Origin of the sequence: Cryobacterium lactosi (assembly GCF_004403945.1) — a bacterium.
GTDB lineage: Bacteria > Actinomycetota > Actinomycetes > Actinomycetales > Microbacteriaceae > Cryobacterium > Cryobacterium lactosi.
In genome coordinates this window covers 1-57383 of sequence record NZ_SOHM01000012.1, presented here as the reverse complement: position 1 = coordinate 57383, position 57383 = coordinate 1, and the positions used below count along the sequence as shown (strand labels likewise).

General features: G+C 68.2%; 54 protein-coding genes (1 of these 54 running past the window's edge). 43 read left to right on the top strand and 11 right to left on the bottom strand.

Annotated features, from left to right (window positions below):
* Window positions 1-1461 carry the 5' portion of an MFS transporter gene (locus E3T61_RS06755; protein ID WP_134640126.1) on the bottom strand. 51 nt of this gene lie to the left of the window's left edge, so only the first 1461 of its 1512 coding nucleotides appear in the window; its start codon is at window positions 1459-1461; its stop codon lies off the left edge, out of view.
* Between the two features lie 48 nt (window positions 1462-1509).
* Between E3T61_RS06755 and E3T61_RS06750 the strand changes: the two genes are divergently transcribed.
* The 3 genes from E3T61_RS06750 to E3T61_RS06740 all read left to right on the top strand — a co-directional run bounded on the left by E3T61_RS06750 (window position 1510) and on the right by E3T61_RS06740 (window position 4650).
* A complete protein-coding gene (locus E3T61_RS06750) occupies window positions 1510-2127 on the top strand; it encodes a TetR family transcriptional regulator (protein ID WP_134640125.1) in 618 nt (205 codons plus the stop codon).
* Window positions 2128-2209: 82 nt separating this feature from the next.
* Entirely contained in the window at window positions 2210-3781 is a 1572-nt protein-coding gene (ffh, locus tag E3T61_RS06745; RefSeq protein ID WP_134640124.1) for a signal recognition particle protein, read from the top strand.
* Between the two features lie 80 nt (window positions 3782-3861).
* Window positions 3862-4650, top strand: a complete 789-nt coding sequence (locus E3T61_RS06740; protein WP_134640123.1) for an LLM class F420-dependent oxidoreductase — start codon at window positions 3862-3864, stop codon at window positions 4648-4650.
* Window positions 4651-4708: 58 nt separating this feature from the next.
* Here E3T61_RS06740 and E3T61_RS06735 read toward each other — a convergent pair whose 3' ends face one another.
* Window positions 4709-5887: a glutamate--cysteine ligase gene (locus tag E3T61_RS06735; protein ID WP_241992431.1), complete on the bottom strand. Its 1179-nt coding sequence runs from the start codon at window positions 5885-5887 to the stop codon at window positions 4709-4711.
* 294 nt (window positions 5888-6181) lie between these two features.
* Here E3T61_RS06735 and rpsP point away from each other — a divergent pair, with 294 nt between their 5' ends.
* The 11 genes from rpsP (at window position 6182) to E3T61_RS06680 (ending at window position 13469) form a co-directional block, all read left to right on the top strand.
* Window positions 6182-6598 carry a 30S ribosomal protein S16 gene (gene rpsP, locus E3T61_RS06730; protein WP_130176408.1) on the top strand — a complete coding sequence of 139 codons (417 nt, stop codon included), beginning with the start codon at window positions 6182-6184 and terminating at the stop codon, window positions 6596-6598.
* 2 nt (window positions 6599-6600) lie between these two features.
* A complete protein-coding gene (locus E3T61_RS06725) occupies window positions 6601-6837 on the top strand; it encodes an RNA-binding protein (RefSeq protein ID WP_066596208.1) in 237 nt (78 codons plus the stop codon).
* Window positions 6838-6858: 21 nt separating this feature from the next.
* Window positions 6859-7527 carry a ribosome maturation factor RimM gene (gene rimM / locus E3T61_RS06720; protein WP_134640122.1) on the top strand — a complete coding sequence of 223 codons (669 nt, stop codon included), beginning with the start codon at window positions 6859-6861 and terminating at the stop codon, window positions 7525-7527.
* 93 nt (window positions 7528-7620) lie between these two features.
* On the top strand, window positions 7621-8475 hold the full coding sequence (locus tag E3T61_RS06715) for a formate/nitrite transporter family protein (RefSeq protein WP_134640121.1): 855 nt from the start codon (window positions 7621-7623) through the stop codon (window positions 8473-8475).
* A 10-nt stretch (window positions 8476-8485) separates the two neighbouring features.
* Window positions 8486-9271 carry a tRNA (guanosine(37)-N1)-methyltransferase TrmD gene (gene trmD / locus E3T61_RS06710; protein ID WP_134640120.1) on the top strand — a complete coding sequence of 262 codons (786 nt, stop codon included), beginning with the start codon at window positions 8486-8488 and terminating at the stop codon, window positions 9269-9271.
* A gap of 10 nt (window positions 9272-9281) precedes the next feature.
* Entirely contained in the window at window positions 9282-9836 is a 555-nt protein-coding gene (locus E3T61_RS06705) for an MFS transporter (RefSeq protein ID WP_134640119.1), read from the top strand.
* A 205-nt stretch (window positions 9837-10041) separates the two neighbouring features.
* The gene (gene rplS, locus E3T61_RS06700) at window positions 10042-10386 is read left to right on the top strand and encodes a 50S ribosomal protein L19 (protein WP_130176403.1); all 345 of its coding nucleotides are present in this window, start codon (window positions 10042-10044) and stop codon (window positions 10384-10386) included.
* A 110-nt stretch (window positions 10387-10496) separates the two neighbouring features.
* On the top strand, window positions 10497-11243 hold the full coding sequence (lepB, locus tag E3T61_RS06695; RefSeq protein WP_134640118.1) for a signal peptidase I: 747 nt from the start codon (window positions 10497-10499) through the stop codon (window positions 11241-11243).
* A 34-nt stretch (window positions 11244-11277) separates the two neighbouring features.
* On the top strand, window positions 11278-11922 hold the full coding sequence (locus E3T61_RS06690; protein ID WP_134640245.1) for a ribonuclease HII: 645 nt from the start codon (window positions 11278-11280) through the stop codon (window positions 11920-11922).
* 25 nt (window positions 11923-11947) lie between these two features.
* A complete protein-coding gene (locus E3T61_RS06685) occupies window positions 11948-12271 on the top strand; it encodes a DUF2469 family protein (protein ID WP_130176401.1) in 324 nt (107 codons plus the stop codon).
* Between the two features lie 37 nt (window positions 12272-12308).
* Window positions 12309-13469 carry a dipeptidase gene (locus E3T61_RS06680; RefSeq protein WP_134640117.1) on the top strand — a complete coding sequence of 387 codons (1161 nt, stop codon included), beginning with the start codon at window positions 12309-12311 and terminating at the stop codon, window positions 13467-13469.
* Between the two features lie 29 nt (window positions 13470-13498).
* On the opposite strand, the gene E3T61_RS06675 is transcribed toward E3T61_RS06680, so the two are convergent.
* Window positions 13499-13942 carry a nitroreductase/quinone reductase family protein gene (locus E3T61_RS06675; RefSeq protein ID WP_134640116.1) on the bottom strand — a complete coding sequence of 148 codons (444 nt, stop codon included), beginning with the start codon at window positions 13940-13942 and terminating at the stop codon, window positions 13499-13501.
* A gap of 117 nt (window positions 13943-14059) precedes the next feature.
* Between E3T61_RS06675 and E3T61_RS06670 the strand changes: the two genes are divergently transcribed.
* From E3T61_RS06670 to E3T61_RS06645, 6 genes are all read left to right on the top strand, one after another.
* On the top strand, window positions 14060-14584 hold the full coding sequence (locus E3T61_RS06670) for a DUF1269 domain-containing protein (RefSeq protein ID WP_134640115.1): 525 nt from the start codon (window positions 14060-14062) through the stop codon (window positions 14582-14584).
* 149 nt (window positions 14585-14733) lie between these two features.
* Window positions 14734-15090, top strand: a complete 357-nt coding sequence (locus E3T61_RS06665) for a YraN family protein (protein ID WP_134640114.1) — start codon at window positions 14734-14736, stop codon at window positions 15088-15090.
* Window positions 15090-16625: a YifB family Mg chelatase-like AAA ATPase gene (locus E3T61_RS06660; protein ID WP_134640113.1), complete on the top strand. Its 1536-nt coding sequence runs from the start codon at window positions 15090-15092 to the stop codon at window positions 16623-16625. Before E3T61_RS06665 ends, E3T61_RS06660 begins: the two co-directional genes overlap by 1 nt.
* Window positions 16622-17941: a DNA-processing protein DprA gene (dprA, locus tag E3T61_RS06655; RefSeq protein ID WP_134640112.1), complete on the top strand. Its 1320-nt coding sequence runs from the start codon at window positions 16622-16624 to the stop codon at window positions 17939-17941. The genes E3T61_RS06660 and dprA overlap by 4 nt, the downstream gene beginning before the upstream one ends.
* Window positions 17942-18124: 183 nt before the next feature.
* A complete protein-coding gene (locus E3T61_RS06650) occupies window positions 18125-19114 on the top strand; it encodes a phosphodiesterase (RefSeq protein ID WP_134640111.1) in 990 nt (329 codons plus the stop codon).
* Between the two features lie 108 nt (window positions 19115-19222).
* Window positions 19223-20188 carry a tyrosine recombinase XerC gene (locus E3T61_RS06645; protein ID WP_134640110.1) on the top strand — a complete coding sequence of 322 codons (966 nt, stop codon included), beginning with the start codon at window positions 19223-19225 and terminating at the stop codon, window positions 20186-20188.
* 77 nt (window positions 20189-20265) lie between these two features.
* Here the strand turns inward: E3T61_RS06645 and E3T61_RS06640 are convergent, their stop codons facing one another.
* On the bottom strand, window positions 20266-21021 hold the full coding sequence (locus E3T61_RS06640) for a M23 family metallopeptidase (RefSeq protein ID WP_134640109.1): 756 nt from the start codon (window positions 21019-21021) through the stop codon (window positions 20266-20268).
* A 368-nt stretch (window positions 21022-21389) separates the two neighbouring features.
* Between E3T61_RS06640 and rpsB the strand changes: the two genes are divergently transcribed.
* The 9 genes from rpsB (at window position 21390) to E3T61_RS06595 (ending at window position 28182) form a co-directional block, all read left to right on the top strand.
* Window positions 21390-22328, top strand: a complete 939-nt coding sequence (gene rpsB / locus E3T61_RS06635; RefSeq protein WP_134640108.1) for a 30S ribosomal protein S2 — start codon at window positions 21390-21392, stop codon at window positions 22326-22328.
* A gap of 11 nt (window positions 22329-22339) precedes the next feature.
* Window positions 22340-23167 (top strand): translation elongation factor Ts, encoded by an 828-nt coding sequence (gene tsf / locus E3T61_RS06630; protein ID WP_134640107.1) that lies wholly within the window; start codon window positions 22340-22342, stop codon window positions 23165-23167.
* 163 nt (window positions 23168-23330) lie between these two features.
* Window positions 23331-24047, top strand: coding sequence for a UMP kinase (gene pyrH, locus E3T61_RS06625; RefSeq protein ID WP_088456458.1), 717 nt, complete (start codon window positions 23331-23333; stop codon window positions 24045-24047).
* A gap of 31 nt (window positions 24048-24078) precedes the next feature.
* Entirely contained in the window at window positions 24079-24633 is a 555-nt protein-coding gene (gene frr, locus E3T61_RS06620; protein ID WP_130176391.1) for a ribosome recycling factor, read from the top strand.
* A 13-nt stretch (window positions 24634-24646) separates the two neighbouring features.
* On the top strand, window positions 24647-25627 hold the full coding sequence (locus E3T61_RS06615) for a phosphatidate cytidylyltransferase (protein WP_134640106.1): 981 nt from the start codon (window positions 24647-24649) through the stop codon (window positions 25625-25627).
* Between the two features lie 46 nt (window positions 25628-25673).
* Window positions 25674-26222, top strand: coding sequence for a DivIVA domain-containing protein (locus E3T61_RS06610; RefSeq protein ID WP_134640105.1), 549 nt, complete (start codon window positions 25674-25676; stop codon window positions 26220-26222).
* A gap of 207 nt (window positions 26223-26429) precedes the next feature.
* Entirely contained in the window at window positions 26430-27056 is a 627-nt protein-coding gene (locus E3T61_RS22140; protein ID WP_194114244.1) for an aggregation-promoting factor C-terminal-like domain-containing protein, read from the top strand.
* Window positions 27057-27110: 54 nt separating this feature from the next.
* Window positions 27111-27410, top strand: coding sequence for a hypothetical protein (locus tag E3T61_RS06600; protein WP_134640104.1), 300 nt, complete (start codon window positions 27111-27113; stop codon window positions 27408-27410).
* Window positions 27411-27453: 43 nt separating this feature from the next.
* Entirely contained in the window at window positions 27454-28182 is a 729-nt protein-coding gene (locus E3T61_RS06595) for an alpha/beta hydrolase (protein WP_134640103.1), read from the top strand.
* A 74-nt stretch (window positions 28183-28256) separates the two neighbouring features.
* Here E3T61_RS06595 and E3T61_RS06590 read toward each other — a convergent pair whose 3' ends face one another.
* Together E3T61_RS06590 and E3T61_RS06585 are read right to left on the bottom strand one after the other, a co-directional pair.
* The gene (locus tag E3T61_RS06590; protein WP_134640102.1) at window positions 28257-29306 is read right to left on the bottom strand and encodes an AI-2E family transporter; all 1050 of its coding nucleotides are present in this window, start codon (window positions 29304-29306) and stop codon (window positions 28257-28259) included.
* Window positions 29307-29342: 36 nt separating this feature from the next.
* Complete coding sequence (locus E3T61_RS06585; RefSeq protein ID WP_134640101.1) at window positions 29343-30956, bottom strand: coiled-coil domain-containing protein; 1614 nt, start codon at window positions 30954-30956, stop codon at window positions 29343-29345.
* A 273-nt stretch (window positions 30957-31229) separates the two neighbouring features.
* Here E3T61_RS06585 and E3T61_RS06580 point away from each other — a divergent pair, with 273 nt between their 5' ends.
* Both E3T61_RS06580 and E3T61_RS06575 read left to right on the top strand, forming a co-directional pair.
* Window positions 31230-33038, top strand: coding sequence for a DUF8094 domain-containing protein (locus E3T61_RS06580; RefSeq protein ID WP_134640100.1), 1809 nt, complete (start codon window positions 31230-31232; stop codon window positions 33036-33038).
* The gene (locus E3T61_RS06575; RefSeq protein WP_134640099.1) at window positions 33035-34000 is read left to right on the top strand and encodes a tetratricopeptide repeat protein; all 966 of its coding nucleotides are present in this window, start codon (window positions 33035-33037) and stop codon (window positions 33998-34000) included. Before E3T61_RS06580 ends, E3T61_RS06575 begins: the two co-directional genes overlap by 4 nt.
* A 94-nt stretch (window positions 34001-34094) precedes the next feature.
* Here the strand turns inward: E3T61_RS06575 and glgB are convergent, their stop codons facing one another.
* Together glgB and E3T61_RS06565 are read right to left on the bottom strand one after the other, a co-directional pair.
* The gene (glgB, locus tag E3T61_RS06570; protein ID WP_134640098.1) at window positions 34095-36311 is read right to left on the bottom strand and encodes a 1,4-alpha-glucan branching protein GlgB; all 2217 of its coding nucleotides are present in this window, start codon (window positions 36309-36311) and stop codon (window positions 34095-34097) included.
* A complete protein-coding gene (locus tag E3T61_RS06565) occupies window positions 36308-38386 on the bottom strand; it encodes a maltotransferase domain-containing protein (protein ID WP_420898470.1) in 2079 nt (692 codons plus the stop codon). The genes glgB and E3T61_RS06565 overlap by 4 nt, the downstream gene beginning before the upstream one ends.
* A gap of 94 nt (window positions 38387-38480) precedes the next feature.
* Between E3T61_RS06565 and glgP the strand changes: the two genes are divergently transcribed.
* Window positions 38481-41069 (top strand): alpha-glucan family phosphorylase, encoded by a 2589-nt coding sequence (glgP, locus tag E3T61_RS06560; RefSeq protein WP_134640097.1) that lies wholly within the window; start codon window positions 38481-38483, stop codon window positions 41067-41069.
* 31 nt (window positions 41070-41100) lie between these two features.
* Here the strand turns inward: glgP and E3T61_RS06555 are convergent, their stop codons facing one another.
* Genes E3T61_RS06555 through glgX form a run of 3 tightly spaced genes read right to left on the bottom strand, consistent with a single transcriptional unit; the run spans window position 41101 to window position 44524 of the window.
* Entirely contained in the window at window positions 41101-41970 is an 870-nt protein-coding gene (locus E3T61_RS06555; protein ID WP_134640096.1) for a hypothetical protein, read from the bottom strand.
* Window positions 41967-42470: a Cys-tRNA(Pro) deacylase gene (gene ybaK / locus E3T61_RS06550; protein ID WP_134640095.1), complete on the bottom strand. Its 504-nt coding sequence runs from the start codon at window positions 42468-42470 to the stop codon at window positions 41967-41969. Before ybaK ends, E3T61_RS06555 begins: the two co-directional genes overlap by 4 nt.
* On the bottom strand, window positions 42467-44524 hold the full coding sequence (gene glgX, locus E3T61_RS06545) for a glycogen debranching protein GlgX (RefSeq protein WP_134640094.1): 2058 nt from the start codon (window positions 44522-44524) through the stop codon (window positions 42467-42469). The genes ybaK and glgX overlap by 4 nt, the downstream gene beginning before the upstream one ends.
* Before the next feature lie 94 nt (window positions 44525-44618).
* Here glgX and E3T61_RS06540 point away from each other — a divergent pair, with 94 nt between their 5' ends.
* The 11 genes from E3T61_RS06540 to E3T61_RS06490 all read left to right on the top strand — a co-directional run bounded on the left by E3T61_RS06540 (window position 44619) and on the right by E3T61_RS06490 (window position 57235).
* Window positions 44619-45827, top strand: a complete 1209-nt coding sequence (locus tag E3T61_RS06540) for a cysteine desulfurase family protein (RefSeq protein WP_134640093.1) — start codon at window positions 44619-44621, stop codon at window positions 45825-45827.
* 3 nt (window positions 45828-45830) lie between these two features.
* Complete coding sequence (gene mnmA, locus E3T61_RS06535) at window positions 45831-47027, top strand: tRNA 2-thiouridine(34) synthase MnmA (RefSeq protein ID WP_198418647.1); 1197 nt, start codon at window positions 45831-45833, stop codon at window positions 47025-47027.
* Entirely contained in the window at window positions 47020-49323 is a 2304-nt protein-coding gene (gene ligA, locus E3T61_RS06530; RefSeq protein ID WP_134640092.1) for an NAD-dependent DNA ligase LigA, read from the top strand. Before mnmA ends, ligA begins: the two co-directional genes overlap by 8 nt.
* A gap of 90 nt (window positions 49324-49413) precedes the next feature.
* Window positions 49414-50418 carry an NAD-dependent epimerase/dehydratase family protein gene (locus E3T61_RS06525; protein ID WP_134640091.1) on the top strand — a complete coding sequence of 335 codons (1005 nt, stop codon included), beginning with the start codon at window positions 49414-49416 and terminating at the stop codon, window positions 50416-50418.
* A gap of 68 nt (window positions 50419-50486) precedes the next feature.
* On the top strand, window positions 50487-50717 hold the full coding sequence (locus E3T61_RS06520; protein WP_134640090.1) for a hypothetical protein: 231 nt from the start codon (window positions 50487-50489) through the stop codon (window positions 50715-50717).
* Window positions 50718-50951: 234 nt separating this feature from the next.
* Window positions 50952-52391, top strand: a complete 1440-nt coding sequence (locus tag E3T61_RS06515) for an alpha/beta hydrolase (RefSeq protein WP_134640089.1) — start codon at window positions 50952-50954, stop codon at window positions 52389-52391.
* A 36-nt stretch (window positions 52392-52427) separates the two neighbouring features.
* Window positions 52428-52724: an Asp-tRNA(Asn)/Glu-tRNA(Gln) amidotransferase subunit GatC gene (gatC, locus tag E3T61_RS06510; protein WP_130178782.1), complete on the top strand. Its 297-nt coding sequence runs from the start codon at window positions 52428-52430 to the stop codon at window positions 52722-52724.
* Window positions 52725-52729: 5 nt separating this feature from the next.
* On the top strand, window positions 52730-54277 hold the full coding sequence (gatA, locus tag E3T61_RS06505; protein ID WP_134640088.1) for an Asp-tRNA(Asn)/Glu-tRNA(Gln) amidotransferase subunit GatA: 1548 nt from the start codon (window positions 52730-52732) through the stop codon (window positions 54275-54277).
* Window positions 54277-55812, top strand: a complete 1536-nt coding sequence (gene gatB, locus E3T61_RS06500) for an Asp-tRNA(Asn)/Glu-tRNA(Gln) amidotransferase subunit GatB (RefSeq protein WP_134640087.1) — start codon at window positions 54277-54279, stop codon at window positions 55810-55812. Before gatA ends, gatB begins: the two co-directional genes overlap by 1 nt.
* Window positions 55812-56129 (top strand): hypothetical protein, encoded by a 318-nt coding sequence (locus E3T61_RS06495; protein WP_134640086.1) that lies wholly within the window; start codon window positions 55812-55814, stop codon window positions 56127-56129. The genes gatB and E3T61_RS06495 overlap by 1 nt, the downstream gene beginning before the upstream one ends.
* Before the next feature lie 5 nt (window positions 56130-56134).
* Complete coding sequence (locus E3T61_RS06490; RefSeq protein ID WP_134640085.1) at window positions 56135-57235, top strand: VIT1/CCC1 transporter family protein; 1101 nt, start codon at window positions 56135-56137, stop codon at window positions 57233-57235.
* Window positions 57236-57383: the final 148 nt, after the last annotated feature.

Sequence of the window (57383 nt, the reverse complement as noted above, 5' to 3'; positions counted from 1 at the left end):
GCGCACCATGAAGTAGGACACCGGTGCGGCCAGGAACACCCCGACGGCAGCCCAGAAGAACGCCGCCTGGTAGCCGTCGACGAACGCCTGCAGCTGAGCGACCGGGGTCCCGTCGCCGCCGGCCAGGGAGGCCGCGACGGCCGACGTGTACAGCACGGTGAACACCGCTGAGCCGATCGATCCGCCGATCTGCTGCACGGCGGTGACGGCGGCACTGGCCGCGCCGGCGTCATGGGCGTCGATGCCGGCCAGGGCCACGTTCTGCAGCGGCACGAAGATCATCGCCAGCCCCAATCCCATTAGGAGCAGGCCGGGCAGCACCTCGACGGCGTAGCTGCCGCCCACGGTGATGCGCGAGAGGTAGAGCAGGCCGGCCGCCACAACAACAGGACCAACGGTCATCGGCAGGCGCACGCCCACCCTGGGGAGGAACTTGGAGAGCACCGTGGCGCCCACCATGATCATCGCGGTCATCGGGAGCGAGGCCAGGCCGGACTCCAGCGGCGAGAAGCCGAGCACGATCTGCAGGTGGAAAGTGAGGAACAGCAGCCCACCCAGCAGTGCGGCACCGGTCAGGGTGCCGGTGATGAACGCGCCGCCGCGCACCTTGTCGGCCAGAATCCGCAGCGGCAGCAGCGGATGGTTGGACCGGCTCTCCACCAGAACGAAGAGGGCGAGCAACACGACGCCCAGCGGGATGAAGACGAGTACCTGCCAGGCGGACCAGCCGTTCTCGGCCTGCGCGAAACCGAAGACCAACGACCCGAGGCCCAGGGCCACCAGGATGGCGCCGGGCACGTCGTACCGGGTGTTTCCGTGCGCCTTGCTCTCCGTGATGATCGGGACGGCGGCGGCGATGGCCACGATCGCGATCGGCACGTTCACCAGGAGGCACCAGCGCCAGCTGGCGTATTCGGTGAGCACGCCGCCCAGCACCAGGCCCACGGCGGCACCACCACCGGCGATCGCACCGTAGACCGAGAAGGCCTTGATGCGGTCCTTGCCGCCGGGGAAGTTCACGGTGAGCAGCGCCAGCGAGGCCGGGGCCAGCAGGGCCGCGAACAGGCCCTGCAGGCCGCGGGCCGCCAGGAGCTCCCCGGTGCTCTGCGCCATGCCGCCCAGAGCGGAGGCGACGGCGAAACCGGCCATGCCCACGATGAAGGAACGCTTGCGGCCCCAGTAATCGGCGATGCGGCCGCCGAGCAGAAGCAACGCGCCGAAGACCAGCGCGTACAGGGTGACGACCCAGGTGCGGTCGCCGTCGCTCATGCCGAGGTCGCCCTGCGCGTGGGGGAGGGCGATGTTGACGATGGTGCCATCCAGCACCACGGTGAGTTGGGCCAGGGCGACGATGGCCAGCAGCCACCACCGGCGGGGGTGGTGGGCCGGAGCGTCGTAAGAGGAGTCGGGTGATAACGGGGTGGAAACCGGGGAAACGCCGGTCGCGCTCGATTGTGACATGCCGAGAACTCTACCAAACGAACTAGTTCGTTTTGCTACACTGGGGGCATGAACACCGACGAATCAACGTCCGGTCTGCCGTCGAAGGAGCCGGAACCGACCCGCCAGCGCATCCTCGAGGCCGCCCGGGTCGAATTCGCCGCCCACGGCCTCGCCGGCGCCCGCATCGACCGGATCGCCCGCAATGCCTCGGCCAGTAAGGAGCGGCTCTACGCCTATTACCGGCACAAGGCGGAGCTGTTCAGTGCGGTCCTGGAGCTGAACCTGATCGAGTTCGCGAGCGCGGTGCAGCAGAACGCGGGGGAGTCCCTGCCCGAATTCGCCGGCGCGCTCTACGACCACGCGGTCGCCCATCCGGAATACCTGCGGATGATCGACTGGGCCAATCTGGAGGGCCAGGAGGTCATCAACCCGCCCGTGAACCTCATCAACGAGTTCCACGCCGAACGGCTCCGCGGAGTCATCGCGCTGCAGGCGGCCGGCAGCGTCGACCCCTCCTGGGACCCTGACCACCTCAATGCCCTGGTCTTCGGGATCGTCTCCTGTTGGATCCACGAGCCGGCGTCGGCCCTGGCCGCCGGCCGGAAGCCGGACGCGGATGCGCTCGCCGCCCGGCGGGCCAGTGTGGTGCGGGCCGTGGAACGCCTGGTCGCCCCCGGGGCCTGACCAGTGCCGGATCGGGCGCCGAACTCCCCGGAATGCCGTGGGTGAGCCGACGCGGCCCGGATCCGGTTAAACTAGTACAACAATGGCTACTTTTGGAAACCTCTCAGATCGCCTCGCCGAGACGTTTAAAAATCTCCGCACCAAGGGCAAGCTCAGCGCCGCGGATGTCGACGGCACCGTCCGCGAGATCCGTCGCGCACTCCTCGACGCCGACGTGGCGCTCGAGGTGGTCAAGGATTTCACCGGCAAGGTTCGCGAACGTGCCCTCGGCGATGAGGTCAGTAAGGCGCTGAACCCGGCTCAGCAGGTCGTGCAGATCGTCAACGAGGAACTCATCCAGATCCTCGGCGGCCAGCAGCGCCGCCTCGAGTTCGCGAAGAAGCCGCCGACCATCATCATGCTCGCGGGCCTCCAGGGCGCCGGTAAGACCACCCTGGCCGGCAAGCTCGCCAAGTGGCTCGCGAAGGACGGCCACACGCCGATCCTCGTCGCCGCCGACCTGCAGCGGCCCAACGCCGTGACACAGCTCGAGGTCGTCGCGGCCCAGGCCGGCGTCGCGGTCTACGCCCCGGAGCCCGGCAACGGTGTCGGCAACCCGGTCAAGGTCGCCCGCGACGGCGTGAAGTTCGCCCAGCAGAAGCTGCACGACGTGGTCATCGTCGACACCGCCGGACGCCTCGGCGTCGACGCCGAGATGATGAAGCAGGCCGCGGACATCCGCAAGGCGATCGACCCCGACGAGGTGCTCTTCGTCATCGACGCCATGATCGGCCAGGACGCCGTGGCGACCGCCCGCGCCTTCCAGGACGGCGTCGACTTCACCGGTGTGGTGCTCTCCAAGCTCGACGGTGACGCGCGCGGTGGCGCCGCCCTGTCCGTGGCGTCGATCACGGGCCGCCCGATCATGTTCGCGTCCACCGGCGAGGGCCTGGACGACTTCGAGCCGTTCCACCCCGACCGGATGGCCAGCCGCATCCTCGACCTCGGTGACATCCTCACCCTGATCGAGCAGGCGCAGGGTGCCTTCGACGAGGAGGAGGCCCGCAAGATCGCGGAGAAGTTCTCCACCGATTCCTTCACCCTCGACGACTTCCTCGGCCAGATGCAGCAGCTGCGCAACATGGGCTCGATCAAGAAGATGATGGGCATGCTGCCCGGCGCCGGCGCCATGAAGCAGCAGCTGGAGAACTTCGACGAGCGTGAGATTGTGCGCACCGAGGCCATCATCCAGTCGATGACCAAGGCGGAGCGGGTCACCCCGAAGCTGCTCAACGGGTCACGTCGCCTGCGCATCGCCCGGGGCTCCGGGTCCAGCGTGACCGAGGTCAACCAGCTGGTGCAGCGGTTCGAACAGGCCGCGAAGATGATGAAGACCGTAGCCAAGGGCGGCATGCCGAACATCCCCGGCATGGGCCCGATCCCCGGCGGCATGGGCGGCAAGCGCCCCCAGGTGCAGCAGAAGAAGAAGGGCTCGAAGTCGGGCAACCCGGCCAAGCGCGCCGCAGAGAACGCCGCCATTGCCTCGGGTGAGAAGGTCGGTGGCGCGGTCGCTGGCGGCGGCTCGGGCTTCGGCCTGGGCGGCGGCGCCAAGACGGGCGCCGACGGGCCCTCCGCCGAGGAGATGGCGGCCCTGCAGAAGATGCTCGGCCGGTAGCGCCAGAGCCGGCCCGACTAGTACGGCCCGGCATTCGTGGCGCGCGCCGAGCCGGGCCTGGCCGGGATTAGGATTCTGCAATGACCACTCCTCAACCCCGCCCGGTGCGCCTCGGCGTCCAGATTGCACCACAGCACGCCGACTATACGTCGATCCGTAACACCGTCTCCGCCGTCGAAGCCCTCGGCGTGGACATCGCCTTCAACTGGGACCACTTCTACCCGCTCTCCGGCGACCCCGAGGGCCTGCATTTCGAGTCCTGGACTCTCCTGGCCGCCTGGGCCGAGCAGACCAGTGTGATCGAAATGGGCGCCCTGGTGAACTGCAACAGCTACCGCAACGCCGACCTGCAGGCCGATATGGCGCGCACCATCGACCACATCAGCGGTGGGCGGTTCATCTTCGGCACCGGCTCGGGCTGGTTCGAACGCGACTACGTCGAATACGGCTACGAGTTCGGCACTGTCGGCAGTCGGCTGGATGCCCTGGCCACCGATCTGCCCCGCATCGAGGCACGCTGGGCCAAGCTCAATCCCGCGCCCGTGCGGGACATCCCGGTACTGATCGGCGGTGGCGGCGAGAAGAAGACACTGCGCATCGTGGCGCAGCACGCCGACATCTGGCATTCGTTCTCCACCCCGGAGGTGCTCGCGCACAAGCTCGGTGTTCTGGGTACCTGGTGCGACACCGTGGGTCGCGACATCACCGAGATCGAGATCTCCACTGAACTGCGCGGCAGGACCACCGAGGAGGCCGACGAACTCTACGAACTCGGCACCACCCTCTTCACCATCGGCATCTCCGGCCCCGCCTACGACCTCGCTCCTGTCGAAGACTGGATCGCCTGGCGAGACGCCAAAAACGCCTAGCCCCCCCTCCGCGAACTGTGAGAAAAGCACCCAAAATCGCGAGATTAAGGTGCTTAGCTCACAGTTCGCGGGTTGGGAGGGCCAGGCCCTCGCGGAGTTCCCGGCTGAGGGCGGCGACGACGGCGGGGAGGTGGCCGTTGTGCGTGGCCGCGACGGCCAGCTGGCGCTGGTAGCTGGCGCCGTGGTCGAGGATCAGATTCAGCTGCATGAGCTCCGGTAGGCAGCCCAGCCGTTCGGCGGTGGGGGAGAGTACCTCGACCAGGCGACGCACTTCGTCGGTCACCATTCGTTCGGTGCCGGTGGAGTTCACGATGATCTCCGCCGCGAGGCCATACCGGGCCGCCCGCCACTTGTTCTCGCGCACGAACCACGGCTGCATGGTGGGAACCGGCCGTCCCTCGTCGATCTCCGTCGACATCCACTCGACCAGGCACTGGATGAGGGCGGCGATCGCTCCGAGCTCCTGGACCGTGGACACCCCGTCGCAGGCCCGGACCTCGATCGTGCCCCAGCGTGGCGACGGGCGGATGTCCCAGCGCACCTCGCTGGCATCCTCGATGATGCCCGTCACCGTCAGGTCGTTGACGTACGCCTCCCACGCTGCCCAGTCCTCGAGGCGCCAGGGCAACCCGGCGGTGGGCAGCTGCTGGAACATCTGCGCACGATTGGACGCATACCCCGTGTTCACGCCGGCCCAGAACGGGCTGGATGCGCTCAACGCCTGCAGGTGCGGCACGAAGCTCAGCAGCCCGTTCAAGATAGGAATGACCTTGTCGCGGTCTTCGATACCCACGTGCACGTGGATGCCCCAGATCATCATGTTGCGCCCCCACCACTGGGTGCGGTCGATGAGCTTGTGGTAGCGCTGTTTGTCGGTGACCTGCTGGTCGAACCATTGACCGAACGGATGCGATCCGCTGCAGATCGGGTCGACCCCCCGCGGGTCGGTGATGGCACGCACCTCGGCGACCTGGCCCGCCACGTCTGCGACCGCGCCGGCCACGGTGTGGTGCACCCCGGAGACGAGCTCCACGGTGTTCAGGAGGAGTTCACCGGTGATGTGCGGGTGCGGGGAGCCATCAGGTCCGCGCAGGGCGTCCAGGACCTCATCGGCAATCGACACCAGATCGCCGGTGGCCCGGTCTACCAGGGCAAGCTCCCACTCGATCCCGACCGTCGAACGCTCGGAGCGAGCGAATTCGATTCCCGCGGTTCCGGTTCCGGCCCTGCTTCCCACTGTTGTGCCCTTCGTGCGGTGTGCCCCGGTAGGGGCGATCTGGCCCAATCCTGACAGCTAATCCACCCGGATTCCGACTGCCGCGCTACACGGCGGCACGGATCGATTCGGGTTTTCTGCACAACTCAGAGTTCGATTATCACAAAGTGGTCGATGTCTGACACAATGATTAGTCGAGTTCCGTTGCGCCCGACCCTCTAATCCGGCGTAACACGAACCTTATTGAGCTTGTGCCGAGTGTGCCCCCACGCTCACGGCTGTCAGTTCGCCAAACATCTAAATCACAGGAGAATTGTGGCTGTCAAAATCCGTCTGAAGCGCATGGGCAAGATTCGTGCGCCGTACTACCGCATCGTTGTGGCCGACTCGCGCACCAAGCGCGATGGTCGTGTCATCGAAGAGATCGGTATCTACCACCCCACGCAGGAGCCTTCGGTCATCGAGGTCAAGTCCGAGCGTGCCCAGTACTGGCTCTCCGTCGGCGCCCAGCCGACCGAGCAGGTTGCGGCACTCCTCAAGCTGACCGGCGACTGGGGCATCTTCAAGGGTGACAAGAACGCCGTCTCCACCGTCAAGATCAAGGAGCCGAAGGCCCCCTTCGTCGCCGACGAGAAGAAGAAGCCGGTTCTGAAGCCCAAGGCCGACAAGCCCGCAGCCAAGGCCCCGACCGAAGACGTTGCCGCCGAGGCAACCGAAGAGGACAAGGCGTAATTTTGCTCGCTCCCGCGCTTGAGCACCTCGTCAAGGGAATCGTTGATCACCCGGACGACGTGCACGTTGTAGCCCAGAACTCACCCCGTGGCGAGGTGCTCGAGGTTCGTGTGAACCCCGAGGACCTCGGCCGGGTGATCGGCCGCGCCGGTCGCACCGCCAAGGCGCTGCGCACTCTCGTGGCCGCTCTGGCCGATGGCAAGCGCGTGCGGGTCGACGTTGTCGACACCGACTTCTGAAGCGGCGTGGACTAGCCCCTCATGAGTTTCGACAGCACGACCCCAGGCACCCAATTACGGGTGGGGCGCCTCACCAAGGCCCACGGCCTCAAGGGCGCCATCAAGCTGGAGCTGTTCACGGACGACCCGGGACGACGTTTCGTCCCGGGCGCCGTGTTCACCCTCCAGGTGCCGACCAGCTCACCCTGGCACGGCAAGACCATCGAACTCGTCGAGCTGCGCTGGTACAACCAGCACGCCGTCGGGTTCTTCAAGGGTGTCCCCGACCGCGAGGCTGCGGAGACCCTGGCCAAGGCCATCCTGTGGATCGACCAGGACTCCGCCGAACAGACGGATGAAGAAGACGCCTGGTACGACCACCAGCTGGTGGGACTCGCCGTCGTGCGCGACGGAGTGCAGATCGGCACGCTCACGCGCCTCGAACACCTGCCGGCCCAAGACCTCCTCATTGTGAAGACCGCCAACGGCGAGGTGATGATTCCCTTCGTCAAGGCGATCGTGCCCTCGGTGGACATCAAGGCCGGCGTCATCACGATTACCCCGCCGCCCGGGCTGCTCGAAGAGCTGCCGGACGAACCGGACACCGACGAACCCGATGCCGCTGAAGCCGACGCCGACGACCAGGCAACGGATCCCGAAACCCCCGAAGAACCGGCAGCGACGCCGACTCCAGACGGTCAGGACGCATAGCTGCGGCTGACCCAGTTCACGGGGAGAGGCGCGCCGCGCCACACCTACTTCACGTTCGTATAGATCGCGGCCGTTGAAGAGGAGTACCGTCGCATGTCCTACGTGAAACCGGACCAGCTGATTGATCAACTGGTCCACTCCGGAGTCGTCAAGACCAACCTCACCGCCCGCCAGATGTTCCTACGCGGCACGCTCTCTGGAGCGATCCTCGGTGCGGCGACGACCCTCGCGTTGACCGCGGCGGCCCAGACCGGTCTGCCGATCGTCGGCGCTCTGGTGTTCCCCGTCGGGTTCTGCGTGATCCTGATGCTCGGCCTCGAGCTGGTCACCGGCAGCTTCGCGCTCATCCCGCTGGCGATCCTCGAGGGCCGCACGACCATCGCCAAGGGCCTGAAGAACTTCGCCATCGTCATCCCCGCGCACATCTTCGGAGCGGGCCTCTACGCCGTGCTCTACGTGGGCGTCATCACGTACCTCGGCACGGACACGACCGACCCGATGATCCAGGCGATCATCCACATGGCCGAACACAAGGTCCTGCCCTACGCCGCCATCGGCGCCGGCGGCGTCCTGGTGGCCATCATCAAGGCCATGCTGTGCAACTGGATGGTCGCGCTCGGCACCATCATGTTCTACACGTCGACCTCCGCGTCGGGCAAGATCCTGGGCATGTGGCTGCCCGTGCTCACCTTCTTCGGCCTGGGCCTGGAGCACGCCGTGGTGAACATGTTCGTCATCCCGGCCGGCATGCTGCTCGGCGCAGACATCAGCTTCGGCGACTGGTGGGGGTGGAACACCGGCCCCGTCCTGATCGGCAACTTCCTGGGCGCCGTGCTTTTCACCGCCTTGCCGCTGTACTTCTCCCACCGCAACAAGGTCAACCGCGCCGCCGCCCTGCACGACGCCGACGCCGAGACCACGCCGGAGCTCGCCGCCAGCCACTCGTAGACTTGCCCCTATGCGCATCGACATCATCAGTATTTTTCCGGAGTTCTTCGGTGTGCTGGACATCTCCCTTCTTGGCCGCGCCCGGCAGTCCGGCCTGATCGACCTCGCCGTGCACAACCTGCGCGACTTCACCCACGACCGGCACAACACGGTCGACGACACGCCATACGGTGGCGGCGCCGGCATGGTGATGAAGCCGGAGCCCTGGGGGGAAGCACTGGACAGCATCCTGCCGGCCGCGCCTGAAACGGATGCGGCCGCACCGGATGCCTCCGGCGGCCCGGTGCTGATCTTCCCGTCGCCTGCGGGCGAGCAGTTCACCCAGGCGATGGCCCGCGATCTTGCCCAGGAGCCGCACCTGGTGTTCGGCTGCGGACGCTACGAGGGCATCGACCAGCGCGTCGTCGACCACTTCGCCGGTCGCGGCCAGGTGCGCCTGGTCAGCCTCGGCGACTACGTGCTCAACGGCGGCGAGGTGGCCGTCATGGCCATGATCGAAGCCATCGGCCGGCTCATCCCCGGCGTGGTGGGCAACCCGGAGAGCCTCGTCGAGGAGTCCCACGAGGACGGCCTGCTCGAATACCCCAGTTACACCAAGCCCGCCAGCTGGCGCGGCCTCGAGGTGCCGCCGGTGCTGCTCAGCGGCAACCACGGCGCCATCGCGACCTGGCGTCGGCAGCAGCAGATCGAACGCACCCGGAAGGTGCGCCCCGACCTGGGCGACGCCGCCGACGCCGCCGACGCAGCGCTTCTGCCTCCAGCGAACTCCAAGGCTCGGCGACGCACCCGCGAGTAACCTTGGGATTGTGATTCTCCGCAGGGTCTTCTACTACTGGCAGTTCGTAGCCGTCGGCGTGCTTCCGCTCTGGCTCATGGTCGCCGCGTCTATCTTCGGCAGCACCGCCTGGCAGGTTCTCGGTGCCACGTTCGGCGCTGTCGCCATCGGGTTCGGTCTGCTCGTGGTGAGCCTGCTCATCATCGCCCGCAGAGAGGTACGCGCCGCCAAAGCGGTGTCCTGGGCCGATGTGGGAGTGCTGACCCTCTGGCACGTTCTCATCGTGCTCATGGGGGTGTACTCGGTCACGGCTCCCTGGCTGTCGGTGCTCGTGGTTCTCGTCGGCCTCGGCGCCTTCTGGTTCGTACTGTGGGAGCTCTTCGATGCCGCCCGCAAACGGGTGCGCGAGGCCCTGGTCTACATCGACGAAACCGCCAGGTTCGGCACCGTGCCGACCGGCCAAAACCCCTTCCAGCCGATGACCGACAGCTCCACAGGGGGCCGGGACGCAGCCGACAAGGACGCGGCGCATCCGCCCGCTGACCCCTCCGTCATCATCATCCAGGAGAAACCGACCGACCGGTAGCGCCGGCGAAGGCACCGGGGTTTGGTGCGCGGCCTGGTTTAGTGGCAGAATAAGCGTTTGTGCCGCGGCATGTCTCTGCCACAGGGGAGCTGCATTTCTATCGGCACGCACACACTCAATTGGTCGCCACCACCTCACCCTCGGTGAGGGGGCGGGGCGCCACTAAAACGTCCTCGACCTGTGGCGGGTACAGAGAGCGAATAACATGCATATTCTCGACCAGGTGGACGCAGCATCGCTGCGTTCAGACATCCCGGAGTTCCGCGCCGGCGACACCGTCAAGGTCCACGTCAACATCGTTGAAGGCGCGCGTTCGCGTGTCCAGGTCTACCAGGGCGTCGTCATCGGCCGCTCCGGCGAAGGCGTTCGCGAGACCTTCTGCGTCCGTAAGGTCAGCTTCCAGGTCGGCGTCGAGCGTACCTTCCCGGTGCACTCCCCGGTGATCGACCACATCGAGGTCGTCACCCGCGGTGACGTGCGTCGCGCGAAGCTGTACTACCTGCGGGGGCTCCGCGGCAAGAAGGCCAAGATCAAGGAAAAGCGCGACTAAGCAGCGCCAGTCGCGGCGCGCTCGGGCAACTCCCTGAGCGTATTCGCAGCCCGCTGGATTTACCCCTGAGCTCCTCCCCGCTAAACTGGGCGAGGAGCTCAGGCGGTTAAATGACAGACAACACTCTGCCCTCGCGATCGCATCGCCTGGAACCAGATTCGTCGCGGAAGAAACGCGGCGTCGCGATATTCATTCGCGACCTTCTCATCATCTTCGTGGTGGCACTGCTCATCTCGTTCCTGATCAAGACGTTCCTCGTGCGCTCGTTCTACATCCCCTCAGGGTCGATGGAGAGCACGCTGCTGGTCAACGACCGCATCATCGTCAACCAGCTGGAGCCCGGCCTGGTGCCCGTCTCCCGCGGTGACGTCGTCGTCTTCCGCGATCCGGGCGGATGGCTGCCGCCGCAGGCGCCCATCGAACAGAACCCGATCGTCGCAGCCCTCGACTGGACCATGTCCGTGGTGGGCCTGTCCGCGCCGGACAGCAATGACCATCTGATCAAACGGATCATCGGCCTCCCCGGAGACCGCGTGGTCTGCTGCAACACTCTGGGTCAAATGAGCGTCAACGACATTCCGCTCAGCGAACCGTACGCACTGCTGCCCGAGGGGCAGACCAACGTGTCCAAGGACGCGTTCGACGTTGTCGTTCCCGAGAATTCCCTGTGGGTGATGGGAGACAATCGCTACGACTCCCTCGACTCCCGCTACCACCCGAACACCCCAGGCAAGGGCTTCGTGCCGATGGACAACGTGGTGGGCCGCGCCCTCGTGATCAGCTGGCCGCTGGACCGGTGGAGCTGGTTGGGCGACTACCCCGAGGTGTTCCGCGGGGTCGAGGACGCCGAGAAGTGACCCTCGTCGGCCTGACCGGACCTCGCCCATGATGATGGCCGTCGTCGAGCCCACCCTCGAGGTGGAGCTGGCGATGCTTGCCGCCGGCGCCAGCTGCGTGATCGGCTGCGACGAGGTCGGCCGCGGTGCCCTCGCCGGTCCCGTCGCCGTTGGCGTGGCCGTGGTGACCGCAGACGTCGGCGCGTTCCCGGTAGGGTTGCGCGACTCGAAGCTCCTGAGCGAACCACGCCGCGAACTGCTCGCGCCCCTCGCCGCTGCCTGGGTGAAGCACAGCGCGGTCGGACTGGCATCGGCGCAGGAGGTCGACGCTGTCGGCATCATCGCTGCGCTCGGCCTGGCCGGCAAACGCGCCCTGGCCCAGCTGCACGCCGACGGCGTCGACATCGTCGGCGGGGTGGTGCTGCTGGACGGCAACGACGACTGGTTGAACAAGGCCCTGGGCACCCCGCTGTCGGTCGTGACCCGCATCAAGGCCGACCAGGACTGCGCATCGGTCTCGGCCGCATCCGTGATCGCCAAAGTGCACCGCGACAAGCTGATGATCGCCGCGGACATCGCCACCCCCGGCTACGGCTGGACGGGCAACAAGGGCTACGGCAGCGCCGCGCACATGAGCGCGATCGGCGAACTGGGCGCGAGCCAGCACCACCGGTTGAGCTGGCTCAAAACTCCGGCCTAGCTTGTGCGCGTAAGATTGTCTCACCATGGAAGAAGAAGAGTTCGAGGACTACGACCGCGAGGTCGAGTTGGCCCTATACCGCGAGTATCGAGACGTTGTGGGGCAGTTCCAGTACGTTGTTGAAACCGAGCGCCGCTTCTACCTCGCGAACGAGGTTGAACTCGTTCGTCGTGACACCGAACACGACTTCTACTTCGAATTGACGATGAAGGATGTCTGGGTCTGGGACGTCTACCGCTCCGACCGTTTTGTGAAGTCGGTGCGGGTGCTGACGTTCAAGGACGTCAACGTGGAGGAGCTGGCCTCGAAGGAGTTCGAGCTGCCTAAGGAACTCGCACTCGACGAGTAACCCGTTCCAGGGGTGCGCCGGCTGCTAGCGTGTGCGGATGAGCGCACGCCACACCCCGTCCCGCGCCGCTGTCGCCGCTGTCGCCGGCACGGCGGCCCGTCACCGCGCCGCACCTGACCCGGTCGATGCCGCCCAGGCCACCGTTGCGGCGGCCCTCGACCTCGCCCCCTTGATCGACGGCCACAACGACTGGGCCTGGGAGTGCCGGGAGAACCGGGGCTATTCCGTCGAGGGCCTGGACGGACATCTCGACACCGATACCGATATCGCCCGGCTCCGTGCCGGCCGTGTGGGCGGCCAGTTCTGGTCGGTGTACGTCGAGGACACCCTGGTCGGTGCCGACGCCGTGCAGGGCACCCTTGAGCAGGTGGACTGGGTCTACCGGCTCGCCGCCCGGTACCCGGAGACCTTCGTGATCGCCACGAGCGCCGCCGGGGTGGAAGGTGCCCGCGCGAGTGGTCGCATCGCCTCGCTGCTGGGCGCCGAGGGCGCGCACTCGCTGAATGATTCACCCGCCGTGTTGCGGATGCTGGCCAGGCTCGGGGTGCGCTATCTCACGCTCACCCACGTGCACAACACCAGCTGGGCCGACTCCGGCACCGACGAACCCGTGCACAACGGCCTGAGCCCGCGCGGTGTGGAATACATCCGGGAGCTCAACCGGTTGGGCATGCTCGTGGACCTCTCGCATGTATCCGCGGCGACGGCGCACGCGGCGCTTGACGTCACTAGTGCCCCGGTGATCTTCAGCCACAGTTCCTGCCACGCCGTGACGGCCCACCCGCGCAACGTGCCTGACGACGTGCTCGCACGCCTGGCAGACAACGGTGGTGTGTTGATGGTGACATTCGTGCCGCAGTTCGTCTCGGCCGCGTATGCCGAGTGGTTCGGCGGCGACAAGAGCGCCCCAGCGCCCCGGGTGACCCTGGCGCAGGTGGCCGACCATGTGGAGCACGCGCGTGACGCGGCCGGCATCCGGCATATCGGACTTGGCGGTGATTTCGACGGCACCGACGAGTTCCCCGAACAGCTCGACGGTGTCGACGGCTATCCGGCTCTGCTGCTTGAGCTGGCCAGGCGCGGTTGGAGTGCCGCCGAGCTGGCCGCCCTGGCCGGCGCCAATGTGCTGCGCGTGCTGCGGGCGACGGATGCCGCATTCGGCGGCGACGACTCGGCGCTGACCCGACTGGTCCGCTGACCCGGCTGAGCTGCTGAGCCGGCGCCCGATCAGGGTGTGCGGGGCTCGCAGATGACCACCGGGATATCCCTGGTGGTCTTCTTCTGGTAGCCGGCATACCCCGAATAGGCACGCACGATCGCCGGCCACATGGCCGCCTTCTCCTCTTCGCTCGCCGTGCGGGCGTGCATCAGACGGGTATGCCCGTTCTCGGTGAGTTCCACGTCGGGCTGGGCGAGAAGGTTGAGATACCAGAAGGGGTTGCGGTCGTCGCCGCCCTTGGAGGCGATCAGCACCACCCGGTCCGGCTCGTGGATGGGGGCGGTGAGCAGCGTGGAACGCCGCTCGCCGGTCTTCCTACCGACGGTGTGCAGCTCTACAACGGGCATCGGCCCGATCTTCCAACCGAGCCGGCCGCGGGAGAGCACCTGCAGCGAACGGTGCGCGGCATTCATGGCTCGCATCGACAGGTCTCTCAGGCGGTCGGATGTCATGGGATCAGCCTACGACCGCGCCCGCGGCCGCCGCCGGTTGACACCCGGACGGGGGCTGGATACCGTCCCCTGCGACAGTGCTGAATCCCGTACCCCAGATGAACTAAGGAGTTTTTCATGTCCGACGAATCCGTCTTCCTCTACCTCGGTGTGTACCCCAACGCGGCAACCGCCGAGTCCGACCTCGAGGTTGTGCGTGAGCTCCACTCCAGCAAGGTGATCGGAACGTACGACGCCGCCGTCGCCACCAAGGAGGCCGACGGCTCGGTGCAGGTGCACCGCAAGACCAGCAAGCACGCCGGGTGGACCGGTGTCGCCGCCGGCGCCGTCGTCGGGTTGTTGTTCCCGCCGGCCATCATCGGTAGCGCGATCGTCGGCGGTGCGGCCGGCAGCGTTGTGGGTCACTTCTGGCGCAGCCTGGACCGCGGTGACATCAAAGAGCTCGGCGAGATGCTCGATTCCGGAGAGGCCGCGCTCATCGTTGTGGGCAAAGACCGTCTTGACGAGGAATTCCGCAAGGCCGGCCTCGTCGCCCAGAAGCACATTCAAAAGGAGCTCAAGGTCGACGCCAAGGAACTCGACAAGGAGCTCGCGCAGGCGTCCAAGGAAATGCAGACCGCGGAGCGCACCGACACGGTCTGAGCGTGACGATCTAAGCGAGACGGTCTCGTCTCCGGCGGCCGTCGAGAGCCCGCTCCTCCACAGGGAGCGGGCTCTCGCATGTGTGCACAGGCTCTGGGGCCGTTCGTCTGGCCGAAGCGGGTCCCCGCACGCTGGACGCGGAGGTGCTCGTGGCACGCAAAGACGAATTGGGCAGGCTGGGCGAAGACTGCGCCGCGGCGTTCCTGGTGGGGGCCGGTTACACCGTGGTGGAGCGCAACTGGCGCTGCCCGCAGGGTGAGATCGACCTGGTCGTGGCCAAGGACGGCGACATCGTCTTCGTCGAGGTGAAGACCCGGTCCGGAACCGGTTACGGGCATCCCTTCGAAGCCATCACAGGGGCCAAGCTGGCCCGGCTGCGTCGGTTGGCAGGCGCCTGGTGCGCGGAATTCGAGCCCAGGGCGCGGAGCATCCGAATCGACGCCGTCGCCGTGATCGCCCGTCCCGGCCTGCCGCCGGTGGTGGAACACCTCGAGGGCGTGTTCTGATGAGCCTGGCCCGCACCCACTCCGTCGCGCTCATCGGCCTCGCCGGGTCACTTGTCGAGGTGGAGGCCGACATCTCCAGCCAGTTGCCGGGGATGAGGCTGATAGGGCTGCCGGATGCGGCCCTGGCCGAGGCCGCCGAACGGGTGCGCGCCGCGGCCAAGAACTCCGGTTGTGCGCTGAACGGCCACAGGCTCACCGTGAACCTCTCACCCGCCGCCCTGCGCAAGCACGGTTCCGGCTTCGACCTGGCCATCGCACTGGCCTGCCTGGCCGCGGACAACGTCGTACCCGCCGCGTCGGTGGGCGCTGTCGTGCACATCGGCGAGCTTGCCCTGGACGGGCGGCTGCGGCCGACACCCGGCATGCTGCCGGCGGTGATCGCGGCGGCGCAGCTGGGCCACCGCACCGTGATGGTGCCGGCCGGCAACGCCGAGGAAGCAGCCCTGGTGCCGGGGATCCGGGTGGTGGGCGTGGCGTCGCTTCGCGACGCCCTGATCTGGCACGGCGCCCGGTTGGAGCCCCAGGAGGTGGAGGTGCTGTGCGCACCGGTCGAGGACGACCCGGCCGGCGAGAACCTCGACCTCATCGACGTGGTCGGCAACGACGAGGCTATCCTCGCCCTCCAGGTGGCCGCGGCCGGCGGCCACCACCTGTTCATGCTCGGACCTCCCGGGGCGGGCAAGACCATGCTCGCCGCCCGCCTGCCCGGCCTGCTGCCCGATCTGGGCCCGGCCGAATCCCTCGAGGTGAGCTCGCTGCGGTCTCTGAGCGGCCGCCCGGTGGGACGCTCGCTGATCACCCGGCCCCCGCTCGAGGCGCCGCACCACACCATCACCGCCGCCGCGATGGTCGGTGGCGGCAGCGGGCAGATCCGGCCCGGTGCCGCGGCACGCGCGTCCCACGGGGTCCTTTTCCTCGACGAGGCGCCGGAGTTCGCGGCCGCCGTGCTGGACGCCCTGCGGCAGCCTCTCGAATCCGGCCGGATCAGCATCCACCGGGCGAACGCGGTCGCCCATTTCCCGGCCAGATTCCAGCTTGTGCTGGCTGCCAACCCCTGCCCGTGCGGTCAATACGGCACCGGTGACCAGGAATGCACCTGCCCGCCGAACTCCCGGCGCCGCTACCTCGCCCGGATCTCCGGCCCGCTGCTGGACCGCATCGACATCCAGCTCACCGTGACCCGGGTGACCGCAGCGCAGTTGCGCATCGCCGCCGACGGCGGCCGGCTGTCCAGCGACGTGGCCAGGCACCGGGTTGCTGCTGCCAGGGCAACCGCCGCGACGCGTCTGGCCGGCACACCGTGGACGCTGAATTCGCAGGTGTCCGGACCCTGGTTGCGCAGCCCCGAGAGACGCCTGGATGCCCCGGTGACGGCGATGCTCGACCGGGCCCTTGAGCGCGGTGGGATCACCATGCGCGGGTACGACCGGATACTGCGGGTGGCATGGTCCGTGGCGGATTTAGCGGGAGTCGCCCGGCCCGGTTCAGACGAAGTAGGGCAGGCACTGTACCTGCGGAAGGGAATGGCATCATGACACTGTTCGGACTCGACGAGGCGGTGGTGACCTCGCTCATCGCGGGAGTACGTCCGGCAGTCGCAGCATCCGGTGAGGTGCAGCCCTCGGATGCGCGGCCCGCTGATGCCCAGCTCGCCGATACGCAGCTCGACCCACGGGAGGCTTTTGCCCGGGCGGCGTGGACCACCATCGCCGAACCCGGGGACGGGGTGGCCGGTGCGGTGGTGGACCTGCTCGGTGCGGCGGCGGCGCTCCGCTCGGTGGTCGAGTCGTGGCCGCCGGACCGGCTGGCCGGCACTCTCACCGACTCCGGTGACGCGTACGAGGCGGGTGACCCGGCCGGGCTCCGCCCGGAGCTGGAGCAGGCCCTAGCCCGGTGGCGACCGCGGTTGTCCTCGACCGAGGTGATCCGGTCGCTCCAACAGGCCCGGCGCACCGGAACGGCCCTGCTCCTGCCGAGCGACCCGCTCTGGCCGGCTCCGGTCAACGACCTGGATAGGCATGCCCCGCTGGCACTGTGGTGGCGGGGCCGATCCGAGGCGCTAGCGGCGCTGGGCCACTCCATCGCCCTGGTCGGTGCACGCGCCGCGACCGGGTACGGCGAACACGTGGCGATGGAGGCCGCGGCCGGGCTCGTCGACCGAGGGCTGGCCATTGTGTCCGGCGCGGCCTACGGCATCGACGGAATGGCGCACCGGTCGGCGTTGGCCAGCAACGGCACGACAGTCGCGTTCCTGGCCGGGGGAGTCGACCGGTTCTACCCCAGTGGGCACGACGCCCTGCTCACCCGCATCGTCGAGGCCGGCGCGGTGCTCTCTGAATTGCCCTGCGGTGCGCCGCCCACCAAGTGGAGATTCCTGCAACGCAACAGGCTGATCGCCGCCGCCAGCGGTGCCACCGTCGTGCTGGAAGCGGGCTGGCGCTCCGGATCGCTCAACACTGCCGGGCACGCGGCGGCGCTGGGCCGCCCGCTGGGCGCCGTGCCCGGACCGGTCACGTCGCCCACCTCGGCCGGCTGCCACCGGCTGCTCAGGGACTACGACGCCATCTGCGTCACCACGGCGGCCGAGATGGCCGAACTCATCGGCGTGGGCGTCGACCTGGAACTCGACCTGACCGGCGCGGTCGGCGGGGACGGTGGGGCGGGGCCACGCGAGCGCACGAGTGACCAGGTGCGGGTGTTCGACGCGCTCAGCGTGCGGGCGCCGCGGGTGCCCGCCGACATCGCCAGGCGGTCCGGTCTCTCGACCGCGGCGGTGCTTGGAGTCCTGGGGGCGCTTGACCTCGAAGGGGCGGTGCGGGAGCGTGCCACCGGCTGGGTGCGGGTGACGTGAGCCACCGGCCCAACTGCGTCCCGTGCGGACAATTGTTACCGGCACGCCGGCCGCAATTGTCCAGAGCGGCACCAGTTTGGGCATCCGGTCATGCCGGGTACGGTCGGTGGATGCGTTTAGGGTGATTCGTGACGGCGCGGCTGGTCAGGCGCGTCACGAGCATCTGCGAATGTGAGGTCAAGCATGACGGGAACAACACCGACCGAGGGGCTGAACACGGCTCTGTCGGGCCCCGCCCAGCAGAGTCCAACCGTACAGATGGGGCAATACCCGTCGGCCTCCCATCTGATTGCCCACCTCAGCGACACGCACTTCCTGGGGGCGGCCGCAGACGGCTCCGGGCGGCTGCTCTACGGCGCCGTGGACACGGACAGCACTGTGCATCGTGCGATGGATCAGCTGGAGGCTTCGGGGCTGGCCATCGACGCCCTCGTTTTCACCGGTGACATCGCCGATCGCGGTGAGCCGGATGCCTACCGCCGGGTGCGCGACATCGTCGAGGCGTCCGCCGAGCGGATGGGCGCCAGGTTGATCTGGGTGATGGGCAACCACGATGAACGTGCGGCGTTTCGCACCGAGCTGCTCCGCGTTGACGGCCACGATGCGCCCGTCGACGGGGTGATCGACGTGAACGGCCTGCGGGTGATCTCCCTGGACACCAGCGTGCCCGGCTACCACCACGGCGAGGTCTCGGCCGAGCAGCTCGCCTGGCTCCGCGAGGTGCTGAGCCAGCCATCCGAGCACGGGTCGCTGCTGGCCTTGCACCACCCGCCGGTACCCACCGCCCTGCCGCTGATGACGATCCTCGAACTCCGCGAACAGCAGGCGCTCGGCGAAGTCCTCCTCGGCAGCGATGTACGAGCGATTCTGGGCGGTCACCTGCACTATGCCACCACCGGGTTGTTCGCCGGGATCCCGGTGTCAGTCGCCGCGGCCACCTGCTACACGATCGACGCGGCCGCTCCGCCGCGTCAGCTCACCGGGCTCGGCGGCGGCCAGTCGATCAATCTCGTGCACGTCTACGCCGACCAGGTGGTGCACTCGAACGTTCCTCTGGGCAGCTTCGACGTGGTCACCAGATTCGACCCTGCCTACCTCGACCGGATGGAGGCGCTCAGCCCCGCGGATCGGCTGGCGGCTTTCTCTCGACACACCGCACCCGCAGCCCGATAGTCACACCCGGAGAATGGTCCGACGAGTGGGCCGCGGGGGAGAGGCACGAATGGCTGGTTTCGCCGAGTCGCTGCGGATATCCCACCCGGGGCGCGAGATGCTGGAGGCATGCACCTCGACCCGGCGATAGATGGCTTCGCCCGCTATCTCGCCGCCGAACGCGGCTTCTCCGCGAACACGGTACGGGCATACTGTGCCGACCTGTCCGGCTTGGCCACCTTCGCCGAGGGACAGGGGGTCGCCACCGTTGACGGGGTGACCCTGGAGCTCCTGCGCGACTGGCTGTGGGAGGGCACCCAGGCGGGCCTGGCACGGGCCACCATCGCCAGGCGCTCCGCGTCGGCCCGCGGGTTCACAGCCTGGCTCACCCGGGACGGCGTACTGCCCAGCGACCCCGCCGTGCGGTTGCGCTCGCCCAAACCCGGTCGCACCCTGCCGCGGGTGATCAACCGCACCCAGATGCAGGAATTGCTGGACAGGCTCGAGGCCGCCGCGACTACCGGCGATCCTGGCGCCGTGCGCGACCTGGCCATCATCGAATTGCTGTACGCGTCGGCCCTGCGGGTCTCGGAACTGGTGGGGCTCGACGTGCGGGACGTCGACCTGTCGCGTCTGACGGTGCGAGTCACCGGCAAGGGCGACAAACAACGCGTGGTGCCGTTCGGGGTGCCTGCGCAGAGCGCCATCGTGCGCTACCTGCAAGCGGCTCGTCCGGCGTTGGCCAGCGCGGGCCCGGCCGGCACGGACGGAGCGGGAGCGGACGGCTCACCCGCACGCCGGGCAGGCGGGGCGGACCCGGCCGCGTTGTTCCTGGGCAGCCAACGGCAACGCCTCGGGGTGAGGGCGGTCTACCGGCTGGTCGCTGCGTTGCTCGAGTCGATGCCGGGAAGCGGCCCTGCCGGTCCGCATGCCCTGCGCCACACCGCGGCAACGCATCTGCTCGACGGCGGTGCCGATCTGCGCGCGGTGCAGGAGATGCTCGGTCACGCCAGCCTCGGCACCACCCAGATCTACACCCACGTCTCGGCGGAGCGCCTGCAGCAGAGCTACAGTCTCGCCCACCCCCGCGCCTGAGCACATCCCCCGCGAACTGTGAGTTAAGCACCGAAATTTCGAGATTTTGAGTGCTTAACTCACGGTTCGCGGGACGCTCACCGGGGCACGGGGCCGGCCGGCGGGAGGGGAAGCAGGACCGCGCGCGCCAGAGCGCCCAGGAACAGCACCGGCGAGATGTACTGGCCGTGGCGACGCACCCCGAAGTGCACACACCGATCCGTGCAGTGTGCACCCGTCGCCACGATGCCGATCACCTGTCCGGCTTGCACCCGATCGCCTTCGCTCACCGTGGCGGTGACCGGCTCGAAGCTCGACAGCAGATCGTTGCCGTGCTGGATGGAGACAACCGGCCTGTCCACGACTGTGCCCACGAACGTCACCACACCGTCGGCGGGGGAGCGAACCGTGTCCCCCTCGCCAGCCACGAGGTCGATGCCGCGGTGGCCGGCCGCATACCGGCCGGCCGGCGCCTCGAAGGACCGCAACACGTCGCACGGTGGTCCGACCGGCCAGGTCCACGCTGCTGCCTGCGCCGGTGCTGCTGCCCAGGCCTGCGCCGCCGCCGCGGGCGTTGCTGTTCTCGCCGCTGCCGCCCCCGCTGGCTTTGTGGCCGCTGGGGCCGTGGCCGCCGTGGCCGCCGTGGTCGAAGCCGCTCGTGCCGCGGGCGGAGCCGGGACGGGGCCGACGGGCGCAGTGGGGCTGACCGCGAGCAGCGACGCCAGTATGGCGCAGGCGGGAAGCGCGACCAGGCGCGGCGGTGCTGGAGCAGAGCGGCGCCGGAATCGGCCGACGGCAGAGCGTGTTGAGGCGAGGGTGCCGGCGAAGCGTCGGGGGCGTCCTGTCACAGTCATGGGATCACCATCCGGCGACGAGCCGGTTGGGAGAGCGCCGGCCGCCAGACTGTGTACAACCAAGACCCGCGGGGACTGTGGAGGACTAACTGGAGGAGTGCCGGCCGGGCAGCAGGCGAGGGAGTGCAGCGCGCTCACGGTGGCCTGCCGGTGGTCAGCGGCAGGGGCCGGCCAGGTGCTAGAGTTCTCAGAGCAGCGCTTTGTGCGCTGACTACGCGTGCCCATTCGGCCAACACACCCATTCGGTCCCGCTTCTTACGAAGTCGGGCGGTTGTGCGCCGGGCACCAGGAGTAGTGATCATCCGATCACGACACAAACCGATAGGCGTTTTCTGCTGTGCAGATTCGTCAGATAAGGAGTACGGCTCATGGCCGTCGTAACCATTCGCCAGCTGCTCGACAGCGGCGTGCACTTCGGGCACCAGACCCGCCGTTGGAACCCGAAGATGAAGCGATTCATCTTCACCGAGCGTTCCGGCATCTACATCATCGACCTGCAGCAGTCGCTCGGGTTCGTTGACAAGGCCTATGACTTCGTCAAGGAGACCGTCGCCCACGGCGGCACCATCCTCTTCGTCGGCACCAAGAAGCAGGCGCAGGAATCGATTTCGGAGCAGGCGACGCGTGTCGGCCAGCCCTACGTCAACCAGCGCTGGCTCGGTGGCCTTCTCACCAACTTCCAGACCGTTTCCAAGCGTCTGGCTCGTATGAAGGAGCTCGAAGAGCTCGACTTCGAGGACACCGCCAAGAGCGGTTTCACGAAGAAGGAAATGCTCATCAAGAAGCGCGAGCTCGTCAAGCTGCACAAGAGCCTCGGCGGAATCCGCAACCTGACCAAGACGCCTTCCGCGCTCTGGGTTGTCGACACCAACAAGGAGCACCTCGCCATCGACGAGGCGCGCAAGCTCGGCATCCCCGTCATCGCGATCCTCGACACCAACTGCGACCCCGACGACGTGCAGTACCCGATCCCGGGCAACGACGACGCCATCCGCTCCGTTGGCCTGCTCACCCGCATCATCGCGGACGCCGCAGCCGAGGGCCTCATCCAGCGTCACCAGAAGCCGGAAGAGGGCGCCGAAGTCGAGCCCCTCGCCGCGTGGGAAGCCGAGCTGCTCGCAGCTCCGGCCGAGACCACCCCGGAGCAGTCCTCCGCTGAGACCGAGAAGGTTGCCGACGCCACCGTCGACGCCGAGCCGGTTGCAGAAGAGGCGCCCGTAGTTGAGACCGAAGCAGCAGAGCCCGCCGCGGCCGAAGCCGCAACCGAAGAGGTTGCAGCCGACGCTCCCGTAGCCGACACCAAGTAAGGACAACAGGTATGGCAAACTTCAACCTCGAATCCGTCAAGATCCTGCGCGAGCGCCTCGGCACCGGCATGGTCGACACCAAGAACGCACTCGTCGAAGCCGATGGCGACATCGAGCGCGCGGTCGAGATCCTGCGTCTCAAGGGTGCAAAGGGCAACGCCAAGCGCGCTGACCGCTCCACCTCTGAGGGCCTCGTCGCCGCCAAGGTGATCGGCAACACCGCGTACCTGCTGGAGCTCGCCTGCGAGACCGACTTCGTCGCCAAGGGCGAGAAGTTCGGCGCTCTCTCCGAGAAGGTTCTGGATGCGGTTTCCGCAGCCGGCGCCACCTCCGTCGAGGAGGCGCTTGCCGCTCCCGCCGACGGACAGACCGTGGGTGAGCTCATCAACGGCGAAGCCGCGATCATCGGCGAGAAGTTCGAACTTCGCCGTGTTGCCGCCGTCACCGGTGACAACTTCGAGATCTACCTGCACAAGACCAGCAAGGACCTGCCCCCGCAGGTCGGCGTTGTCCTGGGCTACACCGGTGAGGATGCCGCGACCGCTCGCAGCATCGCTCAGCACATCTCGTTCGCGAACCCGGAGTACCTGGCTCGCGAAGACGTTCCCGCGGAAGCCGTCGAGGCCGAGCGTCGCATCGTCACCGAGATCAGCGAGAACGAAGGCAAGCCGGCCGCCGCGCTGCCCAAGATCGTTGAAGGTCGCATTCAGGCCTACTTCAAGCAGGTTGCCCTGCTCGAGCAGGACTACGCCAAGGACAACAAGTTGTCCGTCAACAAGGTGCTCGCTGACGCGGGCCTGACCGTCACCGGCTTCGCCCGGTTCAAGGTCGGCGCGTAAGCCCGAAGTAACAGCATGAGACAGAAGGAGATCGGATCGCCTCGGCAATCCGGTCTCCTTCTTCTCTGCCCGCTCGCTGCCACGCTGCAGAGCGGGTAGGGCCCGCCGGTGCTCAACCGGTAGTTTTAGAACCACGATCCATAACGGAAGGACGCTCACGGGCATGTCAGATACGGGTACCAAGCGCAGAGTCCTCCTCAAACTGTCGGGCGAAGCATTCGGGGCGGGCAGCCTCGGTGTCAATCCCGATGTGATCAGCAGCCTGGCCCGGGAAATCGCCGAAGCTGCCAAGAGCGTCGAAATCGCCATCGTCGTGGGCGGCGGCAACTTCTTCCGCGGCGCCGAGTTGTCCCAGCGCGGCATGGACCGCGGCCGGGCCGACTACATGGGCATGTTGGGCACCGTGATGAACGCCCTGGCGCTGCAGGACTTCCTGGAGCAGGCCGGAGCCGAGACCCGCGTGCAGTCCGCCATCGCCATGACCCAGGTCGCCGAGCCGTACATCCCGCGCCGCGCCGAGCGCCACCTCGAGAAGGGCCGGGTTGTCATCTTCGGCGCCGGCGCCGGACTGCCCTACTTCTCCACCGACACCGTGGCCGCCCAGCGCGCCCTCGAGATCGGCGCCGAGGTTGTCCTGGTCGCCAAGAACGGCGTCGACGGCGTCTATTCTGACGACCCGCGCACCAACCCCGACGCACACAAGATCCACAGCATCACCTACCAGGATGCGCTCCAGCGCGGTCTCAAGGTCGTCGACTCGACGGCTTTCAGCCTGTGCATGGACAACAGCATGCCCATGCGGGTGTTCGGGATGGCTCCGCACGGCAACGTGACCGCCGCCATCCTCGGCGCCGAACTGGGAACCCTCGTCTCCAACTAGGATTATTGAAGCCACCGAAGAAGGAGTCACCGTGATTACGGATGTCCTGACCGACACCACCCAGCGCATGGACAAGGCCGTCGAGGCCGCGAAGGAAGACTTCGCCACCGTGCGAACCGGCCGTGCGAACCCCCAGATGTTCCAGAAGATTCTGGTCGACTACTACGGCACGCCGACGCCGCTCGGCCAGCTCGCCTCGCTGCAGAACCAGGAGGCCCGCACGCTCCTGATCACCCCGTACGACAAGAGCGCCCTGCGCGACATCGAGAACGCCATCCGGGACACCCCGAACCTCGGCGCGAACCTCGGCAACGACGGCATCGTCATCCGGGCATCCCTGCCCGAGTTGACGAACGACCGCCGCAAGGAATACGTCAAGATCGTCAAGACCAAGGGCGAGGACTCCAAGGTTTCGGTGCGCAACCTGCGCCGCAAGGCCAAGGACGAACTCGACGCGCTCAAGAGCGAGGTCGGCGACGACGACGTGGCCCGCGCCGAGAAGGAACTCGAGCAGATCACGAAGACTCACATCGACGCGATCGACGAGGCCCTCAAGCGCAAGGAAGCCGAACTCCTCGCCATCTAGGGGAGACCAGCCGATGACGGACGATCCAGGGCCCACCAAGCCACCCCAACGGGGTCGCGGCACCGGCCGCGCAGAGTTCCGGGCGCAGGTGCAGTCCACCAAGGCTGACATCGAACGCCAGGTACAGGCCACCAGGGCGCAGCTGGATGCGACGAACGAACGTATCGAAGCGCGCACAGGTCGGAACCTGATTCTGGCGACCCTGATCGGCCTGGGTCTCGGCGGTCTGATGTTGGTGAGCCTGATCTTCATCAAGTCGCTGTTCATGATCCTGGCGGTTGTGGTCGTCGCCTTCACCGCCCTCGAATTGGCGGAGGCATTGCGCCGGGCCGGGCGCAACGTTCCCCGGATTCCGGTGATCGTCTCCGCCGTAGCTGTGGTGCCTGCGGCGTTCTACCTGGGCGCAGGCGGGCAATGGCTTGCGATGATGGTCGGCATAGTCTTCATCACGCTCTGGCGCCTGGCCATGCTGATCATGCCCGCGCATCGGGTTCCAGCCCGGATCCTCCTCGGAGATATCGGGGCCGGCTTCCTCATCCAGGTCTACGTCGTCTTCCTCGCCAGTTTCGCGGTCCTCCTGGTAGCCCAACCCGACGGTGAGTGGTGGACCCTGTCCTTCTTGCTCCTGGTGATCTCGGCGGACACCGCCGCGTACGCCTCGGGTCTGTCGTTCGGCAAACACCCGATGGTGCCCACGATCAGCCCCAAGAAGACCTGGGAAGGCTTCGCCGGTGCTGCCCTGGCCACCACGGTGGTCGGCATTCTGCTGGCCGTGTTCATGCTGGACCAGCCCTGGTGGTTCGGGGCGGTCTTCGGCCTTGTGATCCTCGTCGCCGCCACGTTCGGTGACCTCGCCGAGTCGTTGATCAAGCGCGATCTCGGCATCAAGGACATGAGCTCCTGGCTGCCCGGCCACGGCGGATTCCTCGACAGGCTCGACTCGATCCTGCCGTCCGCCGCCGCCGCGTATGCGCTCTACCTGATCTTTGCCTGACCGCGTGGCTTTCGACACGCGGGCGCACGTGGGGCAGAATGAGGCGGTGAGCACTACGTTTCCCCGAACCAGCAAGAAGATGCTCGGCTACAACCTCAAGCAGGTCGAGGAGTTCCTCGAGTCGACACGCCAGGCGTACGACGATGCCGGCGGGACGGACCAGCTCACCGCTCGGGACATCCGGCACACCGCTTTCGCTATGCAGAAGGGCGGCTATTCGCCCTCCCACGTCGATGCGGCCCTCGAGCGCCTCGAGGATGCCTTCGCCCTGCGGGAACGCGAACGCGCTACCACCGAAGCCGGAACGGAGGCCTGGCTCGACGAGGCCCGCCAAACCGCACAGGTGCTCATCAACCGGCTCGGCCGCCCCGCCGGACACCGGTTCAGCCGCACGAGCATCTTCAGCACTGGCTACAACAGGGCAGAGGTGGACCGGCTCGCCACCAAACTGGTCAACTACTTCCAGGATGGCAAGCCAGTCACTGTCGACGACGTGCGCACGGCCGTGTTCCGGCCGCAGCGGGCCGGCTATCGCGAGGCTCAGGTAGACCTGGTCCTCGACAGCGTCGTCGATGTGATGCTCGCCGTTCGGTGACCGACTGCGTGTCGTTACCTGGCTGTTACACGCGAGATGAGTTAGGGTCGAAGAATCGTGGGTAGACATCTGAGTATTTCCGCGCCTGATTCAGGCGCATCGCCGGTGAGTAAACCGGCCACGCAACAACTTCGGGCACCGTTCGCACCCTTCGCACCGTTCGCACCTGTCGCCGTAACGGCGCCGTCCCGGCCGAGCCAGCGCAGCATGCACCGCCCGGCGTCGCGCAGTCACGTCGCGCTGTCGATGTTCGCCTTCACCGCCGCCGCCGCGTTTGTCCTCGTCACCGTGGTCGACCCGTACTCCGGGGCAACGGCGTCCCCCTACTTCCAAGTGCCCGGCGCCGCGTCCGACCGGTACGAGGGCGCGGCCGCCCAGTCCCTGCTCGTGGCCAGCACCGTCGCCAACGCCGTGAGCATCGACGGTTACACCATCAACGAACCCGAGCCGGAACCGGCGCCCGCCCCCGTGGCCGCAGCGTCGTCGTCGTCGTCCGGATCCGCCAGCGCCGCACCGGCCGCCGTCCCCGATCCGGGTTCCGCCCAGGCCTACGCCTACGGCGCTGTTGCGTCCCGCGGCTGGGGCGAAGACCAGTACAGCTGCCTGGTGTCGCTGTGGAACAAGGAGTCCGGCTGGCGGGTCAACGCGGCCAACTCCAGCAGCGGCGCCTACGGCATCCCGCAGGCCCTCCCCGGGTCGAAGATGGCCACGGCAGGATCCGACTGGGAGACAAACGCCGCCACCCAGGTCGAATGGGGCCTGGGCTACATCAGCGGCCGCTACGGCACCCCCTGCGGCGCCTGGGGCCACTCCGTCGACGTCGGCTGGTACTAGGTCACCCACCGGCGGGCCCCACTGGTCCGCACGGGCCAGGGTTAGACTTGCACCATGCCGCGCAGCAATCGCCCCAAGGGCCGCAGAACCGGCACCGGCGAAGACGAGAGCGACGACCTGTCTCGCATGCTCGCAGGATGGCGCCGCACCGAGATGAAACGCGACGGCGTCTGGCACGTTCAACCCATCAGCGCCGCGCAGGCGGCCAAGACCTACCTGTGCCCGGGCTGCCAGCTGGACATCAATCCCGGCGTGGCGCACATCGTCACCTGGCGTGGTGATGGAGTGACCGGCGACGCCGCGGACCTCGCTGCCAGGCGGCACTGGCACTTGCACTGCTGGAAAATCAAGTAACCGCAGCGAATCGCACGCGCACACCCCGACGAGGAGTACCACCATGGCCGGACCAGTCGAGATCCGCGGCGGCATCGACCTGCCCGCAACCCGGGAGCACATCGAGCTGCATACCGAGGACGGCCTCACTCTGGTGGGCGAACTTGCCACGCCGGTGGATCGGCCCGCCGTCGCCACCCTGGTCACACTGCATCCGCTGCCCACCCATGGCGGGTTCATGGACTCGCATATCCTGCGCAAGGCCGCCGGACGCCTGCCGGCACTTGCCGACCTGGCCGTGCTGCGGTTCAACACCCGCGGCACGACCTCGCCGCGGGGCACCAGCGAGGGTAGCTTCGGCCACGGCGATGCCGAACGCGCCGACGTCGCCGCCGCCATGGCCTTCGTAGCGCAGCGCGGACTGCCGGCGCCATGGCTGGTCGGTTGGTCGTTCGGTACCGAACTCGCGATCAAATACGGCCGCGACTACCCGATCCGCGGCGCCATCCTGTTGTCGCCGCCGTTACACAGGGCCACGGATGCCGAACTGGCGGCCTGGGCCGGCGACGAACGCGCACTCGTGGTGCTGGTGCCCGAGCACGACGACTACCTGCGGCCCGACGAGGCCCGCACCCGCTTCGCCAGCGTGCCGGGAGCCCGGCTGATCGCCGTCGACGGCGCGAAGCACCTGTGGGTGGGGGAAAGCCAGACCCGCCGGGTGCTCAACGAGATCGTCGCCGTCGTGAACCCCGCGGCAGCACCGTTGCCCGAGGAATGGCTCGGCGAGCTCTAACCGGCGCCCACGCCCTCGCCGAGGCCGTACTCGCCCCGGCTGCCCGTCGGAGCAGTCAGGGCTCCCTGCCGGGCCTACAGCTCGTTCTGGCGGGGTATCACGACCTGCTTGATGATCATGATCACCGACGCGGCCACGGGGATCGCGATGAGCGCTCCGAGGATGTTGAGCAGCGACCCGCCCGCCAGAGCGGCGACCACGACGACAGCACCGGGAACCGCGACGGCCCGGTTCATGATGTTCGGGCTCAGCACGTACGCCTCGATCTGCATGTACACCAGGTAGTAGATGCCGGCGACGAGCACGGTGAGCCAGGAGCTGCCGATGCCGGGAATCATGCAGGTGGCCACGATGAGGACGGACCCGGTGATGGTTCCGACCAGCGGGATGAGCGAGAACAGGAACGCGATCAGCGCCAGCAGGGCGGGGAACGGGGCGCCGATGATCGACAGGAAGATGAAGCTCAAGACACCGTTGCAGGCCGCGAGGGCACCCTGGCCCACGATGAAGCGGCCCACGGCAGTGGTGATCTGTTCGCTCAGGTCGGCGAAACGTTCCCGCTTGGAGGCAGGAATCAGCTGGTAGGTCGCACGCTTCATAGTGTTCAGTGACGCCGTGAAATACAGGGTCAGGATCAGGATGATGAGGCCGCCAAAGAGCCCGGACACCAGGGCGAATCCGGAGGCGACGATCGTGCCGGTGATCTCGGTGAGATTGCCGCCGAGATATTCGGTCACCGACTTCACAATGGCCTGCACATCCAGGGCAGGGAATTGTTTCTGAACGTCGACGAGGAAGGTCGCCGAGTTCACCGACCTGACCAGGGCAGGGATGCGATCTGACAGATTGGCGATCTGATCGGCAACGATGGGAACGATCGCGAAGACCACGCCGGTCAACCCGCCCAGCACGGCGACCAGCACCGTGAGGATGGCCGCCCACCGGGGGAACTTCTTCTTCTCCAGCCAGGACACCGCGGGGTCGAGGCCGAGGGAGAGGAACAGGGCGGCACCGATATAGGTGATGATGGTCGACAGCGAGATGATCGAATTGATGATCAGCAGGCCCAGACCAACGCCGAGGGTACCCACCAGGCCCAGACGGAAGGCGTTTTGAATTTTCACTGTGTCTCCACTTGCTCGTCCGGGCCGCTGAACTGACTAATCCTGGTCGGCGTTCACTTTCTCCGCCTGGGTCAGGACGCTGCGCAGGCTTTCGAAGTAACCTGCGACCGAGTCGCGCTCAATCCTAATCTGCGCCAAGCGGTCTTCAGCGTCCGTGACGAGTTCGCGCGTGCGTGTCTCGGCGGCGGCGATGAGAGCGGCCGCGCGATCCTCAGCATCACGAACGATGCGCTCGGCGTCATCGTCGGCCTTTGACTTCGCGGACTTGGCCTCGGCGCGGGCGCCGGCGTCCAGTTCTTCGTTCAGAGCCCGCAGCGACACTGTGCGAGCGTTGGTGTCGGCGAGCTGAGCGGAGGAGTCGTCGAGGAACTTCTGCGTCTGGGCGACGGCCGCCTGATGCCGGGCCAGGTGGTCCTGTTCGGCCTCGTCCCTGCGGGCCTTGAGCTCCACCTCGAGGTCGGCGCGAATCTGGTCGATCTCGCGGCGCAGCTTGGCCGCCTCGTGCTCGCCGCGCTTGCGGGTGGCGGTGAGGTGATTGTCCAGGTCGATCCTGGCCTGCTCGCTGTCGGCGTCGAAGTCTGCCTTGGTCTGCTCGAGCTCTCTGGCGAGGTCGGCCCTGGCCTGCTCGACCTCCGCGGCGAGGTCGGCGTGCGCCTTGTCGATGTCGCGGTTCACTGCGGCGCGGTCACGGTCCAGCTCCCGGTCGAGATCCGTATGGGCTTGCTCGCCCTCGATGGCGAGGTCGGCGCGGGCCTGTTCGATCTCCCTGGCCAGGTCGGTGCGGCCCTGTTCGATTTCCACAGACAGGTCGGAGCGGGCCTGTTCGGTCTCGTGAGCCAGGTCGATACGGGCCTGTTCGGTCTCCCTGGCCAGGTCGATGCGATCCTGTTCGGTCTCAGCGGCGAGGTCGATACGGGCCTGTTCGGTCTCCCGGGCGAGGTCGGCTCGCTGCTGGTCCAGCTCGTGGGCGACTTCGGCGCGGGTCAACTCGGTTTCCCGGGTCAGTCCCGCGGCGATCTCGCGTGCCTCTGTGGCTTCGCGCTGGGCGACGACACGCACCTCGGCTGCCTCACGTTCGGCCTCAGACCGGATGGCGGCAACCTCACGCTTGACCGTGGCGCGAAGCTCCGCGGCCTCGGTGGCAACGGCGCCGCGGATCGCGGCGGCCTCGTGCATGGCATCCTGGGTGAGTTGCTCGTGGGTCTCCCTCGCGCGGGTGAGCAGGTCGTCTGCCTCGGCCTCGGCGTCGCTGAGCAGCCGGCTGGCCTTGACGGTGGCGTCGGACACGCTCCGTTCGGCGTGCTCGGAGGCCTGGCGTTTGAGCGCGTCGATCTCGGCGGCCGCGGAGGCGCGCAGTTTCTCGGCGTCGATGTCGGCCTGGGCGATGACCCGGGTGGACTGTTCCTCTGCGACGCGGAGAGTGTTCTCAAGCTTCGTGCCCAGGCCGGAGAAGGTAGGGCTGCCGACCTCTTCGATCTCGGCGTTGAGGTCGTCGATGCGGGCACCGAGGCGTTTGACTTCCTTGGCCGACTCCGTGCTCTGCGCATTGGCTTGGATCAGGTCGCGGCGTAGCCCCTGGATCGCCTTGTCGACCTCGTCCTTGTCGTACCCCCGGAATACCTGGGTGAAGTCAGCTTCGTCGGTCGCCACGTTGTCTCCTCATAGATGGGGCCTGACCCCGCGTGCGGTACATGACGGAGCAGCCCGTGCAATTTTAGTGCCCGCAGCGCGTGCGCCCCATCCCGCCTTCAGGGGAGAGCAACCGCCTGGGCGGCGCCGAATCCGCCTCGGATGCCGCTATTAGGCACCTCTCAGGAGCGTCCACTATCGTAAGACGTCCGTGTCTGTTGCTTCCCGGCCCCGACAAGCGGTGGCAGGCGTTGTGATCTGCAGCCATCGGCAGGCAACACAGGAGGGTTTTACGTGCGTTTCGTCTTTGCCATTCTGGCATTCGTTCTCGCCGCGCTGATGATCGCATTCGGCATCGCGCAGCGAACAGTCTTTCTCGAACCTGCTTCCACGAGCATGAGCACGACCGTCGAGGACGGTTCCGCCTACGCCGTGATCGACGGCAGTGCGCTTGGCGCGTTCCCGGGCAGCCAGACCATCACGGTATCCGGCTCCGACAGTGTCTTCGTCGCGTACGCGCGCACCGCTGACATCCAGGCCTGGATCGGCGGCGACGAGTACTCAGCGGTGAGCCTCGACGCCGACACCAAGAGCCTCGCCGTGACCACGACGACCGGCACCGAGGTCGCGCCCGCCGAGGAAGCCGAGGCAGCACCGCTGCCGACCGACCCCGCCGGTTCCGACCTGTGGCTGGAAGAGGTCACCGGTGAGAAGACCCTGACGACTACGATCAGCGCACCGGAGGGCATCTCGGTGCTCGTGGCGTCCGATGGCACTGCCCCCGCCCCGACCGACATCACCGTGGCCTGGCCGACGGACAACGCGACGCCCTGGGCCGGACCGTTGATCGTCGGGGGAGCGCTCATGGCCCTGATCGGCTTCGTGATCTACCTGCTGGGCCTGCTGCACTTCCGTCGCTCGCGCCGTCCGCGGCGCAACGTGCCGCGCGGTCCGCGGATGCCCCGTCTGCCCCGGGTGCCCCGCCCCAAGACCATCAAGGCCAGCGAGATCACCGGCCCGCGCCGCTCGATCGGCCGGTCCATGATCGCCGTACCCCTGGTACTGGTCACCGGTCTGGCGCTCAGCGGATGCTCGCCGGAGTTCTGGCCGACCGCCGCGCCGGAAAGCACGGGCACCGCGACGGCTACGCCGGCTCCCAGCCCTGAGGACACCGAGGCGCCCGCCGTCGACGAGGCCCCGCAGCCCGCGGTGACCGTGCCGCAGCTCGAGCGCATCGTCGGCGACATCGTCGACCTCACCGCGGAGGCCGACGCCAACCTGGACGCCGACAGCATCGCCACCAGGTTCACCGGCCCGGCCCTCGAGCAGCGGCTGGCCAACTACAAAATCCGCACCGCCGACGCGTCGTTCGCGGCCACCACCGCGCTGCCGGACTCCCCATTGACCCTGACGCTGCCGCAGCAGACCGACACCTGGCCACGCGTGGTCATGACGGTGCTGCAGTCCACCGACGAGGCGTCCGTGCCGACCATGGCCCTCGTGCTCAAGCAGAAGTCACCGCGGGAGAACTACCTCGTGGAGTACGCGGTGCAGCTGGAGGCCTCGGCGAAGGTGCCCGGGGTCGCCCCCGCCACCATCGGCGCCCCGCTCATCGCACCGGACAACAAGTTCATGTCGATGGCGCCGAATGAGGTCGGACCGGCGTACGCCGACATCCTGCTGAACGGCGAGGCCAGCCCCTCGTTCCCGCTCTTCGAAGCGGAGGGCGACACCGCGCGCACCCAGCTGGGCGTGGACTACAAGGCGAAGCAGCTCGCCGAGCTCGAAGACACCGGCACGATGGAGTTCACCAACGCCGCCGGCAGCGGCGAGGTCATCGCCCTTGCGACCAACGACTCCGGCAGTATCGTGGCCGTGAGCGTCAACGAGATCACGACGGTCACCGCCGTGAACGGCAAGGCGACGATCACCCCCAAGGAAGGCCCGAGCAAGGCGCTCTCCGGTATCGAGAAGACGTCAAAGGGCATCCAGAGCACCTACGGCGAGCAGCTCCTGTTCCATGTGCCAGCCGCCAATTCAACCGACAAAATCGTCCTCCTTGGCTTCGCCCAGGGACTGATCAATTCCGTGGAGCTTCCATGACTGTTGTCCCCCCAGCCGGCGCCAACCTGCGCGGCGCCGTCGACCTGTCCTCGCTCGTGAACCGCCCGCCAGCGCCGGCGCCCGGCGTGAGCACAGGCAGCGCGCCGGGCGGCGCCGTCGCCGGCGTGGTCCCGGTGCCGAATCTGGTGCTCGAGGGCACCGACACCAACTTCGCCGAGCTGCTTGAGCTGTCCAAGATCGTGCCGGTCATCGTCGACCTCTGGGCCACCTGGAGCGAGCCGGCCACCCAGCTCACCCCGGTGATCGAGAACCTGATCCGGGAATTCAACGGCCGCTTCGTGCTCGCCACGGTGGATATCGACACGAACCCCCAGCTCGCGCAGGCGTTCCAGGCCACCTCGGTGCCCACGCTCGCCGCCGTCATCAACGGGCAGCCCGTGCAGCTCTTCGACGGGGTGCTGCCCGCAGCCCAGATCCGCGAGGTCCTCGAACGGGTCCTCGAACTCGCCGCCCAGCACGGGGTGACCGGGGTCGCCGAAGCCGCAGAGACGCCGGACGGCCCGCCGGCGGAGCCCGTCGAGCCCGAACTGCCGCCGCACCACCGTGAGGCGTACGAAGCCATCGAGCGCGGCGACTACACAACCGCCATCGACATCTACAAGCTGGCCCTGGCCCGTGACCCCCGCGACGCCATGGCCACAGCCGGCCTGGCCCAGGTGAGCCTGCTCGGACGCCTGCAGGGTAAGACCATCGCCGAGGTGCGTTCAGCGGCTGCCGACGACCCGGCTGACCTCGACGCGCAGCTCCTGGTCGCCGACCTCGACCTGTCCGGCGGGCACATCGAGGACGCCTTCGACAGGCTGCTCGGCCTGTTCCCCGGCCAGGACGCCGCGGGTAAGAATGCGATCCGCCAGCGGATGCTCGAGCTGTTCGAGGTTGTCGGCACCGACGACCCCCGTGTGCCGCCGGCCCGCAAACGCCTCACCGCGCTGCTCTACTAGATACGAGCCCAGGCGCGGCACGCGAAAGCGCCCGTGTGGTCCCCTCAGCGCACTGAGGTGACCACGCGGGCGCTTTCTTGGTCCCCGAGTGCGCTTAGCGGCGCAGGCGCAGCCAGAGGGCGCCGAGCGGCGGCAGGGTGAGGGTGGCGGATGCCGGGCGGCCGGCCCACGGCTCGGCGAACGCGTTCACCACACCGAGGTTGCCCACGCCCGAGCCGCCGAAGTTCTCGGCATCCGTGTTGAGGATCTCCTCCCACACGCCGGCCTGGGGCAGGCCCACCCGGTAGCCGGTGTGGGGTCGGCCGGAGAAGTTGAACAGGCAGGCCACCGGAGTACCGTCGTTGTCCCAGCGCACGAACGTGACCACGTTCTCCGCCGCGGCGCCGCCGTCGAGCAGTTCGAACCCGCCGGGATCGTTGTCACGGGCCCAGAGGCTGGGCGTGTCCCTGTACACGCGGTTGAGCTGGCCGACCAGGTTGAACAGGCCGCGATGGCCGGGCTGGTCGAGCATCCACCAGTCCAGGCCGCGCTCCTCGCTCCACTCCGAACGCTGGCCGAACTCCGAGCCCATGAACAGGAGCTGCTTGCCCGGGTGCGCCCACATGAAGGCCAGGTAGACCCGCACGTTGGCCAGCTGCTGCCACGGGTCGCCCGGCATCTTGGCGATCAGCGAACCCTTGCCGTGCACGACCTCGTCGTGGCTGATCGGCAGCAGGAAGTTCTCGCTGAACGCGTACACGAACGAGAAGGTGATCTCGTTGTGGTGGTAGCTGCGGTGCATCGGGTCTTCGCTCATGTACTCGAGCGAGTCGTGCATCCAGCCCATGTTCCATTTGAGCCCGAAGCCGAGTCCGCCGCCGGAGGTGGCCCCGGTGACGCCGGGCCAGTTGGTGGACTCCTCGGCGATCATGATCGTGCCGGGGTTGCGCTTGTACGCCGTCGCGGTGATCTCCTGCAACAGGCTGATCGCCTCGAGGTTCTCCCGGCCGCCGAACTTGTTCGGCTCCCACTCGCCGTCCTTCCGCGAGTAATCCAGGTACAGCATCGAGGCGACCGCGTCCACACGCAGCGCGTCGATGTGGAACTCTTCGAGCCAGTACAGCGCGTTGGCGACGAGGAAGTTACGCACCTGCATCTGACCGAAGTCGAAGACGTAGGTGCCCCAGTCCATTTGCTCGCCGCGGCGGGGGTCCGGGTGCTCGTACAGGGCCTGGCCGTCGAAGCGGGCCAGGGCGAACTCGTCCTTGGGGAAGTGGCCGGGGACCCAGTCCATGATCACGCCGATACCGGCCTGGTGCAGCCGGTCGATCAGGTAGCGCAGGTCGTCCGGGTGGCCGAACCGGCTCGTCGGGGCGTAGTAGCCGGTGACCTGGTAACCCCAGGAGCCGCCGAACGGATGCTCGGACAGCGGCATGAACTCCACGTGGGTGTACGCGAGCTCCTCGAGGTAGCCGATCAGTTCGTCGGCCAGTGCCCGGTAGCCCAGGCCGGGCCGCCAGGAGCCCACGTGCATCTCGTAGACGCTCATCGCCCGGTCGTGCGGGTCGGTGGCGCTGCGGGTGGCCAGCCATTCCGCGTCATTCCAGGTGTAGGCGGTCTCGCCGACCACCGAGGCGGTCAACGGGGGGACCTCGGTGTAGCGGGCCATCGGGTCGGCCTTCTGCACCCACTCACCGGCCTGCGTCAGGATCTCGAACTTGTAGTTGGACCCGGCCGCGAGGCCGGGCACGAACAGCTCCCAGACGCCGGTGCTGCCCATGTTGCGCATCGAGTGCAGAACGCCTGACCAGCTGTTGAAGTCACCGATGACCCGCACGGCGCGAGCGTGCGGAGCCCAGACCGAGAACGACGTGCCGCTGACAGGTTTGATGACCCCGGTGAAGGTGCGCACGTGGGCGCCGAGAACATCCCAGAGCCGTTCGTGCCGTCCCTCGCCGATCAGGTGCAGGTCGAGCTCGCCGAGAGTGGGCAGGTACCGGTACGGGTCGTCGCTGAGCCAGGCCGGTCCGCCCTCGTAGTGCGCTTCGATCTCATAGTCCTGCGGGCCGATGGTGCTCACGCCCTGCCAGATGCCATACCCCAGGTGGGCCAGTTCGACGCGGGCGCCGGTGGACAACACCGCGACGACCTCGATCGCCAGCGGCCGCAGGGCACGGATGACGGTGAGCGGGTCGGCGATATCGGGCAGGTTGAGCAGGTGCTGACCGAGGACCTCGTGCGGGTTGTAGTACGAGCCGACGGAAACCGTCTCGAGGATGTGCGCGGAGAAGGTGGGCAGTACGTCGGCGGGTCGGCCGGTGGCGTGTTTCATTCGGCCAGTCCGTTCTGGGTCGGTACCTGTGGGATCCGCACGTGCAGGATATGCACGGGTTCGGTGAAGGCGTCGAGGCGCACGAAGTTGTCCGCGGACCAGGTCCACACGGCACCGGTGACGAGGTCCTCCACCTCGAAATGGGAGCCGAGCGGAAGGCCGAACCTGCTCACATCCAGGTGCACCACGGTTTCACGCACGGAATGCGGGTCGACGTTGGCGACGATGATCAGCGCGTCGGTCCGACCGTCATCGGTGAATTCGCCGGACAGGTACTTGCTGTAGACCAGGATCGAATCGTCGTCGCTGGAGTGGATGTCGAGGTTGCGCAGCTGCCGCAGGGCCGGGTGCTCTGTACGGATGCGCCCCAGACGAGCCAGGAACGGAGCCAGCGACTTGCCGAGAGCTTCGGCCTTGGCGAAGTCGCGGGGCCGCAGCTCGTACTTCTCGTTGTCGATGTTCTCTTCGGCACCGGGGCGCGCGACGCTCTCGTAGAGTTCGAATCCGGCGTAGACGCCCCAGGTGGGTGCCGCCGTCGCGGCGAGAGCCGCCCGGATCTTGAACGCGGCTGGCCCGCCGAACTGCAGGTACTCCGAAAGGATGTCGGGGGTGTTGACGAACAGATTGGGCCGCAGGAAATCGGCGGTCTCGTGGGCGAGGCCCTCGAAGAACTCCTCCAGCTCCTCCTTGGTGTTGCGCCAGGTGAAGTAGGTGTACGACTGCTGGAAACCGACCTTGGCCAGCCCCTGCAACAGCGCGGGGCGGGTGAACGCCTCGGCCAGGAAGACCACGTCAGGCGACTCCTTGTTGATGGTGCCGATCAGCCATTCCCAGAAGTCCAACGGCTTGGTGTGCGGGTTGTCGACCCGGAAGATGTTCACGCCCACGCCGATCCAGTAGCGCACCAGGCGCAGTACCTCTGCACGGATGCCGGCCGGATCGTTGTCGAAGTTGATCGGGTAGATGTCCTGATACTTCTTCGGCGGGTTCTCGGCGTAGGCGATGGTGCCGTCGGGCAGGGTGGTGAACCACTCGGGGTGCTCGGTGACCCAGGGGTGATCGGGGGAGGCCTGCAGGGCCAGGTCGATGGCGACCTCGATGCCTTCCGTGCGGGCGGCATCCAGGAAGTAGCGGAAATCGTCGATGGTGCCCAGCTCGGGGTGGATGGCGTCGTGGCCGCCATCGGCCGAACCGATCGCCCACGGCGACCCCGGGTCGTTCTCGCCGGCGTCGAGGGTGTTGTTCGGGCCCTTGCGGAAGGACCGGCCGATCGGGTGGATCGGCGGCAGGTAGAGCACGTCGAAGCCCATCGCGGCGACGCCGGGCAGGCGTGCGGCGGCGGTGCGGAAGGTGCCGCTGTCCCAACTGCCGTCCGCCCGGCGTACGGCGCCCTCCGAGCGGGGAAAGAATTCGTACCAGGAGCCGACGCCGGCGCGGGTGCGTTCGACCCGTACCGTGCGCTCGGCCGAGAACGAGTCCAGGCTGGCCAGCGGGCGGATGGCGGCCGCCTGGGCCAGGGCAGGGTCGTGGACGACGGCGAGGCGGTCGGCCAGGGGGAGTTTGGTGTTGGCCAGGGTCTTCGCGGCGGCGGCGAACAGGCGACGCTCAGTGGCGGGGCGTTTGAGGTCCTTGCCGGCTGCGGCCAGCAGGGTCGAACCGATGAGGAACATCAGCTCGACGTCGATTCCGGCCGGGATCTTGATCGCGGCGTTGTGCACCCAGGTGCCGAAGTCATCCGCGTATGCGCGCACCCGGTAGGTGTATGACCCCTGCAGGTCCAGGCGCGCCTGCGTCTCGTACCTGTCGGTGCCCGGAGCGCCCAGGTGCATCGGATGCTGGGTCTGCGAGCCGTCCGGCGCCGTGAGATGGAGCATCACGCCGATGGCGTCGTGCCCCTCCCTGAACGCCGTCGCGGCAAACGGCACGACTTCGCCGGCGAAAGCCTTCGCCGGCCAGAGGTTGTCGTTCAGCTGCGGGGAAAGGTCGAGAACGGGGATGCGACCGACTCTGGTCGGAGTGTCCGCGATGCTCGGCGTTGAAAGGGCGGTACCGGTTCGTTTTGCTGTCTTAGCCACACAAAGACCGTAGCAAGAACGGGGGCCGAATCGGTGGGGGCACACGCACACGTTTGTTACCCGTAAGACACGTGCCGGCCGTAAGGTGAGATTCGTGAAGGCGATCCGTAAATTTACCGTCCGTGCCGTGCTGCCCGAGGCGTTGGCCGCGCTTGATGAGCTGGCCGGAAACCTGCGTTGGTCGTGGCATGAGCCCACCCGGCAGTTGTTCGAACACATCGCCCCCGAACTGTGGCGACAGATCGGCACCGACCCGGTCGCGCTGCTCGGCGCGGTCGACCCTGCCCGGCTGCAGGAACTCGCCCAGGATCACGACTACGTCTCCGGTGTGAACCTGGTGCGCGACGATCTGCGGGCCTATCTCGACGAGCCGCGCTGGTACCAGGGCCTGGAGGGGGACAAGCCCGCGTCGATCGCCTACTTCTCGCCTGAATTCGGCATCGCGGCCGCGCTGCCGCAGTACTCCGGCGGACTGGGCATCCTGGCCGGCGACCACCTCAAGAGCGCGTCTGACCTGGGTGTTCCATTGGTGGGCGTGGGCCTGTTCTATAAGGCGGGCTATTTCAGCCAGGCGATCTCCACCGACGGCTGGCAGTTGGAGAGCTACCCGCTGCTCGACCCCGACGGGCTGCCGCTGTCGGTGCTGCGCCGGGCCGACGGCTCGCCCGTGCAGGTATCCCTGGCGCTGCCGGAGGACCGCACCCTGCACGCCCGTGTCTGGGAGGCCAGGGTCGGCCGCATCCGCCTGCTGATGCTGGACACCGACATCCCGGAGAACACCGACGAGCTGCGCCAGGTGACCGACCGGCTCTACGGCGGCGGCGGCGAACACCGGCTGCTGCAGGAACTGCTGCTCGGCATCGGCGGGGCCAGGGCTGTTCGGCTGTGGAGCACCCTGAACGGTCGGCCGGAGCCCGAGGTATTCCACACCAACGAGGGACACGCCGGATTCCTCGGGCTGGAGCGCATCTCCAGCCTGATCGGTGAGGGACTGAGCTTCGCCGAGGCGCTGCAGGTGGCCAGGGCCGGCACCGTCTTCACCACGCACACCCCGGTCGCGGCGGGCATCGACAGGTTCGAGACCTCCCTCGTGCGCCGCTACTTCGAAACCGACCTGCTGCCCGGTGTTGCCGTGGACGACCTGCTGGGTCTCGGCGCGGAGAGCTACGAGGGCGGGTCGCCCGACGTGTTCAACATGGCCATCATGGGCCTCCGGCTCGGCCAGCACGCCAACGGCGTCTCCAAGTTGCACGGCGAGGTGAGCCGGCGAATGTTCAGCGGTCTGTGGCCGGGCTTCGATGCCAGTGAGGTGCCGATCACGTCGATCACCAACGGGGTGCACGCCCCCACTTGGACCGACCCGGCGCTCAAGGCCCTTGCCGCGAACCGGCTCGGCACCACCGACACCTCCACGGCCGACTGGGCCTCACCCGTGGTGAGCGACCAGGACCTCTGGGAGGTGCGCGGTGACATGCGCCGCCAGTTCGTTGAGGACGCCCGCCGCCGGATTGGGGCGGCCTGGCTGGTGCAGAACCCCGGCGGTATCGTGCCGTCCTGGATCAACCAGGTCTTCGACCCGAACGTGCTCACCATCGGGTTCGCCCGCCGGGTGCCCACCTACAAGCGCCTCACCCTGATGCTGCACGACCCGGAGCGTCTGCGCGCCCTGCTGCTGCACCCGGAGCACCCGGTGCAGATCGTCATCGCCGGCAAGTCCCATCCCGCCGACGAGGAGGGCAAGCGGCTGATCCAGCGGATCGTGCAATTCGCCGCGGAACCCGAACTGCGCACCCGCATCGCCTTTCTGCCCGATTACAACATCGGCATGGCCCAGCTGATGTACCCGGGCACGGACGTGTGGCTGAACAACCCGTTGCGCCCCTTGGAGGCCTGCGGTACCTCCGGCATGAAGGCTGCGCTGAACGGCGCCCTCAACCTGTCGATCCTGGACGGCTGGTGGCCGGAGTACTTCGACGGTCAGAACGGGTGGGCGATCCCGTCCGCCGACGCGAGCACCAACCCGTCCGAACGCGACCGGATCGAGGCCGAGGCGCTGTACGAGCTCATCGAGCACCAGGTGGCGCCGCCCTTCTACGACCGGAACGCCGACGGCGTGCCCGAACGATGGGTCGCCAACATCCGACAGACCCTGGTCGGGCTCTCACCCGAGCTGAACGCCGGACGGATGGTGCGCGAGTACGTGCAGAAGCTGTACCGGCCCGCCGGCGCCGCGGAGGCCAGGTTGTCGGCCAACAACTACCGGGCGGCCCGCGAACTGGCCCTCTGGAAGGCCAGGATCGTCGATGCCTGGCCCGGTGTGGCCGTTGCGCATGTCGAATCCGGCGGCGTGGCCCCGGTGCCGCAGGTGGGTGACGAGCTGCGCCTGCGAGCGCACGTGCATTTGAACGGTCTGGCGCCGGAGGATGTGACGGTGCAGGTGGTCTATGGCAAGAGTTCGGGCGGCGACGACCTCAGCGATGTCAGCACCCAGGCCCTCGTCCCGATCAACGATGCCCTCAGCCAGGACGCCCCCGAAACCCTGACGCCCGGCGCTCCGACCCTGTTCACCGGCACCGTCGAGTTGGACCGGGCCGGCGGGTTCGGTTACACGGTGCGGGTTGTGCCACGCAACGACCTGCTGATCAGCCCGGCCGAGATGGGGCTGGTCGCCGTCGCGAGCTGACCGGATCCGCCCGCGCCGGCTCGCACGTGCGCTACTTGGCGACGCAGATGGATTGGTATTCGATGAGGAGGCTGTCGGAGGTGATGGCGGTGTGCGCGTACACAGCCAGCCGCTCGATCGGACCGCCCGACACCCTCACCTGCGGGGGCAGACCGTCCACAGCGGTGTCCCCACGTAGACGGTGAGGCTCGTAGCCGGCAGCCCGCCAGTAGGCCTCCACATTGTCGAGGGCCAGAACGGATTGCGCGGGGGTGTAATACCGGTAGTCGTGGCTGACGATGGCCACGCCGGGGCCGCGATTGCTCAGCTCGCACGGCTCGGAGATGAGCCCGGGAGGATCCTGGCCAGCCGGTACGGCCGCGGGTACGGCGTCCGCCGACGCTGCCAGCTCCGCGATCAGGGTTTCGGCCTGGGCTCGAAGCTCGGCAGGGGTGAATTCGGCCTCGGTAACGGTGGGCGGACGGCTTCGGATGGCCGCATCCTCGATGATCTCCGCCGCTGAGCCGACCAGGGTGGGAACGACGGCCAACAGCCCGAGGGTCAGGCAGATGACCCCCCAGACGGTGGCCGCTCTGGCGGCCCCGCGGGTGCCTTCCCGGTGTCGGTGCCGACTGCCCAGGACCAGCAGGATGATCGGGAAGACGCTCACGATCAGGAGGTAGAAGCCGGAGGTCAGGACCAGGGTGACGAGGCTGATTTGTTGCAGATCCTCATAGAGGTAGGCCACGAAGGTTCCGAACGCACCGGCGACCAGCGCGACCAGGCTCAGCACGGTCATCGTGAGCAGAATGCGTCGGGCGCGGTGGGACGCCTCGTCCGGCACGAACTCAGCATCGATAGCGGCGAAGGTCGCGGCCATCGTGTCCTCTGTCGGGTCGGTGCCTCGAGGTGGGGTGGTCATCGGGTCCTCGCTATGGCGGCGATCGTAGCGCCGGTGACGGCAATGAGATCGGCGGGGGAGATCTCGATGTCGAAGCCACGGCGGCCGCCGGAGACGAAGACCGTGTCGTAGAGCTCGGCCGTCTCGTCGAGCACGGTCCTCAGTGTGGTCTTCTGGCCGATCGGGCTGATGCCGCCGAGCACGTAGCCGGTCTTCCGTTCGGCGATCGTGGGGTCGGCCATGGCCGCCTTCTTGGCGCCGACGGCCGCGGCGAGGGCCTTGAGATCCAGTGTGCCTGAGACCGGTACGACGGCCACGACCAGGGTGCCGTCGGCATCGGCCAGGAGCGTTTTGAACACCTGATCGGGGTCGAGGGCGAGCTTGTCTGCGGCCTCGAGTCCGTAGCCGCCCGCCGCACCGCTCTGACCGGCGTCGTGCGCGTACTGGTGGGCGATGAACCGGATGCCCGCGCGCACCAACGCCAGAGTGGCGGGGGTACCGCCGGCATCCGGCTTGGTCATGCCCGGGCTTCTTCGGCCCGCAGCAGCAGCATCGAGGTTGCGTGCATGGTGAGTCGGGCGCCGGGGGCGTAGGAGTTCTGCACCTCGCGGATGTCGTCGTGGCTGGAGTCCCACAGCACCGTGTAGCCGGAGACCCCGGAGTGCAGCGGCAGGGTCACATCGGTGGGAGTCTCCAGGCCGTGCACGATCAGCAGGATGCGGTTGAACGCTTCGTGCTCGGGTGTGCTCGCCGCCAGGTATTGCAGTGTGCGTTCCTGGGGAGAGTTCCAGTCGGCCTCAGACATCGACGCCCCGGCGGCGTTGTACCAGTCCATCTGACTGGCACTCGGAGTGATCTGCCCGGGGCGGCCGAACCGGACCGGGCGCAGCGCGGGATTCTCCCGGCGGAGCGCCAGCAGCTGCCGGCTCACCCGGTGCAGGTCCTGCTGCCAGTCGTCGAAATTCCAGTCCAGCCAGGTGAGCTCGCTGTCGTGGCAGTAGGCGTTGTTGTTGCCGCGCTGGCTCCGACCGAACTCGTCGCCGGCGGTGAGCATCGGGACCCCCGCGGAGAGCAGCAGGGTGCCGAGCAGGTTGCGCATCGCCCGGCGCCGGGTGCGCAGAATCGTGACGTCTCGGGTGGGACCCTCGACGCCGTGGTTGAAGGAGTTGTTCCCGTCGGTGCCGTCCCGGTTGGCCTCGCCGTTGCCGACGTTGTGTTTGACGTTGTACGCGGTGAGGTCGGCCATGGTGAAACCGTCGTGCGCGGTGATGAAGTTGAGCGAGGCGAGCGGGCCGCGCTCGAGCGAGAAGGTGTTGGCCGACCCGGCGAGGCGGGACGCGAACCGGCCGATTCCGCTGTCGGAGGTGGAGTTGTTGCGGACGGCCGCCACATCGGTCAGCCAGAAGGAACGCATCCGGTCGCGGTAGCGGTCGTTCCACTCCGACCAGCCGGACGGGAAGTTGCCGGTCTGCCAGCCGCCCATGCCCACATCCCATGGTTCGGCGATGAGCTTCACGCCGGCCAGGTCTGGATCGTCACGGATGGCGGTGAGCAGGGGGTGGTCCGGCGTGTAGTTGACATCTCCGTCCCGGCCGAGCGTGGCGGCCAGGTCGAACCTGAACCCGTCGATCTGCACCTCGTTGGCCCAATAACGCAGGGAGTCCAGGACAAGGCGCATGGGCACATCGTGACCGAAGTTGACGGTGTTGCCGCACCCGGTCACATCGATGTAGTGGCCTTTGGCGTTCTGCCGGTAGTAGGTGGCGTTGTCGATGCCGCGCAGGCTTGTGACCGGTCCGGCCGGGCCCTCTTCCGCGGTGTGGTTGTAGACCACATCGAGGATGACCTCCAGGCCGGCCTCGTGCAGCAGCTTGACCATGCCCTTGAACTCGCGGAGGACCGCCTCAGGTCCCTCCGACTGGGCGGCCTGAGTGGCGTAGTCGGCGTGCGGGGTGAAGAAGTTGAGGGTGTTGTACCCCCAGTAGTTCGACAGGCCCTGTTTGATCAGGCGCTGTTCGGAGACGAACGACTGCACGGGCAGCAGTTCCACCGCCGTCACGCCGAGGTTTTTGAGGTAGGCGATGGTGCTCTCGTGTGCCAGCCCGGCGTAGGTGCCGCGAAGCTCCACGGGCATGGCCGCGCTGAGCTTGGTCAATCCGCGCACGTGCGCCTCGTAGACCACGCTGTGATCCATCGGCGTGTTGGGCTTGACCGTTCCCGCCCAGTCGAAACCGCCGTCGACCATCGTGGACTGCCACTGGTCGGGGCCCACCCGGGCCAAGCCGCGCGCATACGGGTCGATCAGGGTTTTCTCCGGGTGGAAGGAGTGTGTCGGTCCGGCCGGGCCGGATACCCGGATGCCGTACCGGCGCCCGGCGGTGAGGGTGCGGGAACGGCCGACCCAGACGTTGTGGGAGTCACGAACCATGGCTACCGTGCGCACGATCCAGTTGGGATCGGTGTGGTCAAAAATGCACAGTTCGATGGCGTCGGCGTGTTCGGACCAGACGCGGAGTTCCCCGCCATTGCTCGTAGCGCGGACGCCCAGATTGCGGAGGGAGTCAGCTGGAGTCATGAGATCTAGAGTAATGAGTGCAGAGTATGCATAAGGACCAGCATCGGAACCCTCCGCCCTGGAGCGCTTTCGAATCAGCCGAGGAGGCGAGAAGATGTCGGCGCACTTTGACCACGCGTACCTCGACCACGCAGCGACGGCGCCCATGCTGCCGGCTGCCATCACCGCATACGCGGAGGCCATGGCGGTCGTGGGCAACCCCGCATCCATTCACAGCCAGGGGCAGAACGCCAAACGGATGCTCGAAGAGGCCCGCGAACGCGTCGCCGCGAGTGTGGGTTCTGACCCCATCGAGGTCGTCTTCACCGGCGGCGGCACCGAAGCGGTGAACCTGGGCATCAAGGGGCTGTACTGGGCCAGGGCCCCGCGCACCCGCATCCTGGTGCCCGGCGGAGAGCACCACGCCACCGTCGACACGGTGGAATGGCTCGCGCAGCAGGAAGGCGCAACGGTGCAGTGGATTCCGCTGGACGCGCTGGGCCGCATCGACCTGGACGCCCTGGCCGCCGCCATCGCCGCCAACCCCGACGACGTGGCCCTGATCACCCTGCTGGCGGCCAACAACGAAGTGGGCACGCTTCAACCGATCCGTCGGGTGGCGGCGCTCGCCGCGGCAGCGGGAATCCCCGTGCATGTGGACGCCATCTCGGCCTACGGCCACCTGCCAATCGACTTCGCCGCCCTGCACGCCAGCGGGGTGTCGGCGCTGAGCGTCTCGGCGCACAAGATCGGCGGGCCGGTGGGCATCGGCGCCCTGGTGCTCTCTCGCACGGCCCAGGTGGTTCCGTTGATCCACGGCGGCGGCCAGCAGCGCCAGGTGCGCAGCGGCACCCAGGATGTGGCGGCCGCGGTCTCCTTCGCCGTGGCAGCCACCGCTATGACGGCCGACCTGGAGAGCGAGAGTCGACGCCTCGAAGTGCTCCGCGACGCCGTGATCGCCGGAGTGCACGCCGCCGTGCCCTCCGCCGTGTACAACGGCGACCCCGACCCGGCCGGCCGACTGCCCGGTAACGCCCACTTCACCTTTCCCGGCTGCGAGGGCGACTCGCTGCTGTTCCTGCTTGACGTGGCCGGCGTCTCGGTGTCGACCGGATCGGCCTGCCAAGCCGGTATCCCCGAGCCCTCGCACGTGCTGCGCGCCATGGGCAGAAGCGAAGCCGAGGCCCGCAGTGCGCTGCGGATCACGCTCGGCCGCACTTCCACCCAGGCCGACATCGACGCCCTGCTTGCGGCCCTGCCGGCCGCTTGGGCGCAGGCCATCGGCGCGGGAATGGCCGACTCGGCGCCACGTGCGTACACTTAACCGGTGAAGATTCTTGCAGCTATGAGTGGTGGGGTGGATTCCGCCGTGGCCGCAGCCCGCGCGGTCGAGGCAGGGCACGAGGTGGTCGGGGTGCACCTGGCGCTCAGCCGGATGCCCGGCACGCTCCGCACCGGCAGCCGCGGCTGCTGCACCGTCGAAGACTCGATGGACGCCCAACGCGCGGCGAACATCATCGGCATTCCGTACTACGTGTGGGACTTCTCGGAGCGGTTCAAGCTCGACGTGGTCGACGACTTCATCGCCGAATACGCCGCTGGCCGCACGCCCAATCCGTGCATGCGCTGCAACGAGAAGATCAAGTTCGCCGCCCTGCTCGAGAAGGCCATCGCACTCGGCTTCGACGCCGTCTGCACCGGCCACTACGCGTCGATCGTGACGGATGCCGACGGCAACCGCGAACTCCACCGGGCCAGCGCCTGGGCCAAGGACCAGTCCTACGTGCTCGGAGTGCTCACCAAGGAGCAGCTCGCGCACTCGATGTTCCCGCTGGGCGCCACCCCGTCCAAGGCCGAGGTGCGCGCAGAGGCCGCCGAACGCGGCTTCTCGGTGGCGAACAAGCCAGACTCCTACGACATTTGCTTCATCCCCGACGGCGACACCCGCGGCTGGCTCGGCGAGCGGGTGCCCCCGGCGACCGGCGACATCCTGGACCGCGAGGGCAACACCCTCGGCCAGCACGAGGGCGCCGTGGCATTCACCGTGGGCCAGCGGAAGGGTCTCTCGATCGGCACACCGGCCGCCGACGGCAAGCCCCGCTTTGTGCTCGAGGTGCGCCCGATCACCAACACCGTGGTCGTGGGCCCCAAGGAGGCTCTGGCGATCAAGGAGATCGCCGGAACCAAGTTCACCTGGGCGGGCCTGGCCCCCGAACACCCCGAGATCGAATTCGCCTGCGACGTGCAGATCCGCGCACACGCCGATCCCGAGCCCGCTGTGGCTCAGGTCATCTCCGTGCCCGCCGACCCGACCGCGACCCCGCCGGTTGAGGCGCACACGGAGCTGCGCATCCTGCCGACCGAACCGCTGACCGGTGTGGCCCCCGGCCAGACCGCCGTGGTCTACGTGGGCACCCGGGTGCTCGGCCAGTGCACGATCGACCGCACGGTCAGTGCCGTTCCGGTCACGAGCGACAACGTTGCAGGCCCGGTTCCCGCCGACTCCGCGACGATCAATGCCTGACGCGACCGGAGCGTCACCCGCGGCCGCGCTGGCCGCCGCCGGCGAGGAGGCCGCCGGCCTGACCACGCGCATCCTCGAGGCCCGCGACGCGTACTACGAGCGCAACGAGGTCATCGTCTCCGACGCCGAGTACGACGGCCTGATTCATCGCCTCGAAGAACTCGAACGGCTCTTCCCTGAACTGGCCAGCCAGGACAGCCCCACCCAGACTGTGGGAGGCCGAGCCGAGACCACCCTGTTCGACCCGGTGCAGCATGCCGAACGGATGCTCAGCCTCGACAACGTGTTCTCCATCGAGGAGTTCGAGGCCTGGGCGGCCAAGGTACAGGTGAGCGCCAACCGGGCCGTGCACTACCTCTGCGAACTCAAGATCGACGGCCTCGCCATCAACCTCCGCTACGAGAACGGCGTGCTCGTCAGCGCCGCGACCCGCGGCGACGGGGTGGTCGGTGAGGACGTCACCGAGAACATCGCCCTCGTGCCTGGAATCCCGGCGCGCCTGACCGGCACCGGACATCCGCCGCTGATGGAGGTGCGCGGAGAGGTGTTCTTCCCCGTGGAGTCCTTCCGGGAACTGAACGCCGCCCAGAGCGCCGCGGGAGAACGGGTCTTCGCCAACCCGCGGAACGCCGCCAGCGGATCGCTCCGGCAGAAGGCCGAGGGCAAAAACCCCGAGCAGCTCGCCCTGATGACGGCCAGGCTCGGCCGGCTGCGGATGCTCGTGCACGGCATCGGCGCCTGGCAGGACCCCGGCGCCGACTCCCAGTCCGCCGTGTACGCCCTGCTGGCCGGATGGGGCCTGCCCACCAGCACCCACTACAAGGTCGTCGAGACGCCGGCTGAGGCATCCGCGTTCATCGAGTACTTCGGTGAGCACCGCGGCAGCGTGGAGCACGAGATCGACGGCATCGTGATCAAGGTCGACGAGCTCGCCCTGCACGACGAACTCGGCGCCACCAACCGGGCGCCGCGCTGGGCGATCGCCTACAAGTACCCGCCGGAGCAGGTGAACACCAAGCTGCTCGACATCGTCGTGAGCGTCGGCCGCACCGGCAGGGCCACCCCGTTCGCCGTGATGGAACCCGTGCGAGTCGCCGGTTCCGTGGTGCGCCAAGCCACCCTGCACAACCAGGACGTCGTGAAGGCCAAGGGTGTGCTGATCGGGGACACGGTTGTGCTGCGGAAGGCCGGCGACGTGATCCCGGAGGTTCTCGGCCCGGTCGTAGAGCTGCGGGACGGCACCGAACGCGAATTCGTGATGCCCCAGAACTGCCCGGTCTGTGGCACAGCGCTCAAGGCCGCCAAGGACGGCGACATCGACCTGCGCTGCCCCAACGCCCGCAGCTGCCCCGCCCAGGTGCGCGGCCGGGTCGAGCACATCGGCTCCCGCGGGGCGCTGGACATCGAGGTGCTCGGCGAGGTCACCGCGGCCGCGCTCACTCAGCCCACCGTGCCGGAAACCCCGCCACTGGACACAGAGGCGGGTCTGTTCGAGCTCACCATCGACGACCTGCTACCGATCACCGTCGTGGTCCGCGACGCCGAGACCGGTCTGCCGCGGGAAGACGAGGACGGCACGGTGCGCCAGCGCTCCCCGTTCCGCCGGAACCCGACCGCCGCCGAGAAGAAGGCCGGGCTGGAGGGCCCGCAGCCGTCCTCCAACGCCGTGAAGCTGATCAACGAGATCGAGCTGGCCAAGACCAAGCCGTTGGCGCGCATCCTGGTGGCGCTGAACATCCGTCACGTCGGGCCGGTGGCCGCACGTGCACTGGCGAACCACTTCGGGTCTCTGGAAGCGATTCGCGCGGCCTCCCGCGACGAGCTCGCCGAGGTCGACGGGGTCGGCGGCATCATCGCTGACGCCGTGATCGACTGGTTCGAGGTGGACTGGCACCGCGAGATCGTGGACCGCTGGGCCGCGGCCGGGGTGCAGTTCGCGACCCCCGGGCACCCGGGGCCCGGCGCCGCAGCCGCGGCAGGGGGAGTGCTCACCGGACTCACGGTCGTGGCAACCGGCTCTCTGGAGGGCTTCACCCGTGAGGGCGCCGCCGAGGCGATCATCGCCGCCGGCGGCAAGAACGCCTCCAGCGTGTCGAAGAAGACCGACTTCGTGGCCGCCGGCCCCGGCGCCGGCTCCAAATTGGCCAAGGCCGAGGCCCTCGGGGTGCGTATTATCAACGCCGACCAGTTCCGGGTGCTCCTCGAACACGGTCCGGACGGCCTGGCACCGGCGGCGGACGCCCCGGCTTCGGCCGAGGTGGAGGACGCGGCCACTGTGAGCACCGACACCGAATAGCCGTAGAGAACGGCCGGTGCGCCCGGCCGGTCTCTGTGCCCAGAGCGAACTGCCTTGCCGTGGGGAGCGCAGAGTGGGTTAGCTGGCCCCATGCGATTCCTGATTCTCGGCGGTACGGCCTGGCTCGGCAGCACCATCGCGACAGCGGCGATGCACCACGGCCACAAAGTCACCTGCCTGGCGCGCGGCGAATCCGGCCAGGTGCCGGTCGGCATCCGCTTCGTGCGGGGTGACCGCAGCCGGCCGGATGCGTATGCGCAGGTCGCTTCGGAGGACTGGGATGTGGTCGTGGATGTGTCCAGGCAGCCGGGACAGGTGACCGACGCCGTGCAGGCGCTCGGGGAGCGCGCCGGCTCGTACACCTTCGTGTCGTCGGGAAACGTGTACGCCGACGCCGCCACCCCCGGGCAGGACGAGCGCGGGCACCTGCTCGAGGCGCTGCCGGGCGACGTCATGGAGTCGATGGACTCCTACGGCGAGGCCAAGGTGGCCTGCGAAAACCGGGTGCTGGAGCGGTTCGGTGCCGGCAGGTCTCTGATCATCAGGTCGGGCCTGATCGGGGGCCCCGGCGACCTGTCCGACCGCAGCGGCTACTGGCCGTTGCGGTTCAGCGAACCCGCAGGCGCCGACGGGAGCGTGCTGGTTCCGGACACGCCGGGCCTTCTGGCGCAACTGATCGACGTGCGGGACCTGGCCGAGTGGATCGTCGATGCGGGCGAGGACGGCACCACCGGCATCTTCAATGCGACGGGCGAGACCGTGACGCTGGCCGAGCACCTCGCGGTGGCACGAGCCGTGGCCGGTCACACCGGCCCGATCGTCGGCGCCGCCGCCCAATGGCTGCTCGATCACAAGGTCGGGCCGTGGTCGGGGCCCCGATCCCTGCCGCTCTGGCTGCCGCTGCCCGACTACGCCGGCTTCAACGCCAGGGACAGCGCCGCGGCCCGTGCAGCGGGACTGGTCACCCGCCCGCTGGCCCAGACCCTGGCCGACACCCTGCGCTGGGAACGCCGCCGAGTGCCGGAGGGCCCCCGCCGGGCCGGGCTCGCCGACGCCGACGAGAGCGCGCTCCTCGCCGAACTCGCCGCCGGCTGACCTGCCCCCGCCCGCCCCCGACCCGTGGCAACCAGGCCGGGCCAACGCCCCATTACTAGGCTGAGGGCATGGATCCCATCAAGGACGATGACCGACCAACCGAGGAACCCGCCGCGCCCCAGCTCCTGGAGCCGCGCGAACCGCCGTTCCAGGCGCTGTTTCCCAACCTGGACCGGGTGTCACGATCAGCCTTCCGCCCTGGCACCGTCAGCCGGCGTCGCATCGGCCGGGCGACCGGCCTGCTGCTCGGAGTGGTCGTTCTGATCGCGGGCCTGATCGGGGTCAGCCTCATCCTCTGAACCCCTGAAATTCACCTCAAGGGTGCCGGATGGGCCCGAGCCGGAAACCTGCCGGAAACACTGGGCTGAAATCGGGCTCTCGGGCCCCCGATCACCCTGAATGAGGGGCATTGAGACCCCCTGCGGCTCGATAGGCTAAGAGGCGCAGGACTTACCAGTGGCGCTGAGTCTGCATGCTACTCATTCGTTCGGGAGGGGACGGGACGCGTCGTGCTATTCGAGGCCGCTGCACTGGTGACAGCCTCGCTCGCCCTGGCCGGGCTGAGCGGGCCCGTTTCCATGCCCGAATACACCCAGATCAGCGTGCACCAGACCGTGTCCACCCGAGTCTCGGACCGTCAGGGTGATGTGGGCGCCTCGCCCGCCTGGACCCAACTCGAGGTGCAGGCCGCCGCCGCCGTCGACATCGACGCCGCCAAACTGCGCACCATGGCCGGGTCGAACCTGCTCGTGGGCATGTCCCACCTCGCCCTGGCCGACCTGGCCGGATTCGCCGCCGAGTACCCCACCCACATTGACACGTTGCTCACCGCCCCGCCCGAAGCCAGCGTGGTGTCGGCCTGGTGGACGCTGCTGGATCCCATCCAGCGGGCCACCCTCGCCGCCGCGACACCGCGATTGGTCGGAAACCTCGACGGTGTGCCACTGGCCCAGCGCAGCCGCGCCAACGAGAACTACCTGCGCGAATCCCTCGTCGAGGCCAATCGGGCCCTCGAAGGCAACCTGTCGGATGCCGACGCAAACCGGCAGACCCGTCTGGTCGCCATGCTCACCCAGGTATCTCTGGCCCTGCACCCCAGCGATGGCGGACCCAAGCGCAGCCTGATCCTGCTCGACACGTCGGGGTCCGGCCGGGCGGCCATCGCCCTGGGCAACCCGGACACCGCCGACTACATCGGCTACCTGGTGCCGGGAATGAACTATCAGGTCGAGCCTCAAATGGTGAACTGGACCACCGTGGCCGACGACGTCTACCGCGAAGAGATGGCCGTGCTGGCCGTCCGCGACGGAGCCCCCGCATCCTCCGAGCCCGCGACCGCCCAGACCGCATCCGTCCACGCGCCCGTCACAGCCGCCGGCAGCAACCCGGTCAGGCTCGTGACCGGGTACCCGGATGCCGTGGCGACCCGCGCCACGACCGTCGCCACGATCGCCTGGATCGGCTACGAAGCGCCTGACCTGTTCTCCGTCGGAGGGCGCGACCGGGCGGTGGCCGGTGCCGGCTTCCTCGAAACCTCCTGGGCGGGTGTGCGCGCCAGCAGGGGAGGCGACCAGCCGTTCATCTCGGTGTTCGCGCACTCCTACGGCTCGACGGTGTCGCTCATGGCGCTGGCCAACGGCTCGGTGGAGGTCGACGCTCTTGTCGTCGTCGGATCACCGGGCAGCGAGATCCAGTCCGCCGACCGGCTCAAGGTCGCGGGCGGGAACGTCTTCGTCGGCAAGGCCGACTGGGATCCCGCCGTGAACTCGGCGTTCTTCGGCAGCGATCCCGGCGCGTCGTCCTACGGCGCCAGGGCCCTCGGCGTGAGCGGCGCGGCCGACGCTGTGACCGGTGACTGGCTCGACGGATCCATCGGTCACAACGACTATTTCAAGCCCGGAAGCGAGTCCCTGCACAACATGGCGCTGATCGGCACCGACAACGCGGACCTGGCCACCGACGGCATTGAATAGAATTGAGGCTTCCGCTTCGATTTTCTTGGGAGTTTCATGTCTGAAATCACGGCCGAGCAGGTTGCCCATCTGGCAAACCTCGCCCGGATCGACCTCAGCTCGGCAGAAATCGATCGCCTCACGGTCGAACTCGGCCAGATCGTCGACTCTGTCGCCAAGGTCGCCGAGGTCGCCACGCCCGACGTTCCCGCGACCAGCCACCCTATGCCGCTGACCAATGTGTTCCGCGACGACGTCGTCGTGCCGTCGCTCACCGTCGACCAGGCCCTGTCAGGCGCCCCCGACCGTGCCGGTGACAAGTTCCGCGTGCCCGCCATCCTGGACGAGGAGTAACCCCAGTGACCAACCTCATCAACCAGACCGCCGCCGCACTGGCCGGCCTGCTCGCCGACGGCTCGGTCAGCTCCGTCGACGTCACCCGCGCGCACCTGGACCACATCGACGCCGTCGACCCTGACGTGCACGCGTTCCTGCACGTGGCCCGCGATGCCGCCCTCGCCACCGCGGCCCGGGTCGACGCCCGCCGCGCCGCCGGCGAGAAGCTCGGCCCGCTGGCCGGTGTGCCCATCGCCATCAAGGACGTGCTCGCCACCCACGACATGCCCACCACCTCCGGATCGAAGATCCTGGAGGGCTGGATCCCGCCGTACGACGCCACCGTGGTCCGCCGCATCCGCGCCGCCGACCTGATCCCACTGGGCAAGACCAACATGGACGAGTTCGCGATGGGCTCCTCCACCGAGCACTCCGCCTACGGCCCCACCCACAACCCGTGGGACCTGGACCGGATCCCCGGGGGCTCAGGCGGTGGCTCCGCGGCCGCCGTCGCCGCGTTCGAGGCGCCGCTGGCGCTCGGCAGCGACACCGGCGGCTCGATCCGCCAGCCAGCCGCCGTCACCGGCTCCGTCGGCGTCAAGCCCACCTACGGTGGGGTGTCCCGCTACGGTGCGATCGCACTGGCCTCCTCGCTCGACCAGGTCGGCCCGGTCACCCGCACCGTTCTCGACGCGGCTCTGCTGCACGACGTGATCGGCGGCCACGACCCGCTCGACTCCACCTCGCTGACGGATGCCTGGCCGTCGATGGCCGCCGCCGCTCAGGCGGGGCTGAAGGACGGTGCCCTGACGGGCGTGCGAATCGGCGTGATCAAGGAACTCAACGGCGCGGGCTTCCAGGCCGGTGTCAAGCAGCGCTTCGAGGAAACCCTGGCCCTGCTCTCCGCCGCCGGCGCCATCGTCAGCGAGGTGAGCGCCCCGAACTTCGAGTACGCGGTGTCCGCCTACTACCTGATCCTGCCCGCCGAGGCCTCCAGCAACCTGGCCCGCTTCGACTCCGTGCGCTTCGGCATCCGGGTCAACCCCGAAGACGGCCCGCTCACCAGCGAGCGTGTCATGGCCGCCACCCGCGACGCCGGGTTCGGTGACGAGGTCAAGCGCCGCATCATCCTGGGCACCTACGCCCTCAGCGCCGGCTACTACGACGCCTACTACGGCAGCGCCCAGAAGGTGCGCACACTCATCCAGCGCGACTTCACGGCCGCGTTCGACAAGGTCGACCTGCTCGTCTCGCCCACCGCGCCCACCACGGCGTTCAAGTTCGGCGAGAAGATGGACGACCCGATGGCGATGTACCTCAACGACATCACCACCATCCCGGCCAACCTGGCCGGCATCCCCGGCATGAGCCTGCCGATGGGCCTCGCGCCCGAAGACGGCCTGCCGGTCGGCCTGCAGGTGATGGCCCCCGCCCGCGCGGATGCCCGCCTGTACACCTTCGGCGCCGCCGTCGAGCAGCTGCTCGAGGCGCACTGGGGGCACACCCTGCTCAGCCGGGCGCCCGCGCTGGCCAACACCGAAATGTTCGCAACCGAAGGGGGAGCCGTCTGATGGCGAAAGCCGAATTGATGGACTACGACAAGGCCCTCGAACTGTTCGAGCCGGTGCTCGGCTTCGAGGTGCACGTCGAACTCAACACCAAGACCAAGATGTTCTGCGGCTGTGCCAACGAATTCGGCTCAGGGGCCAACACCAACACCTGCCCCACCTGCCTGGGCCTGCCCGGCGGGCTACCCCAGGTGAACCGGCAGGCCATCGAGTCCTCGATCCGCTTAGGACTGGCCCTCGGCTGCGAGATCGCCGAGACCAGCCGGTTCGCCCGCAAGAACTACTTCTACCCCGACACCGCGAAGAACTTCCAGACCTCGCAGTACGACGAGCCGATCGCGTTCAACGGCCAGCTCACCATCGAGCTGGAGAGCGGCCGCCAGGTCACCGTGGACATCGAGCGCGCCCACATGGAGGACGACGCCGGCAAGCTCACCCACATGGGCGGCGCGGCCGGACGCATCCAGGGCGCCGACTACTCGCTGGTCGACTACAACCGCGGCGGCGTGCCGCTGGTGGAGATCGTCACCCAGATGATCGAGGGCGCCGAGGCCGACGCGCCGGAGATCGGCAAGACCTACGTCGCCGCCATCCGCGAGATCGTCAAGGCGCTCGGCGTCTCCAACGCGCGGATGGAAGAGGGCAACGTGCGCTGCGACGCGAACGTGTCGCTCCGCCCGCGCGGCTCCAACATCCTGGGCACCCGCACCGAGACCAAGAACGTCAACTCGCTGCGCAGCGTCGAACGTGCCGTGCGCTACGAGATCCAGCGCCAGGCGGCGCTGCTCACCGCGGGCGGCACCATCACGCAGGAGACCCGGCACTGGCACGAGGACACCGGCGTCACCAGCGCCGGCCGGCCCAAGAGCGACGCCGACGACTACCGCTACTTCCCCGAGCCCGACCTGGTGCCCGTCGCCCCGTCGCGCGCCTGGGTCGAAGAGCTGCGCGCCACCCTGCCCGAGCCGCCCGCGGCCCGCCGCAAGCGCCTGCAGGCCGACTGGGGCTTCGTGAACCTCGAGTTCCAGGACGTCGTCAACTCCGACCTCCTCGACGTCATGGAGGCCACCATCGCCGCGGGCGCGCCCGCTCAGGCCGCCCGCAAATGGTGGACCGGCGAGATCGCCCGCCTGGCCAACGCCGCCGGCGTCACCGCCGAGAGCCTCGTGACGCCGGCGCAGGTCGCCGCGCTGATCGCCCTGATCACCGACGGCACGCTCACCGACCGTCTGGCCCGCCAGGTGCTCGAGGGCGTCATCGCCGGCGAGGGCACGCCCAGCGAGGTCGTCGCCAGCCGCGGCCTGGCCGTGGTCAGCGACGACGGCCCCCTGATCGCGGCCATCGACGAGGCCCTTGCCTCCCAGCCCGACGTGCTCGCGAAGATCCGCGACGGCAAGGTGCAGGCCGCCGGTGCCGTCATCGGCGCGGTCATGAAGGCCATGCGCGGCCAGGCGGATGCCGCCAGGGTGCGCGAGCTCGTGCTCGAACGCGCCGGCAGCGCGCCCGTGGAGCAGGCACCCGCGGAACCGGCAGAGTAATGGCCCTCTTCAAGCGCCGCCCAGCGGACGCGCAGGCAGCCGCACCCACAGGGGCGGCCGGCGCGTTCGGCGTCGGGATGCAGGTGGTGGTGCGACTGGACCGCAGCCGCTACCCGGACTCTATGGTGGAGGACCCGATCGGGGTCATCACGGCGCCGGGTGAATTGGTCGGCTCGGCGCTCTACGCCCCCGTCGTGGGCAAGGAAGCGGTGTGGGTGGTGCACTTCGAGGAGCCGTTCTACGGCCTCGACGGCAGCGGCCCGCACGAGTCGGCCCGGGTGTCGCAGCGCTCGCTCGAGGCAGCTCCGGAATCGTGATCGCCGTGGCCGACCAGAACCAGCCGCCAGAGGCCGACATCCGTCGCTGGCGCCGGTATCTGGCCGATGAACAGGCCGAAGCCGCGGTCTACCGCGACCTGGCCGGGCGGCGGAGCGGTGAGGAACGCGAGATCCTACTCGCCCTCGCCGACGCCGAGGGCCGGCACGAAGCTCATTGGCGCGCCCTGCTCGGCGACAGGGTCGGAGCCCCCCGGAAGGGCGCCCTGCGCACCCGGGTGCTTGGGCTGCTGGCGCGCCGGTTCGGTTCGGTCTTCGTGCTCGCGCTCGCGCAGCGCGCCGAGGCCAGATCGCCCTACGACGGCGACGCCGACGCCACCAGCGCCATGGCCGCTGACGAGCGCATTCACGAGGAGGTCGTGCGCGGACTCGCCGCCCGCGGTCGCCAGCGCTTGTCCGGCACCTTCCGGGCAGCGGTGTTCGGCGTCAACGACGGCCTGGTGAGCAACCTCGCCCTGGTGCTGGGCATCGGCGCGACCGGTGTGCCCACCGCCACGATCCTCTTCACCGGCATCGCCGGCCTTTTGGCCGGCGCCCTGTCGATGGGTGCGGGGGAGTACGTGTCGGTGCGCTCGCAACGAGAACTCCTCGAGGCATCCACCCCGAACCCGGCCACCCGGAGCGTGCTCTCGCACCTTGACGAGGCCGCCAACGAGCTGACCCTGGTCTACCGCGCCCAGGGCATGACGCCGGAGGACGCCGAGGTGCACGCCCGCGAGGTGCTGCGCACCGTGGCTGTGGCCACCGGTGCGCTTGATGTGAGCCGGCTGAACGCAGCGGCGGCACCCACCGTCGACGAGCACGAGGCCATCGGCACCGGTGCGGGCGCCGCGATCTCCAGCTTCTGCTTCTTCGCCTCCGGGGCGTTGCTACCGGTGCTTCCCTACCTGTTCGGCATGCAGGGTGTCGCCGCGATCGTCGTCGCGGCCGTGCTCGTGGGCCTGGCGCTCCTGGCCACCGGCGCCGTTGTCGGGCTGCTCTCCGGCGGGCCGCCGCTCAAGCGGGCCCTGCGCCAACTCGTGATCGGCCTCGGCGCCGCCGGGGTGACCTACCTGCTCGGCCTGCTCTTCGGCACCACCGTCGCCTAGCCAGCGCGCCGGCCGATCCGGCCGCAACCGTTGCCGATGCGGACAATTGCGCCCGGTGTGCCCTGAGTGTCAGCCTGTGGTGAGACAGATCATCGTTTCATCATGGGCCGGCTCAGGGCGGGGAAAAGGACGTCCGCATGGACATTTC

Excerpts from the sequence above, each read along its gene's own strand:
- E3T61_RS06750 (WP_134640125.1), top strand. The coding sequence starts at position 1,510 with ATGAACACCGACGAATCAACGTCCGGTCTGCCGTCGAAGGAGCCGGAA.
- ffh (WP_134640124.1), top strand. The coding sequence starts at position 2,210 with ATGGCTACTTTTGGAAACCTCTCAGATCGCCTCGCCGAGACGTTTAAA.
- E3T61_RS06740 (WP_134640123.1), top strand. The coding sequence starts at position 3,862 with ATGACCACTCCTCAACCCCGCCCGGTGCGCCTCGGCGTCCAGATTGCA.
- rimM (WP_134640122.1), top strand. The coding sequence starts at position 6,859 with ATGAGTTTCGACAGCACGACCCCAGGCACCCAATTACGGGTGGGGCGC.
- E3T61_RS06715 (WP_134640121.1), top strand. The coding sequence starts at position 7,621 with ATGTCCTACGTGAAACCGGACCAGCTGATTGATCAACTGGTCCACTCC.
- trmD (WP_134640120.1), top strand. The coding sequence starts at position 8,486 with ATGCGCATCGACATCATCAGTATTTTTCCGGAGTTCTTCGGTGTGCTG.
- rplS (WP_130176403.1), top strand. The coding sequence starts at position 10,042 with ATGCATATTCTCGACCAGGTGGACGCAGCATCGCTGCGTTCAGACATC.
- lepB (WP_134640118.1), top strand. The coding sequence starts at position 10,497 with ATGACAGACAACACTCTGCCCTCGCGATCGCATCGCCTGGAACCAGAT.
- E3T61_RS06690 (WP_134640245.1), top strand. The coding sequence starts at position 11,278 with ATGGCCGTCGTCGAGCCCACCCTCGAGGTGGAGCTGGCGATGCTTGCC.
- E3T61_RS06685 (WP_130176401.1), top strand. The coding sequence starts at position 11,948 with ATGGAAGAAGAAGAGTTCGAGGACTACGACCGCGAGGTCGAGTTGGCC.
- E3T61_RS06680 (WP_134640117.1), top strand. The coding sequence starts at position 12,309 with ATGAGCGCACGCCACACCCCGTCCCGCGCCGCTGTCGCCGCTGTCGCC.
- E3T61_RS06675 (WP_134640116.1), bottom strand. The coding sequence starts at position 13,942 with ATGACATCCGACCGCCTGAGAGACCTGTCGATGCGAGCCATGAATGCC.
- E3T61_RS06670 (WP_134640115.1), top strand. The coding sequence starts at position 14,060 with ATGTCCGACGAATCCGTCTTCCTCTACCTCGGTGTGTACCCCAACGCG.
- E3T61_RS06660 (WP_134640113.1), top strand. The coding sequence starts at position 15,090 with ATGAGCCTGGCCCGCACCCACTCCGTCGCGCTCATCGGCCTCGCCGGG.
- dprA (WP_134640112.1), top strand. The coding sequence starts at position 16,622 with ATGACACTGTTCGGACTCGACGAGGCGGTGGTGACCTCGCTCATCGCG.
- E3T61_RS06650 (WP_134640111.1), top strand. The coding sequence starts at position 18,125 with ATGACGGGAACAACACCGACCGAGGGGCTGAACACGGCTCTGTCGGGC.
- E3T61_RS06645 (WP_134640110.1), top strand. The coding sequence starts at position 19,223 with ATGCACCTCGACCCGGCGATAGATGGCTTCGCCCGCTATCTCGCCGCC.
- E3T61_RS06640 (WP_134640109.1), bottom strand. The coding sequence starts at position 21,021 with ATGACTGTGACAGGACGCCCCCGACGCTTCGCCGGCACCCTCGCCTCA.
- rpsB (WP_134640108.1), top strand. The coding sequence starts at position 21,390 with ATGGCCGTCGTAACCATTCGCCAGCTGCTCGACAGCGGCGTGCACTTC.
- tsf (WP_134640107.1), top strand. The coding sequence starts at position 22,340 with ATGGCAAACTTCAACCTCGAATCCGTCAAGATCCTGCGCGAGCGCCTC.
- pyrH (WP_088456458.1), top strand. The coding sequence starts at position 23,331 with ATGTCAGATACGGGTACCAAGCGCAGAGTCCTCCTCAAACTGTCGGGC.
- E3T61_RS06615 (WP_134640106.1), top strand. The coding sequence starts at position 24,647 with ATGACGGACGATCCAGGGCCCACCAAGCCACCCCAACGGGGTCGCGGC.
- E3T61_RS22140 (WP_194114244.1), top strand. The coding sequence starts at position 26,430 with ATGCACCGCCCGGCGTCGCGCAGTCACGTCGCGCTGTCGATGTTCGCC.
- E3T61_RS06600 (WP_134640104.1), top strand. The coding sequence starts at position 27,111 with ATGCCGCGCAGCAATCGCCCCAAGGGCCGCAGAACCGGCACCGGCGAA.
- E3T61_RS06595 (WP_134640103.1), top strand. The coding sequence starts at position 27,454 with ATGGCCGGACCAGTCGAGATCCGCGGCGGCATCGACCTGCCCGCAACC.
- E3T61_RS06575 (WP_134640099.1), top strand. The coding sequence starts at position 33,035 with ATGACTGTTGTCCCCCCAGCCGGCGCCAACCTGCGCGGCGCCGTCGAC.
- glgB (WP_134640098.1), bottom strand. The coding sequence starts at position 36,311 with ATGAAACACGCCACCGGCCGACCCGCCGACGTACTGCCCACCTTCTCC.
- E3T61_RS06555 (WP_134640096.1), bottom strand. The coding sequence starts at position 41,970 with ATGACCACCCCACCTCGAGGCACCGACCCGACAGAGGACACGATGGCC.
- ybaK (WP_134640095.1), bottom strand. The coding sequence starts at position 42,470 with ATGACCAAGCCGGATGCCGGCGGTACCCCCGCCACTCTGGCGTTGGTG.
- glgX (WP_134640094.1), bottom strand. The coding sequence starts at position 44,524 with ATGACTCCAGCTGACTCCCTCCGCAATCTGGGCGTCCGCGCTACGAGC.
- E3T61_RS06540 (WP_134640093.1), top strand. The coding sequence starts at position 44,619 with ATGTCGGCGCACTTTGACCACGCGTACCTCGACCACGCAGCGACGGCG.
- ligA (WP_134640092.1), top strand. The coding sequence starts at position 47,020 with ATGCCTGACGCGACCGGAGCGTCACCCGCGGCCGCGCTGGCCGCCGCC.
- E3T61_RS06525 (WP_134640091.1), top strand. The coding sequence starts at position 49,414 with ATGCGATTCCTGATTCTCGGCGGTACGGCCTGGCTCGGCAGCACCATC.
- E3T61_RS06520 (WP_134640090.1), top strand. The coding sequence starts at position 50,487 with ATGGATCCCATCAAGGACGATGACCGACCAACCGAGGAACCCGCCGCG.
- gatC (WP_130178782.1), top strand. The coding sequence starts at position 52,428 with ATGTCTGAAATCACGGCCGAGCAGGTTGCCCATCTGGCAAACCTCGCC.
- gatB (WP_134640087.1), top strand. The coding sequence starts at position 54,277 with ATGGCGAAAGCCGAATTGATGGACTACGACAAGGCCCTCGAACTGTTC.
- E3T61_RS06495 (WP_134640086.1), top strand. The coding sequence starts at position 55,812 with ATGGCCCTCTTCAAGCGCCGCCCAGCGGACGCGCAGGCAGCCGCACCC.